Source organism: Paenibacillus anseongensis (assembly GCF_009757995.1).
GTDB lineage: Bacteria > Bacillota > Bacilli > Paenibacillales > NBRC-103111 > Paenibacillus_E > Paenibacillus_E chondroitinus.
Genome location: NZ_WSEM01000008.1, coordinates 173,014 through 230,684 on the forward strand (window position 1 = coordinate 173,014; position 57,671 = coordinate 230,684).

The 57,671-nt window shown below is 47.3% G+C and carries 46 protein-coding genes (2 of these 46 only partly in view); 7 read left to right on the forward strand and 39 right to left on the reverse strand.

The features are described from left to right. The 3 genes from GON05_RS08580 to pbfA form a co-directional block, all read right to left on the reverse strand. Positions 1-2,446 carry the 5' portion of an AAA family ATPase gene (locus GON05_RS08580; protein ID WP_157318754.1) on the reverse strand. The gene continues 1,997 nt to the left of window position 1, outside the view, so the window shows 2,446 of its 4,443 coding nt (coding positions 1-2,446); the start codon lies at positions 2,444-2,446; its stop codon lies beyond the left edge, outside the window. Between the two features lie 95 nt (positions 2,447-2,541). Further along, complete coding sequence (locus GON05_RS08585) at positions 2,542-3,156, reverse strand: flavin reductase family protein (RefSeq protein WP_157318755.1); 615 nt, start codon at positions 3,154-3,156, stop codon at positions 2,542-2,544. A gap of 178 nt (positions 3,157-3,334) precedes the next feature. Continuing rightward, positions 3,335-4,699, reverse strand: coding sequence for a (R)-1-hydroxy-2-aminoethylphosphonate ammonia-lyase (pbfA, locus tag GON05_RS08590; RefSeq protein WP_157318757.1), 1,365 nt, complete (start codon positions 4,697-4,699; stop codon positions 3,335-3,337). Between the two features lie 639 nt (positions 4,700-5,338). Here pbfA and GON05_RS08595 point away from each other — a divergent pair. Next, entirely contained in the window at positions 5,339-5,767 is a 429-nt protein-coding gene (locus GON05_RS08595; protein WP_157318758.1) for a hypothetical protein, read from the forward strand. An 84-nt stretch (positions 5,768-5,851) separates the two neighbouring features. Here GON05_RS08595 and GON05_RS08600 read toward each other — a convergent pair whose 3' ends face one another. The 3 genes from GON05_RS08600 to GON05_RS08610 form a co-directional block, all read right to left on the reverse strand. Next, positions 5,852-7,216, reverse strand: a complete 1,365-nt coding sequence (locus tag GON05_RS08600; protein ID WP_181646227.1) for a glycosyltransferase — start codon at positions 7,214-7,216, stop codon at positions 5,852-5,854. 129 nt (positions 7,217-7,345) lie between these two features. After that, positions 7,346-8,422: a polysaccharide pyruvyl transferase family protein gene (locus tag GON05_RS08605; RefSeq protein WP_157318761.1), complete on the reverse strand. Its 1,077-nt coding sequence runs from the start codon at positions 8,420-8,422 to the stop codon at positions 7,346-7,348. Positions 8,423-8,460: 38 nt separating this feature from the next. Continuing rightward, the gene (locus GON05_RS08610) at positions 8,461-9,168 is read right to left on the reverse strand and encodes a glycosyltransferase family 2 protein (RefSeq protein WP_246238933.1); all 708 of its coding nucleotides are present in this window, start codon (positions 9,166-9,168) and stop codon (positions 8,461-8,463) included. 218 nt (positions 9,169-9,386) lie between these two features. On the opposite strand from GON05_RS08610, the gene GON05_RS08615 reads away from it, so the two are divergent. The 3 genes from GON05_RS08615 to GON05_RS08625 all read left to right on the forward strand — a co-directional run bounded on the left by GON05_RS08615 (position 9,387) and on the right by GON05_RS08625 (position 12,008). Continuing rightward, positions 9,387-9,899: a hypothetical protein gene (locus tag GON05_RS08615; protein ID WP_157318765.1), complete on the forward strand. Its 513-nt coding sequence runs from the start codon at positions 9,387-9,389 to the stop codon at positions 9,897-9,899. 128 nt (positions 9,900-10,027) lie between these two features. Next, positions 10,028-11,122 (forward strand): polysaccharide pyruvyl transferase family protein, encoded by a 1,095-nt coding sequence (locus GON05_RS08620; protein ID WP_157318767.1) that lies wholly within the window; start codon positions 10,028-10,030, stop codon positions 11,120-11,122. Beyond that, on the forward strand, positions 11,109-12,008 hold the full coding sequence (locus tag GON05_RS08625; protein WP_157318768.1) for a glycosyltransferase family protein: 900 nt from the start codon (positions 11,109-11,111) through the stop codon (positions 12,006-12,008). The genes GON05_RS08620 and GON05_RS08625 overlap by 14 nt, the downstream gene beginning before the upstream one ends. 97 nt (positions 12,009-12,105) lie before the next feature. Here GON05_RS08625 and GON05_RS08630 read toward each other — a convergent pair whose 3' ends face one another. From GON05_RS08630 to GON05_RS08650, 5 genes are all read right to left on the reverse strand, one after another. After that, entirely contained in the window at positions 12,106-13,584 is a 1,479-nt protein-coding gene (locus GON05_RS08630) for a sulfatase family protein (RefSeq protein ID WP_157318770.1), read from the reverse strand. Positions 13,585-13,611: 27 nt separating this feature from the next. Further along, entirely contained in the window at positions 13,612-14,451 is an 840-nt protein-coding gene (locus tag GON05_RS08635) for a carbohydrate ABC transporter permease (RefSeq protein WP_246238934.1), read from the reverse strand. After that, positions 14,448-15,389, reverse strand: coding sequence for a carbohydrate ABC transporter permease (locus tag GON05_RS08640; protein WP_157318772.1), 942 nt, complete (start codon positions 15,387-15,389; stop codon positions 14,448-14,450). Before GON05_RS08640 ends, GON05_RS08635 begins: the two co-directional genes overlap by 4 nt. A gap of 95 nt (positions 15,390-15,484) precedes the next feature. Next, a complete protein-coding gene (locus GON05_RS08645) occupies positions 15,485-16,966 on the reverse strand; it encodes an ABC transporter substrate-binding protein (protein WP_157318774.1) in 1,482 nt (493 codons plus the stop codon). A gap of 163 nt (positions 16,967-17,129) precedes the next feature. Next, entirely contained in the window at positions 17,130-18,500 is a 1,371-nt protein-coding gene (locus tag GON05_RS08650; RefSeq protein WP_157318776.1) for a response regulator transcription factor, read from the reverse strand. Positions 18,501-18,590: 90 nt separating this feature from the next. Here GON05_RS08650 and GON05_RS08655 point away from each other — a divergent pair, with 90 nt between their 5' ends. Then, positions 18,591-20,243, forward strand: coding sequence for a cache domain-containing sensor histidine kinase (locus tag GON05_RS08655; RefSeq protein ID WP_157318778.1), 1,653 nt, complete (start codon positions 18,591-18,593; stop codon positions 20,241-20,243). A 197-nt stretch (positions 20,244-20,440) separates the two neighbouring features. Here the strand turns inward: GON05_RS08655 and GON05_RS08660 are convergent, their stop codons facing one another. The 22 genes from GON05_RS08660 to GON05_RS08765 form a co-directional block, all read right to left on the reverse strand. Then, the gene (locus tag GON05_RS08660) at positions 20,441-21,127 is read right to left on the reverse strand and encodes an LrgB family protein (protein WP_309491782.1); all 687 of its coding nucleotides are present in this window, start codon (positions 21,125-21,127) and stop codon (positions 20,441-20,443) included. After that, entirely contained in the window at positions 21,120-21,473 is a 354-nt protein-coding gene (locus GON05_RS08665) for a CidA/LrgA family protein (RefSeq protein WP_157318780.1), read from the reverse strand. The genes GON05_RS08660 and GON05_RS08665 overlap by 8 nt, the downstream gene beginning before the upstream one ends. Before the next feature lie 15 nt (positions 21,474-21,488). Then, positions 21,489-23,573 (reverse strand): hypothetical protein, encoded by a 2,085-nt coding sequence (locus tag GON05_RS08670; protein WP_157318781.1) that lies wholly within the window; start codon positions 23,571-23,573, stop codon positions 21,489-21,491. A 36-nt stretch (positions 23,574-23,609) separates the two neighbouring features. Beyond that, entirely contained in the window at positions 23,610-24,494 is an 885-nt protein-coding gene (locus GON05_RS08675) for an NAD(P)-dependent oxidoreductase (protein ID WP_157318783.1), read from the reverse strand. Between the two features lie 61 nt (positions 24,495-24,555). Then, positions 24,556-25,437 (reverse strand): carbohydrate ABC transporter permease, encoded by an 882-nt coding sequence (locus tag GON05_RS08680; protein ID WP_157318785.1) that lies wholly within the window; start codon positions 25,435-25,437, stop codon positions 24,556-24,558. A 34-nt stretch (positions 25,438-25,471) separates the two neighbouring features. Next, the gene (locus GON05_RS08685; RefSeq protein WP_397369560.1) at positions 25,472-26,389 is read right to left on the reverse strand and encodes an ABC transporter permease; all 918 of its coding nucleotides are present in this window, start codon (positions 26,387-26,389) and stop codon (positions 25,472-25,474) included. A gap of 341 nt (positions 26,390-26,730) precedes the next feature. After that, a complete protein-coding gene (locus GON05_RS08690; protein WP_181646228.1) occupies positions 26,731-29,058 on the reverse strand; it encodes a helix-turn-helix domain-containing protein in 2,328 nt (775 codons plus the stop codon). A gap of 153 nt (positions 29,059-29,211) precedes the next feature. Continuing rightward, complete coding sequence (locus tag GON05_RS08695) at positions 29,212-30,774, reverse strand: type 2 periplasmic-binding domain-containing protein (protein WP_157318791.1); 1,563 nt, start codon at positions 30,772-30,774, stop codon at positions 29,212-29,214. A 208-nt stretch (positions 30,775-30,982) separates the two neighbouring features. Beyond that, complete coding sequence (locus GON05_RS08700; RefSeq protein ID WP_157318793.1) at positions 30,983-32,434, reverse strand: CoA-acylating methylmalonate-semialdehyde dehydrogenase; 1,452 nt, start codon at positions 32,432-32,434, stop codon at positions 30,983-30,985. Next, positions 32,431-33,621: an iron-containing alcohol dehydrogenase gene (locus GON05_RS08705; protein WP_181646273.1), complete on the reverse strand. Its 1,191-nt coding sequence runs from the start codon at positions 33,619-33,621 to the stop codon at positions 32,431-32,433. Before GON05_RS08705 ends, GON05_RS08700 begins: the two co-directional genes overlap by 4 nt. Before the next feature lie 16 nt (positions 33,622-33,637). Then, complete coding sequence (locus tag GON05_RS08710; RefSeq protein WP_181646229.1) at positions 33,638-35,782, reverse strand: beta-galactosidase trimerization domain-containing protein; 2,145 nt, start codon at positions 35,780-35,782, stop codon at positions 33,638-33,640. A gap of 165 nt (positions 35,783-35,947) precedes the next feature. Beyond that, complete coding sequence (locus GON05_RS08715) at positions 35,948-38,206, reverse strand: hypothetical protein (RefSeq protein WP_157318798.1); 2,259 nt, start codon at positions 38,204-38,206, stop codon at positions 35,948-35,950. Between the two features lie 306 nt (positions 38,207-38,512). Continuing rightward, positions 38,513-39,937: an NAD-dependent malic enzyme gene (locus GON05_RS08720; protein WP_397369562.1), complete on the reverse strand. Its 1,425-nt coding sequence runs from the start codon at positions 39,935-39,937 to the stop codon at positions 38,513-38,515. An 80-nt stretch (positions 39,938-40,017) separates the two neighbouring features. Continuing rightward, positions 40,018-42,201, reverse strand: coding sequence for a malate synthase G (locus GON05_RS08725; protein ID WP_157318800.1), 2,184 nt, complete (start codon positions 42,199-42,201; stop codon positions 40,018-40,020). Positions 42,202-42,227: 26 nt separating this feature from the next. Next, the gene (locus GON05_RS08730; protein WP_157318801.1) at positions 42,228-42,995 is read right to left on the reverse strand and encodes a fumarylacetoacetate hydrolase family protein; all 768 of its coding nucleotides are present in this window, start codon (positions 42,993-42,995) and stop codon (positions 42,228-42,230) included. 156 nt (positions 42,996-43,151) lie between these two features. Further along, positions 43,152-43,898 carry an IclR family transcriptional regulator gene (locus tag GON05_RS08735; RefSeq protein WP_157318802.1) on the reverse strand — a complete coding sequence of 249 codons (747 nt, stop codon included), beginning with the start codon at positions 43,896-43,898 and terminating at the stop codon, positions 43,152-43,154. A gap of 164 nt (positions 43,899-44,062) precedes the next feature. Then, positions 44,063-44,938 (reverse strand): carbohydrate ABC transporter permease, encoded by an 876-nt coding sequence (locus GON05_RS08740; protein ID WP_127454788.1) that lies wholly within the window; start codon positions 44,936-44,938, stop codon positions 44,063-44,065. A 12-nt stretch (positions 44,939-44,950) separates the two neighbouring features. Continuing rightward, entirely contained in the window at positions 44,951-45,904 is a 954-nt protein-coding gene (locus tag GON05_RS08745) for an ABC transporter permease (RefSeq protein ID WP_157318803.1), read from the reverse strand. A 20-nt stretch (positions 45,905-45,924) separates the two neighbouring features. Next, on the reverse strand, positions 45,925-47,010 hold the full coding sequence (locus GON05_RS08750; protein ID WP_157318804.1) for a mandelate racemase/muconate lactonizing enzyme family protein: 1,086 nt from the start codon (positions 47,008-47,010) through the stop codon (positions 45,925-45,927). Positions 47,011-47,043: 33 nt separating this feature from the next. Then, positions 47,044-49,362, reverse strand: coding sequence for a helix-turn-helix domain-containing protein (locus tag GON05_RS08755; protein WP_157318805.1), 2,319 nt, complete (start codon positions 49,360-49,362; stop codon positions 47,044-47,046). A 128-nt stretch (positions 49,363-49,490) separates the two neighbouring features. Continuing rightward, a complete protein-coding gene (locus GON05_RS08760) occupies positions 49,491-51,026 on the reverse strand; it encodes an extracellular solute-binding protein (protein ID WP_157318806.1) in 1,536 nt (511 codons plus the stop codon). A gap of 77 nt (positions 51,027-51,103) precedes the next feature. Next, positions 51,104-51,280: a hypothetical protein gene (locus GON05_RS08765; RefSeq protein ID WP_185157199.1), complete on the reverse strand. Its 177-nt coding sequence runs from the start codon at positions 51,278-51,280 to the stop codon at positions 51,104-51,106. 116 nt (positions 51,281-51,396) lie between these two features. Here GON05_RS08765 and cyoE point away from each other — a divergent pair, with 116 nt between their 5' ends. Next, a complete protein-coding gene (gene cyoE, locus GON05_RS08770; protein WP_157318808.1) occupies positions 51,397-52,317 on the forward strand; it encodes a heme o synthase in 921 nt (306 codons plus the stop codon). Between the two features lie 104 nt (positions 52,318-52,421). On the opposite strand, the gene GON05_RS08775 is transcribed toward cyoE, so the two are convergent. After that, positions 52,422-52,874 carry a MarR family winged helix-turn-helix transcriptional regulator gene (locus GON05_RS08775; RefSeq protein WP_157318809.1) on the reverse strand — a complete coding sequence of 151 codons (453 nt, stop codon included), beginning with the start codon at positions 52,872-52,874 and terminating at the stop codon, positions 52,422-52,424. 234 nt (positions 52,875-53,108) lie between these two features. Between GON05_RS08775 and GON05_RS08780 the strand changes: the two genes are divergently transcribed. Then, on the forward strand, positions 53,109-53,585 hold the full coding sequence (locus GON05_RS08780; protein WP_157318810.1) for a glutathione peroxidase: 477 nt from the start codon (positions 53,109-53,111) through the stop codon (positions 53,583-53,585). Positions 53,586-53,818: 233 nt separating this feature from the next. On the opposite strand, the gene GON05_RS08785 is transcribed toward GON05_RS08780, so the two are convergent. The 5 genes in view from GON05_RS08785 to GON05_RS08805 are tightly spaced (at most 40 nt apart) and all read right to left on the reverse strand, a layout consistent with a single transcriptional unit that may run on beyond the window. After that, complete coding sequence (locus GON05_RS08785; protein ID WP_157318811.1) at positions 53,819-54,664, reverse strand: PhnE/PtxC family ABC transporter permease; 846 nt, start codon at positions 54,662-54,664, stop codon at positions 53,819-53,821. A gap of 1 nt (position 54,665) precedes the next feature. After that, positions 54,666-55,451: a PhnE/PtxC family ABC transporter permease gene (locus tag GON05_RS08790; protein ID WP_157318812.1), complete on the reverse strand. Its 786-nt coding sequence runs from the start codon at positions 55,449-55,451 to the stop codon at positions 54,666-54,668. Continuing rightward, positions 55,441-56,229: a phosphonate ABC transporter ATP-binding protein gene (gene phnC / locus GON05_RS08795; protein ID WP_157318813.1), complete on the reverse strand. Its 789-nt coding sequence runs from the start codon at positions 56,227-56,229 to the stop codon at positions 55,441-55,443. The genes GON05_RS08790 and phnC overlap by 11 nt, the downstream gene beginning before the upstream one ends. A gap of 39 nt (positions 56,230-56,268) precedes the next feature. Continuing rightward, positions 56,269-57,327, reverse strand: a complete 1,059-nt coding sequence (locus GON05_RS08800; RefSeq protein ID WP_157318814.1) for a phosphate/phosphite/phosphonate ABC transporter substrate-binding protein — start codon at positions 57,325-57,327, stop codon at positions 56,269-56,271. A gap of 40 nt (positions 57,328-57,367) precedes the next feature. Then, positions 57,368-57,671, reverse strand: partial view of a phosphonoacetaldehyde reductase gene (locus tag GON05_RS08805; RefSeq protein WP_157318815.1) — the end only. Its footprint extends 836 nt past the window's final position; only the last 304 of its 1,140 coding nucleotides appear in the window; the start codon falls outside the window, past its right edge; it ends in the stop codon at positions 57,368-57,370.

The window sequence follows — 57,671 nt, forward strand, 5'->3', positions numbered from 1 at the left end:
CTCGCGCCACGAGCGGCAGCAGCTGCAAGATGGCCAATTGAAGCGGTGACGTTTCCTCCCTGCGTTCAGCATCCAGCTTTTTCGCTATTCCTTCGCGCAGCAATTTGCGCGTTTGACTCAGTTCCTTTTGGCGCCTATCAGCCCCAACTTGTTTGGGAAGCTCAATGCCCAATCTGTCCAGCAGCTGCACACCAGTGTGGAAAGCCTCTCTGGCATTCCCGCGATTGATATCAAGCTCCAATTTCACCGCATAAGTCCGCAGTTCCTCCAAACGGGTATGCGAGTGGGCCACGAGCTGCTCGAATATCAGCTCCCCTGTTTCCAAGTGGCCGCATAACACTTCAGCTTGCATGCGTTCCATATACAAGTCATAAGTTAACGCATGATGCTCCTCCCAATCCGTGTTGGTCAGTAGTCCCGTACCGAAGGTAAGATACGTCACTGCTGACAAGTACGCTGCCGACTTTCTAGCTTTACGGCTTGCCTGTAGCGCCATTTCGGCGATAAGTCGTTTTTCCTCATGGTCCGTCAATTGATTTTGCCCAAGCATAAAATGATTTAACGCCGTATACATCGGGTCATCCGGCTTGTCATTCAATTGAAGTCCCCATTGATACCGGCCTATTTCCGCGTGAATTTTCTCTTTCTCTTCGGCCGTTACGGTATCATAGGCAGCCTGCCTAATCGTATCGTGAATAAATACGAACCATACATTCGGATCTGCCGAGTCCAGTAACGAGGCATCCGCAGTCCTATTCAGCCCATGCCACCTTTCACGTTCTCTGACAGGAAGAACTAAACCTTCCGTCAGCGCAGGCTCCAATTGTTCCATGACTTGCTCGGGAGATTGCAGGCAAACAGCAGCCAGCGTGTGCAAATCAAACGAATGACCAATACATGCGGCCATGCGCAGCACAGATCCCGCTTGATTGGGAAGCTTGTCCAGCATCAAGTCCCAAACATCGTCAAGCGAATCCTGCTTGTGAATTTCGTCTGCATCCCACAGCCAAGTTTCCGTACGCGTATCGAAACGCAGCCATTTTTGAGCATAGAGAGTCTGTACGAATTGCTTCATATACAGGGGATTGCCGGCAGTCTTCTGGAAAATCGCTTCAGCCAGTGACCGCCCCCTGAACGCTTCCAACTGTAACGTTTGGCGCAGAAATCGCTCTGTTTCCAGTAACGTTAAGGAAGAAAGCATAATCCGCCGATGGTCAAATTCCGCAGAATGATGATGACTCAACCAATGTCCAGGCTGCATGTCTTTGTCACGATAAGCGAGTATACATAAGAAATACCCTAGATCCCGGCTCTCTGATATGCTGCGAGTAAAATCCAACGTGGCTGCATCCGCCCAATGCGCATCATCAAGAAACAAAATAAAAGGTGATCTTTTCCCAGCAAACGTACGAATCATCACTTGAAAAGCAAAATGAAGCCGGTTTCTAGACTCCGTCCACGGCAATGTCTCGGCATCCGGCTGCTCGCCGATAATCAGATGCATGTTCGGAATAATCTCTGCCACAATGCCTGCATGGTCACCAAGTGCCGTAGTCAGCTTGTCTTTCCATCGTGATAACTGTTCCGCACTCCCTGAAAGGAGCCGATGAATGAGTTCTTGAAAGGCTTGAATCAGCGGTGCGTACGGGACTTCCCTGATGAGCGGATCCGCTTTTCCCGAAATAAAATAACCTCTCTCTTGCTGCTGCGATCTGTACCATTCACGAATAAGCGTCGTCTTCCCGACGCCAGCTCCCCCGTTAACGACAGCAAATCCCGTCTTACCATTTAAGCTGTCAGCATAAGCGTCAGTTAACGTCGCCATTTCCTGTTCTCGTCCGCTCAGAAAAATTGGCATTCGCAAAAGGCCTGCAAAGTCCTTGCTTCCCAGTGCAAATGCTCCAATAACGCCATTTTGTTCCCATTCACTTTTACATGTTTTAAGATCATATAAAAGACCATACGCACTCTGATACCGTTCTTCAGGTGCTTTGGCCATCAGCTTGATGATGATGTCGCCGATTTGCTGCGGTATGCGTTGATTTACCTCACTGGGATGCGGCGGACGTTTCGCCAAATGAGCATAAATCCATTCCGTCGGCTCATCCGCTTGATACGGAAGCTCCCCCACCAACAGCTCGTAGTAGATCACCCCTAGGGCATACAAGTCCGTTCGTGCATCCGTTTCCCGCTTCAGTCGCCCCGACTGTTCCGGCGCACGATAGGCCCACGATGTTTCCGATATTTCAATGCTCAGAGTGATGCTGAGTGAGTCTTCAATTAAAATCGTATCCGGGCTCAAGCGGCGATGAACATGGTCTGCGTTATGCAAAGCCATAACCGCTTCCGTAATGCCTTTTGCGATGGACAGAAAACCAGATATTTCTCCTTGCTGCTCTTGCCAATATTTATGAAGAGGGACGTTCAGCCTGTTATTCGTTACCATTACTGCCTCCCCTGTGCGTAGCCATAACAAGTTGTTTTTATAAGCAAATTATATGATTTCCCCCCCTGCCAAAGCAATTAGATTCCTCGAATCGCCTACTTGGGACCAAATACTGGTGCTAATCTGGATGAAGACAACTGCTCGCCTAAACCAAAATATTCGCAAAAGTTCATGATCATCGGCTTCCACCGTGCCGGGTCGATATAGTTGGGATGGCCTTCCACCTGCAGTTGTTCGTCGATGTGAACCCGGACAATGCGCACCTCCATGGCAACCAGAGAGCTTGGCTGCTCAAACGGATGTACAGCCTGCAGCACCGCCTCCAGCTGAACGGGACATTCCAGAACCCGTGGAGCCCCGACCTGATGCGAGGGCACCGGTGTCAATCCAGCAATGCCGAACTTATCTCCTTCATACCGATAACCGCGCTCAGCCTTACTTTCGGGAACCGGATTGCTGCCCGTTAGCAGCGTCAGTTGTTCGATGGCGGGAATAAGATCGATCGATGGCAAATTCAGCACACATTGTTGCGTGCGGATCAGGTTTTGGACGGTTTGCGACCTGCTGCTCATTCCTAACATGCAAGACTGATTTAACCACCAGGCCGATGACATTGGGGCCAGATTAGAAGTGCCGTCCTCATTTAAAGTGCTAATGAGAATGACCGATGTGCCAAAGTACATGATTTTCGGATCAATTACGGTATGCATCGCTTATCTATCTCCTTTGACATTTCTTAATGTGCGTAAACCGGCAAAGGCGCCAGGACCTCATTGTAGCAAAAGGATTGCGCAAAAATAAGACGGTTCGAAGATGACAGCAAGATTTCGAAACCGGGCAAAAAAGCATAGCGATGAGCCGCTATGCTTGATGTACATTTAGATGAAATTATGCAAGTTCGGCAATGCTTTTTTCCAAAATATCCAGGGCTTCATTGAGCTGATCTTCCGTAATGATCAAAGGAGGTGAAAGCGTCAGAACATTCCCCTTGGACACTTTGAAATTAAGCCCTTTGCCCAAACAGCTATACATAACGCGCTCGGCCTCTTGTACGGCAGGTTCCTTACTTACACGATCGGTTACTAGCTCGACAGCAACAAGCAAACCGATTTGACGGATGTCTCCAATCAGAGGATACGTCTCCATCATGCTTTTCAAACGCTTCGCCATGAGCTCGGCCATACGACACGCATGTTCCAGCAAATTCTCTTCCTCAATGACTCGGATCGTCGCCAGCCCGGCAGCAGCTCCTACCGGCGATTTCTCATGTGTGTAATGCCCAATCGACATTTGCTGCGCTTTGTTCAGCTCTTCCTTCACGAGTAAAGCCGCCATCGGGAATACTCCGCCACCTAATCCTTTTCCCAGCACCATCATATCGGGTTCAATCCCGTAATGCTGGTAAGCGAACATTTTTCCTGTTCGGCCAAAAGCCGTTGCCGTCTCATCAACGATCAACAAAGCGCCAAAGCGGTCGCAGAGCTCTCGAAGCTTTTTATAATAAGCGACAGGCGGAATTTGCACATCCGTATTTCGAATGGTTTCGATGACTACGGCACCAATCTCTCCATCTTGTTCAAGCACATACTCAATAGGCTTCAAGCATAGGGAGTGTGCTTCATCCTGACAGCCAAACACACAGCGATACGAGTTAAAAGGGATCACATGCTCAGCGCCGGGGAGCAGCGGACCTAAGCCACGGCGGAAAGCTCCTTCTCCGCCTACGGATATTGCATCCAGCGATGCCCCGTGAAACGCTCCCCACATCGATAATGTTTTATATTTGCCGGTTACTGCGCGCGCAAGCTTAAGCGCCATGCCGATGGCGGATGTCGCTCCTGGCGCGAACAGAACTCGTTGCAAAGCTCCGTCTGTTAAAGCAACTAATTTATTAGCAAGCTCGATGGCAGGCAAATTCGTATATCTTCTTGTACAGAAGGATAGCTGGTCCAACTGCTGCTTCACAGCTTCAATAACAGCCGGATGGCCGAAACCAAGCTGATGCACGTTATTGCCATGGAAGTCCATGATTCTGCGCCCTTGGCTATCTTCGACATAAATTCCTTCACAGGAGGAGAGTACATTCAGACAAGGTGTAGACAACGTTTGGTGCAAAAAGACATCCTCATCCTCTTGCAAATGAGCTCGTGCTGCCTCATCAATTTGAGCTGTCCACCATTCACTCCTTGCTTCCGTTAAATTAATATCTCCTTCCGTTTTCATGAATGCTTGCTGCTCTTGTTTGGTTGGCATATGTTCACCTCTAGTTGGATTTGGTTGTTTCTATATGGACATCTTACACTGGGTTTGTCATCATAATGTTAAATGTAGTTTAATTTTGTGTATTTAATTTGTTTTTATTTGTTTTTGTTGTTAATAGAAAATGATGCTAATTTTTCATTTCGGCTGCTCTCTGGCTAATAGATGGGGATAATACATTTAATTCCGCCATGTTCGTCAGAAATGAGGCAAAGCGACTGAATTAGCTGTACAAATTCCAGTCATTTCATCGATGCCATGCTCCCCGGCATGTTCAACGGTAGAAATTCCAGTTACACGGCCAGCGAGGATAAAAATAAACTTCGTCGCCCCATTAGGACGAGCTTATATTTTTAAAAAAACTGGTGATTTGCGCGGCACAGACGCTCTATGGATCTGTGTGGCATTAGATGAAATCCAATGCCACCGCCAAGCAACGACCATTGCCTTCTCTATGCTGCACTTTGTACAACATAGAGGCCTCAGATCGGCCGCTGCCGCCTTCTTCGTTGTACAAAGTGCAACGTAAAGGGCAGAAAAAGGCCGTTTTCACGCTATTTTGACTGAATTCACTGCACTTTGTGCAATGAAGATCGGGGTGATGGGGTTTAAAGCAGTTTTATATTGCACAAAGTGCAGCATAGAACTGGAAGCGAGTGGTTGTGTTGCGAGACGAGCGGGCAGAGCGGGATGATTACTTGGTGCGAGGCGGGCGTGCAGAGCGGGATGGTAACTTGGCGCGAGGCGATCATGCAGAGCGCTATGGTCACTTGGCGCGAGGTCGGAATGCAGAGCGGGATGGTAACTTGGTGCGAGGCGATCATGCAGAGCGCTATGATTACTTGGTGCGAGGCGATCATGCAGAGCGCTATGATTACTTGGTGCGAGGCGATCATGCAGAGCGCAATGGTCACTTGGGGCGAAGCTGGCAGGCGGCGTGGTTTGGTTACTTGGTGCGAGGCGGGCGGGCAGCGCGATTTGGTCACTTGGCGCGAGACGATCATGCAGAGCACTATGGTCACTTGGCGCGAGGCGATCACGCTGAGCAATTTGGCTACTTAATTCGAGAACTTTACGCGACACACTTAATCAGCGTTCTTATATAACAAAAAAAGCCACCCATATAGTGGCTTTCATAATCTCCGCTTATCTATTTCCTATCTCCGATCGAATAGCAGCTCTTTCTGTCGAAGGCAGTGTTTTTAAATGCTTCAAGTAAACATCGAAAAGCGCTGGAATCGTATCGTGCACATTAAATTTGTCCTCAACAAATTTACGGCCTACCCATCCGAGATCTTCCCGTTCACGTTCTTTCAGCTCCAATACCGACTTAATGTCGGACTCGAACTCTTCAACCGTCCAATGCTTGCTCTGTCCGTGATCGCAGAACCAGGTTTCCCATGCTTTGGCATACAGTTCCTTGCTCATAACCCCCATATAACCGGTAGCTCCTGCAACAATCGTAGGACATTCGCAGGCAAGTGCCTCTAACGCAGCACGCCCTGTGCCAATAAAGCAATCGCTTGCGGAGTAATAAGCGCACATATGCAGAGATTCTCCTGCCAGTTGTATAAAATCGACGCCGGCTTCTTCTTGAATTCGCGCCATTTCTGTTTGAACTAGCTCCTTATGATGCCCGCCGCCGACAATAATCAGCTTGAGCTCCGGATAATCGCCTGCAATAAGTCTGCGGCAAGCCTCCATGATCGCAAGAGAAATATCCGCTTTCTCAAATGACAACCTTGCCGCATAAGTAACTACTGGAGCGTTATGGTCGATCCCCCAGGATGCACGTACATAAGGTTTGGTCGACTTGTGTGAAGAAAACTCCGATACATCAATCCCATTTTGCAGCAGGATAGAGGAGACGTGATTAGCCTTCAATGTTTTAACAATCGATTGGCTTACAGCCAGTACGGTGTCGCATTGTTTTACTAATGGAATTAAGGCATCATCTACGAATCCATGTACTGTAAATACGACGGGAATGTTCATTTCCTTACCAGCCTGTACGGCGAAAAGGCCAGATGGCCACTGATGAGCATGCAGGAGGGAAATATTTTCGTTACGGATAATAAGCTTCAAATAATCGATAATTTCAGTTTTTCTCTCCAAGTTTTCTTTGAACTCATCCGTTACAAAATCGATGGTATACACCGGGCAGCCAAGGGCAGCAAAAGCGTCTAACATTCTTCCGGTCTTCGCCGCAACGACCACATGCGCGCCATTTCTCATTAACTCACGAGCTAAACCTAATGTATGCGTCTCGGTCCCGCCTACGTTAAACTGGTCAATGACCAAAAGCACTCGCAGATGTTTCTGCATTCTGCGAATTTCCGAAGCAGGAAGCTGCACCATCTGCGGCTTACCTTCAAAGCGGACAACATCTTTCAGATGAATGGTACCGCTTTTTTCATTCTTAATGACAATCACATTCTGATTCTGGGAAGATGATTTCTTCTTGGTTGGTTTGCGCAAGGATGAAATTACTTTTCTCTTCGGCAACGGCAAAATCCTCACTCCTTCCATGTGCGTTAGCACCGGGACTGTTTGTCTTGTACTCCTATAATGTATGAGTGGAGGACGATCTTGGCATGGTTGCTTATAACGATTACTAAAATTTCCATAAAACCCATCTTTTCAGCTCCATGCCTGAAGGAAAGGAGATCGCAAGCTTGTTTGATGTGCAGAAATGTTAGCTTGCAGGCGATGCCTATCGAGTTCCCAATGCTCTAGAAGGTGAGATGAGGTTTGTTCTAATTTCTCCGCAAGCCGCTCTTCGTCCGTCGAAATAACGGAAGACGGCAGCCCGATCGACTCTATGAAATCGAATGTCTTCATCCGATACCCCAGTGCGATGAAGGGAACTTCAGCCGCAGCTGACATGACATTGGCGTGCAGTTTGAAATTTACCGTGAATGTGCAACGCTTCATAATCCTCATTAAAGCTTGCGCCGAATAAACCTTCGGTGCGATCCGCACAGCTTCCGTGCTGCCAATCTTATCCGCCAACCTTGTCAATGCTTCTCTATCAGGATTCCATACGTAATATAAATATAGTTTGTAGCCCGCTTGTATCCACATCTTGCAAGCTTCCGCCAACTGATTCTCTACAAGCTCTTCCTGCCCCCCATAAATCCGGTTATAGGAAGTCCCCCAGTTGATCCCCACAACCTTCTCATCAGAAGGCCACATTTTGGTATTGATAGGCGGTTCCAAGTCATCCGAACGCAGCAGTATCCCCGGATCTCCGCTTACGATGAACCTATCGGCATCCACATCCAAATATTCCAGCAGCTTTTTGGTCAGCGGTCCCCGCACGCCGGTAAATATAGCATTTTGACTTATGTTCTTCAGCATTTTCCTATGTTCAGGCGTTGCTTGATACTGCATGTTCCTTGTATCTCCGTTTAATAGATTTAACATATCTTTTTTAGTTATCCAATCGACGCCACTGCCCCATACGGCCACTTGCTTCCCTTGCTTCAAAGCATGATGCAAAACATCCACATAACCTGGAATAAGCAGGGAACCCCCGCCAAGCACCACGACATCATAATCAGCGACATCCTGTAAACTTACGCCGGGCATGGAGGGTACGACCGTAACAGGTTGCTCGGGCATCATGAGATTAGCACTTTCACGAAAGACGTCCCACATTAAATCGTCCCCGATATTGCCGAAACCGATCCAACCCACATAGAAAACTTTTCGCATCCTAGTCTCCCTTCCTGACTCTTGATGTCAGATCATTTCTATTTTCGGAAAAACTCTCTTGAGCGTTGGTTTTCATGTCTCCTGTAGAAATACAGAGGTTCTTTCAGATTGTCCACCTTCATACCTGCTGCTATACACCTAGCAATAAAATCGTAATCCTCGACACCGACACCTCGCCTAATCGGTCCTCCGATCTGATCGAACACGCCGGCACGGAATAATATCGTTCCATGACAAACACAATGACCCCCGTTCTTATAAGCAGCATTTATTTTGGAAACCCCGTAGCTGAGCCATTGCTCCCGTTTACGGATTTCGAAATGGCCATCCTGGAAATATTCATAGGAGGTTCCAATCATATCAAGGGATGGATGCTCGCGCATGGACTCAACCTGTCTAATAATCCGTCTAGAATGCGATAAATCGTCTGAATCCTGCATGGCAATGAATTCGCCTTTCGCCAAATACATCCCCACATTGATTGCTCCCGCATAACCTGTATTGCGCGGCAGCTTTACGGCATAGAAACGATCTTCAAATGAGAATGTTTTGGTGGTCTGTTCTTTGATTTCCTTCCATCTATGAATCTTGTTCCAAGTTAAGTCCGTTGATCCGTCATCCACAACAATGATCTCTATGTCCTTATAAGTCTGTTTAAAAAGACTATTCAAACACGATTGCACATAAGCTTCCGAATTATAGCAAGGAACGATGATACTTACACGGTCTGGTATCACTTCTCTCATCATTCATCCTCCGGCTTCATCTCTATACTCTAATAGATGCACCCTATCATGAAATGGAAAGGGGCAGATGACGGACTAGATATACCTATTATTACAATTCTAGTTATATGAATCAGCACCAAAGATACATTTTAGTAGAGTTAGACGGATGGTGGAAAACTTTGTCATTTTTTGAACATATGATATAGCATGCCTTAAAATGACGGGGGTGAATAGATATGTCTCTCAACTTAATTCAAAACTTTTCCTTTGAAACTGGCATTGATCCATGGCAAAATGCCGGTATTGCAGGTACAACAGATCCTTTAACAGGCGCATTCGAAGGCAGCCGTGTTGGCTCGTTTGGTCCGCTTCTCGTGCTAACACCAGGGAATGCCGTCTTAAGCCAAGCTTTTCCAGTAGAAGCTGATGCCCTTAACTTACGTGTAAGCTACGCCTTTCGTAGACTCGTCGCTGTAGCTCCGGTTGTTAACGGCCAGTTCCAAGTACAAATCGTATGGCAAAGAGGCGCAGATGGCGGTTATGCTCCAATATCCACTGAGATATTGGAAAACATGCCAGGTACGGATGTCGACATTTCGGTAGATTGGGAAACCCATGTTGTTGTAACCGGTCCTAAACCTGCCCTAGCTGAACAAGCCAGAATTCGCTTCATCTTGTTTAGATCCTTACTGGAACTAGGCGTAGCAGGCACTTATATTGATGAAGTTGTCGTTACAGCTGAATCCTAATTTAAGAAATGAATGCCTACCAGGCTGTCGCCCCGTGCCGACAGCCTGATTTCTATGAATATATAACATATATGTAAAAATTGAATAAGATGTAGTTGTAGCAACTTTCTCTGAACGGAGGTCACACCTTGACCAAACTATTATATTTAGGCGAAATCGGGTATCGGAATGCAGGAGACGAAGTCATGTGGGACATCTTCAAGCAGGAAGCCAGACGATTCATCCCCAATGAATTGAGCTTGTTGGAAGCTTGCAGGCAAGAGTATGCACATATCTCCGGCTACGATATCATCGTCCTTGGCGGCGGTTCCCTGCTTGCTCCAAGCTATATTTCCTTGCTTAGCAAAGCGATGGAGCTCAACAAATCGATCTATATCTGGGGCTCAGGGATCGATAAAATTGCCGGAAGAGCCGGTCTGGACAGTTTATTACACAAGAAACAACTGCCAGTGAATTTTGTCGATCCAAACATCGTCAACCAATTAAATAAAATCATTTCATATTCTCGCTACACAGCAGTAAGAGGCCCGCTAAGCCACCGATTCCTACAATCCATTGGCGTGAATACAGCGAAAGTCCAGATCAGCGGAGATCCCGCTTTCTTACTGCAGCCGGGTGACAGAGCCAAAGGGTTGTTTACGCAATATTTTGATCCTCAGGAACCGGTTGTCGGCATCAATTGGGGAACGGCGAATAATCAAATTTTTGGAGGCAAAGAAGACATTGTCGAAGATCAGCTTGCAGCGGCCGCTAAGTTATTGATCCATAAAGGCTACTCTATTCTTTTATACAATGTATGGCCGGAAGATATCCCCGCTAGCAAACGGTTATTAACGAAAATAAACAGGCCCGGCAAAGTGAAGCTCGCGGATACGGTCTATCCTTATCAGCTTATGGCCTTAATCCAAAAGTGCCGCTTTACCATCAATTTAAAACTGCACGCCGCTATTTTCTCTGCCGTTATGCAGGTTCCGTTTATCTCACTTGGTTATCGCTTCAAAATGTTTGACTTCGCAGCCTCGATCTCTATGCTGCCTTTTGTCATACCGACTGATAACCCTGCCGTAAACCTTGAAATCCTGCGTTTATCCCAAGACATTGAAAAAAACCACGCTAATCTGGTTCGTACCCTGAAGAAAGAGATCAATAAATATACAGGAAGGCTTTCCGCCGCCTTTTTTGTAAACACATTAAGAGAGGAGCTGCGCAATGGACGCCCCTGAACTAGCAAAACCGCAACCTGCCCTATTAATGTGCTATGGAAAAACTCCGTACACGCCAGGAAGATACTTAGAAGACGCTCTTCGCCGAATTGGTATCCGAGTCGTTCGAATGGAAGAAACCGTTGATTTTGCCGCGATCAACATGAGCTCCTATCTGGGCGTACTCTTTGTTGAAAGTCCCTCTCGCCCGAAAGTGCTTGTCAAAAACATACATCTCGTTACCATTCCGAAGCTGTTCTGGATCCATCACGGCGAAAATCGCCTTAACGCGAACATTGAGATGTGCGGATGGTATAAACCGGATCTGCTGCTTATGGCTCACTCCCTTCATCTCGCGCATCAGTTCCCGTCTCCGGTTCGTTTCTTCCCGTTCGGCGTAGATCCGCATATTTTTCACTCGGCGACTCCTTTGGCAGAACGTCCGGTTGACATTTCTTTTGTCGGTGGACAAAGCGCCTTGTACCGTACGCGGGAGGCCAGAATGAAATATATGGAGACGGAACTCAAGGGCAAACGAACGGTTTCTTTCAATAAAAAAGTTTTTCTCCACGATCTGAGCTCACTTTACGGTAAATCCAAAATTGTATTTAATCATACAGCTGATTCAATTAAGGCTTTTAATATGCGGATTTTTGAAGGAATGGGCTGTGGAGCTTTGGTTTTTTCGGACTATGCGCCCGAACAGGAAATGTTGTTTCAGGATAGGACTCATTTCGTGTTGTATCAATCGAGGAATGATTTGATGAATAAAATCGATTACTACTTAAATAACCCGCAAGAAGCGCAGCTTATTGCAGGTACAGCGCAAAACTATGTACGTCAATTCCACACCTATGACCATCGAGCCGAGCAAATCATAAATTGGATGAAAAAGCTTAGAGCATAATCCATCCCTAAATCATCGCAGATGAGAGGCATTCGTTTAGAAATTCATTGAGGCAAGCGACGCCCCTCATCTTCGAACGATATTTTTACAAAACCTGCTAGAAACGGTGGTTGGTCTTGTGCGGGACCACATCAGCCGTTTCCTGATAAAAAGTCAGCAGCCGGTCCTTCAGTTCAGCGAGTACGCTGGCGAAAGAAGGATCATTGATCCGATTGACCGTTTCGCCGGGATCGCTTTGCAGATCGTATAGCTCATCCGACTCATATAAACGCCTTACATATTTATGTGTTTTGGTGCGGCACATAACAGCCTTCGTATGTTCCGCTTCTTCACTCTGCTGTAATCCTACCCGCGGCCAGTACAAGCCGGATGGCGTCGTCTGAGCGACACTGTCCTTCTCCATGCAGTGAATTTCGCCATGGATTCTGCCGCCTTCGCAAAAGACGGCATCGCGGTGCTCGTCCGTATCTCCCGCCAGGAGCGGCAGAAGTGAACGTCCGAAATGGGTGTGCTCCGGTTTCAAGTCAAGTAATGCCTCGACCGTAGCGGGAAAATCAATTAATTCAACCAAAGCGTCGCTGACTCGCGGTACAATGGGAATGTGCTTCGGCGGTTTAATAACAAAGGGTACCCGGGTTAACGTATCCTCAAACGTATTCTGTGTTTTTTCCACGATCCCGTAATCTCCCGTGAAATCACCGTGATCGGAGAAGAAGAACACTGCCGTATCGTCGTAAATACCCGCTTCCTTCAAAGCATCGAGAAGCAGCCCGAACTGATGATCTACTCGGGAGCACATGCCGTAATAGGTCGCGCGCAGCTCGTCCCAACGTTCCTCCGTCCATGTTTGAAGTTTTTGCCTTTCGTAAATCCCCTTAAGCAGACTGGGCTTGCCGTCCCAATTGTCGGGTGCCGGAATCCTCGGCGGCAGCTTCTCCCTGTCAATCTGGCTAAACCAAGGCTCCTCCACACCGTAAGGCGGATGAGGGTAAAGCAGTGGCAAGTAGAGGCAAATCGGCTGATCCTCGGGAGCATTCTTGATAAATTCAATGGCTCCTAATACATTCGCCCAATCGTTGTCATAATAAGCTTCCTCAGCTGGATCCTTCTCAAGTTTGCCGGCATAGAAAGAGTAATAGTTGTCCCCTTCCGGCTCACCCCTCCACTGATCATATCCGTGCAAATTCGTCTCCGGACGCGGCTGCTTCTCCGGTTTATATTTAATATCACAGTAAGCGTCATAGCCATTCTCCGCGGGAACCAAGTCGTTTTTCCCGCCCCACCATACGGAGTAGCCCTGCTCCTTTAACGTGCGTAGAAGCACCGGTTCATCCGGCTGCATCATATGGAACATGGTGCGATGACCGCGCACATGGGGATACCAGCCGCTCATAAACGAGCATCGGCTCGGCGTGCACACCGGATTTTGGCAAAAGGCGCTGCGGAACGAAACAGCCTCGGTTTCTACCAATCGGTCGAGCACCGGCGTTATCGCCGCAGCATTTCCGACATGCCCGAGGACGTCCCCCCTCCATTGATCAGGATTGAATATAACGATATGCGGTTTTTTCACCATTCCGTGCAGCCTCCCTGGCTTAATTTATTATCCTTTGACCGAACCGGAAATACCTTCAATGAAATATTTTTGAAATATAATAAATACGAGGATGACCGGCACCAGCGAAATGGATGCGCCCGCCGCCATACCGGACCAGTCTATCGTGTGCTCGCCCGCAAATGAAAACATACCGACCGCAAGCGTACGCAGTTCGGGTTTATTCAGTGTAAACACCAACGGAACGAAAAACGAATTCCAGGTCCAAATGAACTGCATAATGACCGTGGTCGCGATAATCGGCTTTGATAGTGGCAGCATGATCTGCCAAAAGATCCGGAAAAAACCACCCCCGTCCATCTCCCCGGACTCCTCCAATTCCTTGGGTAAGCCATGGAAATAAGCCATAAACAACAGGATGAACAACACATGGGCACCGGAGGATTCCGCCAAAATGACACCGGGCATCGTATTGAGGAGTCCCAACTGTTTCACGATCAAATACACCGGAATAATGGTATATCCCTTCGGTATAAACATTGTAGCACTGAAGATAAATATGAGCAGCTTTCTTCCCGGGAAGTTGACGCGACCGAGCGCATAGCCAGTCAACATGCACAGTAAGGTGACAATAACAACTGTCGATACCGTCACGATCACCGAGTTTATGAAATAATCGGAGAAGTGGCCAACCTTCCAAGCGCGTACATAGTTCATCCACTGCATCGATTCGGGAAGGAGCTTTAAGCCCGAGGTGATATATTCCTGATTCGTTTTCAAAGAAGAGAAGATCATCCAAATAAAAGGATAAATCCAAATGAATCCGAAGACCGTCAGCAGGATATGAAGCAATCCATTCGCCAGATGACCTTTTTTTCTTGTCATCATCCCCTGCCTCCTGCCTGCTGCAGCGACTTCACTAGAAGACCAAGAAGTGCAGTCAAAATAAATATGGCAACGCCAAATACGATACCGGCCGCCGACGCATACCCGATCTGCGGGAAGCCGCTTGTGCTGAAGGCGAAATTATAAATGTACAGATCCACCGTCTCTGTCGCGTAGAAGGGTCCTCCGCCCGTCAAGGTTTTGACTAAATCGAATACATGCATACTGTTGACTACCGTTAGCAAAAGAATTACAGCGCCTACCGGGGCAAGCAGCGGAAGCGTTATGTGCCGCAGCGTTTGTACGCCATTCGCTCCGTCTGTTTTCGCCGCTTCGTAAACATCCTTCGGCAAAGATTGAAGCCCGGCCAGCCAATAAACGAGCACCATGCCGAAAAATTTCCACGAGCCGATCAGAATCAGCACGACCATTGCCGTATCGGCCTGACCCAGCCACGGAATCGGTTTGGAAAGGACCCCCAGCCCCATCAGTGCCTCGTTGACTAACGCATTTTCGTTGCCGAAAATGAATTTCATGACGATTCCCACAGTTGAGGTGGTTGTCACAACCGGTAAAAAGTATACCGTCCGGTAAAATACCTTGCCTTTAAACAGCGCCCGGTTCAAAACGAGAGCAAGCATGAGTGTAGTGGGCAATAAGATTAAGGTCTTAGCTGTCATGTAGATAAGACTGTTGCGAAATGCGTTCCAGAACGCTTGTTCATGAACTAACTTGATGAAATTATCCCAACCGATAAAATTTTCAAGAGGACCGAATCCACTCCACTCGTAAAAAGAGTACACGTAGCTCATCACGATAGGGTACACGGTGAACGCGAGGAAAAATAAAACCTGCGGTCCGATCAAGGCATAGGCCCATAAGTAGCGGATTCGCATCCGGCGGGAAACCGGCCATCGAATCATGGATGCAGTGCGACTCACGGAAGTTCCTCCTTCTGGGCTGTAGCTCACAGCAGTAATCAGGCAGCCTTGGGCGTAAGCCCGCCCTCCACTGCCCTGCTGCCAGTCGCATGCGCTTATTTTTTCAACTCGTTATATTTGTCTGTCGAATAAGGTTGCAGCGGGGTCCAGTTGGGGAACTGGTAATCCGACGTCTGTACCGGGGTTCCGGACTTATTCACTTTGTCGATGGATTCCTGCAACGCTTTGTTATAACCTGACGTCAATTGAGAAAGCTGGGCTTTCACATCCTTGACTTGGCCGGCTAAATATCCTTCTAGAATTTTACCGACCGTTTCCTTCGGTTTCTTCCCATTCAGCTCGGTATTCACTTGTACAGCTGCACGGTTGCGTGTGAACGGGTGCGGTGAAAGGACAAACGTTTGGTCTTGAATTTTCTGGGCTTCAACGAATGGAGGATTATCAATCTTCACCGTCTTGTTCTGATCGACAATCGGTGACCCCTCGACGCCAAGCTCCAGCTGTTTCGTGTAGTATCGATCCATATAAAACTGCAGGAACAGTTTGACTTCCTCATAGTGCTTCGTATTTTTGCTGACATGCAGCGTCGCTTTCGTTTCCCCCTGGAACGCATAATATTGAGGTTTTCCGTCCTTCGTCGGCAATGGGGCGACGCCAAAATCGTTAAATTTGTTATTTTGCTGCAGCTCTGAGGACAAGAACGTGCCGTCGATGACGAAGGCCGCCTTGCCCCCGGCAAACAAACTGGATGCTTCCCTGTAATCGATAACCAGACTGTTTGGATGAAGCAGCTTATCGTCCTGAAGCTTTTTAATAAACTCGATGCTCTCTACATATCCCGGAGAATCAAATTCATATTGTCCTGTTTTCAAATTAAAACCGTCATTTGGGACGACCTCCGGCTTAATTGCCGTCGCCATTTGGCCTATATAACCACTGGCCAGCCAGTCAGTTTTAATTCCCAAAATTAAGGGATATACGTCACTGCCGCTTTGTTTGATTTTGTTTCCGACCGCCACCAAATCGTCCCAGCTCTTCGGCACGTCTTTCTCGGATAAGCCTGCGTTTTTCAGCACATTTTTATTGTAATAAAGTACGTGAGCGTAACGGCGCGGCGTGAAATGAGGCAAGGCATACACTTTTCCATTCAATGTGGTAAAACCCTCTGTCCAGGTTCCCTCGTAAAACTTATCCTTATAACCTTGTACGGCATCGTCAATATCGCGAATAAGACCAAGACGATTCAATTGATCGACAGGAACCGCATTGCTGTTGGCGAAAATATCCGGCAGGTCGTTGCTAGCGACTGCGGCCTGCAATTGGGTCCCGTATTGAGAGGAAGCGATTGCGGGCAGCTCTACCTTAATATTCGGATATTTATCCGAGAATTCTTTGATTGCCTGCTCCAGTGCTTGCTGTGACTCCGGCCAACGATGCCAAAACTTGATCGTAACCTGCTCTTTACTTTGACCTTCTACCTTCTGCTCGGTTCCACTTGTGCCATTATTCGAGCAGCCGCTGATGGCCATCCCTGCAGCCAGCAGGAATACAAAGCTAGTTAACCCTCTTTTTTTCATAGACCCTAACCCCTCCGACAAAATTATTCACATCGCCGGTCTTCCGGTAGACATCCACTTAAAACACATTGGTATACTTGGTTTTAATGTAATTTCATCATACGGCATTTGAAGACTGCTAACAGCGAGAAAAATTTAGCCTATAGGCGAATTTTTTAACCGTTTATTTTTCTCCAAAGCTTGATCCATGCTGTTTCCGGTAGTCCCCCGGCGTCATTCCCCACTCATTTTTAAATAATGATGTAAAATATCGATGATCCTGGTAGCCTAAGCTTTCGGCAATCTTGACAATTGACTGGTCTCCAGAAATCAGAATCCGCTTCGCCTTCTCCATTCTCTTCCGTGTCAGGTACCTGACAAAGCTTAACCGTGTTTGCTGCTTAAACATGCGACTTAGGGTTACCGGATGTACGCCGACCTCCGCCGCCAGCGATTCCAAGGTAATGTCCATGTCAGCGCGCAGCTCCAGAAGACTCAATGCCTTTTCGAACCAATCAGCGGAGCCTCTAGGAACAGTCACAGGATGCAGCTGGTCAAAGCGCTTCATTACCCACTCTTGCAACCAAGTCCTTAGCTCCTGCCAAGTTGGATACCGCTCCACTTCCCGCAGCCATACCTCCTTAGGCCCATACTCCAAAATGTTAAAGGTTTGCCCTTCGGTGAAGTCCGAATCGAGCAGAGAAATCAGCTTCGCGCATTCCTCACGAACCACATTGGCCTGCAGACTCTGAAGCTCCTGTATCCAAAGGGACAGATCTTCATTCAATTTCTCCCGATCCGCTGCCTTCACTGCTCGAACAACATCCAGCCTAAGTCCGCCTGCTGAATCCGCATTCGATCGGAATCGTCCACGATGGAAGACATCTATATCAAAAAAGCGTTTCGTTTCCCAGGTTTTCCACTCCACCGGCCACAGTCGGGTAAATTCGCCCGAATCCCGAAAGCTCCCTCCACTGTAAGAGGGCTCAGCCGTCACAATCAGGACTTTCTGCCCTTGGCATTCAAATCCGCAAATGGCTTTAGCATGCGTTTCAGCATGAACCACTTCATCTTCGAATAGAATCAACTTCCGAACACGATCGTCGAACCAGTAAGTAATGTTCCTATAGAATAAACCTTCGATCATTGTTGTCCCCAGCGCGCCGTTCAGTTCCATTCCCAGCTGTTCCGTCAATCGATCATAGGTCAATTGTACGACCTGCTTGATTTCATCGACATCAGCGGGTTTAAGCAAATAGTCGGATGCACCGAAATGTACTGCTTTCTTCGCATACTCAAAGTGGTTGTAGCCCGTCAGCATGATAACTTTTGTCTTAGGCAGCGCGTTCATCACATTCGCCAACATCTCGAGACCATCCAATTCAGGCATTCGAATGTCCAGAAAAACGAGTTCGGGACGTATGAGCTTGATTTGCTCCAGTGCTTCGTACCCATAACCTACATCAAAGACATTGGCATAGGGGTGGGATTCCGTTAATTTCATTACGATGCTGTGCCGAACTTCTTTCTCATCATCCGCTACACAAATTTTCATATGAAGCCACCTCAACAGCTATTTTTATTGTAAACTAACAGAGAATCCGCCACCAAAACTACAAATAACCCCCCGGAAGGAGAATGCTTTGTGCGCAGCTCACTCCGAGCCCTGCCACTTTCACTAAAATACAAAATTTTAGTGATTGTGCTTATTATTACGATTATACCTATCTTACTCGCCAGTTTAAGCTGGCATTATCAAATGGTTCGCTCCAGCCTGCTTCATTCTTCAGCCGTCTCATCGGAGTTCGCCCGCTATGCGGCCAGAGAGGTCTCGCAATCTGTTCAAGAAATTAACCAATCCCTGGACCCGCTTGTGATTGATTCGAGTTTTCAGAAGTATATGACTATCCCTAAAGATGATATTGTCAGTCAAGCCGGCAGTATCCTTACTTTTCGCCCGAAGATAGACCCCTTGCTCCAATCCCATCCGGAAATTGAGGGCATCATGTATATAGATAAGGAAGGCAAGATATTATATAATTCCAATCAGAAAAGTATGAATTATAATTATGACTTTGCTTCGGATCCGCTTTTTAAGAAGGCAGCTTCCATGTACAAGCCCGTACTGAGCCAACTCCATCAAACACTTTATACACTTGGAAGCCCCCAAGAAAGCATTTCACTTATTAGGCCGATTACATACCTGATCAGTGGAGAAATTAATGCGTGGCTTATCGTTGACATCAAAGCTGAACATTTTCGAAGCCTTATGAATGGGGCTTACGAATCTGGCGACGGTCAGATTTTATTATATCACCCTGCTAGTGGAAACGTCATATCCAAACAACCTCTTTCCGGAGAACTTCATAACGATCTCGAACTCGCCCTTCATAAAGGCGGAGTACCGAACGAAGAGCTCTTATTTGAATCAGAGGGTGAACACTTTGAAGTTATTGCCCAAGAAATTGTTCCCGCAGGCTGGCAAATGGTCTTATTAACCCCCTTCGACGCAATCACGCAGGGCGTTAAAGAATCCAGGCTGTGGAGCTTACTCATTGCCTTTCTTAGCATTATCGCCGCGTGTTTTATCGCGTTTCCGTTGATTTCCGGGCTGCGGCGAGTCGAACACCAACTGTATGCATCCAAGGTGAAAGAAAAAGAAAAAGAGCTGCTGCTGCTTCAGGCACAAATCAATCCGCACTTTCTATTTAATACCCTTGAAACGATTGAATCTTTGGCAATGAAACGGAATGGTGAAGCGGTCCGCAGCGTGGTACAGAGCGTATCGCGAATGATGAGATATAACGCAAAAAGTGATCACGGCTGGTCAACCCTGCGCGAAGAAATGACGTTTGTTACCCACTTTCTAAAAATTCACCGGTACCGAAACGGCGAAGAAGTCGCTTGCGATTGGGAAGTAAGCCCGGATCTATTGGACTTGCCGGTTATGAAGCTCATCATCCAACCGTTTATCGAGAATGCTCTTAAATATGGTTGGACGCCTGTCATGAAGGCAGATGATTTCAAGTTAACCGTTCATATTCATCGACAAGAGGCCTGGCTTTGCTTCCGCATTGCAAACACAGGCAACTCCATCCTGGATACGGATTTAGAGAAAATCAACAAGATGACTCGTGGAGAAATGGAGGACGACGATCCTTATTTTCATCAACATACCGGGATATCCAATGTGTATCAACGGCTTGTACTCTCCTACGGCGATTCGGTCCTGATGCATTTCTCCAAGCTGCCTGAACATGGCACCACCGTGGAATTTCAGATTCCTTTCAATACCTGAACCACTGGCTAAGTCTTACTGGAACTACAGGGCTAGGCGGAATAACGTCTTCTGTGTCCGTTACATATAATTGCTACTGGGGATACCGGTGGTTGAGATGGTCCCCTGCTTGCGCTCGGACAAACTGTTGCGGCATTGTTTTTTTACAAAAAAACTGCCCCTACGGTCATTACAGACCTTCGAGACAGCCTTGTTCCCTACAATATCCAATACAACGGAATAACAAGCAACGATATAAAAATCCCGGTTGCCGCCATGGCGAAACCACTGACACCGGCCTGCAGCTCCGATTCCTTGACCAGCCTGGCGGTTCCGATCCCATGCGAAGCCGTTCCGATGGCGGTTCCAATCGCGATATCGGCCCTGACGCCGCACAGCCTTAACAACTCGGGGCCAATCATGCTCCCTATCAGGCCTGTTAACGTTGTCACGATAACGCCTAGCTCAGGGATGCCGCCCAAATGGCGGACGATCTCTACTGAGATCGGTGTCGTCACCGACTTAGGGATCATCGTGACCCAAATGTTTTTCGCTGCTCCCAAGCTCCAGGTTATGCCTCCCGCACAGACTAACGCGCTGATGGATCCGGTTGTTAGCCCGGCCAGAATTGCCGGCAGGTTACGGCCAATCGACCTGGTCTGCTTATAAAGCGGTACTCCCAAACCTACCGTAGCCGGACCCAACAGTAACGCAACATAGTCCCCGCCAACCCGATAAGATTCATAGGGAATGCCGCAAATAAGCAATATCGCAATAATACCCGCCGATGTGATGAAAAGGGGATGCACCTTGTTCCACTTTTTGTGCAGTCCCTGTGCGATCGCATATACTATAAGTGTTAATGAAACGCCAAACATCGGCTGTTGAAAAAAGGCATTATCCACCCGACGAAGCCTCCCTTTTCTTCAGCATAGCCGACGTCACCCAGCCGCTGACGAGCAGGCCAACGAGCGTACTGACCACGAGACTGAGCGCAATCTGGAGCAGCATGCTTTGGAGCAGCGGCCATATGGCCAAGATCCCCACGATATAGGGAACAAAAAACGCAAGCATATGGCGCAGCAGAAACTGCGTGCTGGCTTCCACCCATTCCAACCGGACGATGCCGCTAAACAGAGCCAGCGTAAACAGGAGCAACCCGATGACATTACCGGGAAGCGGAATGTAGGCGAAATGCTGGAGCGCAATTCCCAGCATGTTGAATCCCAGCAAAATGGCAAAACCACGCATTGAAATAACTCCTTTTTATTTTTCGAATCGACGTGCCAATTCAATATCCGCTCTCACATCTTCCAAGTAATAAGGATACCCGAAGGTGCGTTTGACTCGAGCCATAAAGTAAGGCTTGTTATGCAAGCTCCAGTAGTAACCAAGTTTTTCCCAATGTATAGCTGCCTGCTCCAATTGCGTAACGGCCTCGGCCTTATGCTCTGTATGTTCACTCAGTCTAAAGCGATTAAGCGCAAGAGAGGCTTTGAATTTACAGGCATAATACCTAGACATCTCTACGTAGGCAAAAAGATCATGAAGTGTGCATGCTGCATGACTGCAGCATAACTCACCAAGCTCGTTGGACAGCTTGATGGCGACACGTTCGGTTTGATCGGCAGCCTCTTGCAGCAGATTCAAGATATCAGCAGGTGTTTCACGGTACTCTCCGAACAGTCTCTCTGCACTGTCTTCCCGTTCTGCTTTTGCATATTCGGATATGGACATAACACCGACCCCAGGCATGGGTACAGCGTTTACGAAATCCAGGATTGTCTTGAATCCACTGACTTCTGATAAGCAGCTTTCAGCATGCCACTGGAAGTCATAATCGATCCAAAACAAGCGGTTGACAGCCGGTATAACCGAAGATGCGCTTCGCAAGCCTTCCAAGAATAGAGGCGCATGAACCGGACCATAAAGGGGCTTCAATAGATGCACCCAGACATCGTCACTTGTCTCAGGGTCGTACGACAACCGGCCCCAGAGCTGGAACTGGAAGATATGCCGTTCAAAATCATACTTCCATGTCTTGTGCCCATGCTCAACATGTTGAAAATCGTTGCCCCACAAGTAGCCGTCTGCTCCCCAGTAGAAGCCTTTCACATGCGGTTTGATCATTCCCTTGACATAAGCGCGGACGTAATCCGGATCTCCCCATCGATGGGTGAATACGTCGTCGTTACGAACCGTGTACAGAATGTTGGTCTTCTCCAGGTCGATGCCCTCCCAAGCATCCCAGAGACGCTCAAATTGAGGTTCCGGATGGGAATAGCAATGAGCATTCGAATATTTCCAGCTGATATAAAATTGGTTGGAATCGAATTGGCTCTGCACCATTTCTTTGATTTCTTTGCCCGCATTTTGCATATTGGTGCGATGAATAAATGGGATGTCTCTTCCCGACTGTTTGATTGCCTCCACATACGTCTCGACAATCCACTTCTCTCGCTCATACCCATTGCCGTCCATCCATTCGCTGGCTGAAGTCCCTAACCCTTTCAACTCAGGATAAGTGAGCAGCAGTTGAAGCACCATTTCACGAATGTAGTCTCTAATCAATTCTGATGCACCGCGAAAGCGATTCAGCGGGTATCCCACCCGGTGGATCAGGTTATCGTACATATTGCCGAAATCTCCTACCGCTTCAGGGAGCCCCAGACCTCTCGCCACTTCCGGGGTTATACGAATGTTCCACGTAAAGAGATAAATGTCGATCCCTCTGCTGGCGGCATAACGAAACATCTCCCGGAAGAACCGGATGTTCTGATTGATTTCTGAATCGCTATACGGATTTGCGTCTCTGAACTTCGGAGAGACAACCATTCGATCGTAGGGATGCTCTGACCACAAGCTTAAACAGTTGTATCGGTTTAGCGCGAGCATATCGATATAGGCTTTCCAAAAGCCAATATCCATGCACGTTCCCTCATTCAAGACAAATGGATCTCCCGAATCAAAAGGTGCGTACGGCAAATTAAATTTAATACCGCGCAAGCGCATTGCCGGCTTACGGTACATCTCTTCCCCATCCGCCAATTCCGCTCCACGTGCCAACCGTTCTGCGTATTCTAGGCAACCGTACATAAGTCCACGCGAATCAATACCTTCAATGCGGATCAATTCCCCTTGGCGGGACAGGCGAAAGGCCTGCTCTTCACCAGGGGATTCCCCTTTCTGTATACGCAGTTTTTGAACAATAATTCCCCGTTCAGGCATCAGTACCGAGCCCTTACCGTTATACTGCTCAACAAAAAACTGACCCTTCACTTCCAGACTCTTCTTGATTTGATTCATCCCGAACAGGACCATCTCATCCTGGTGGTCATAAACGAGTTTCATAGACGTCCCTCCGCTTCATTAGAAATTCTGGTGATTTTAACGGTATATTTTGACCAGTGCCTGCGTACCGCTGCTCTCTTCCCCTGCCGCAGCCAACTTCTCATACAGCGTCTTGGCCAGCGATAACCCGTATGCCTCAAGCCCCATATCCTCAGCTGACTGCAAAGCAATGCCCAAGTCCTTGATCATATGCTTGACATAAAACCCAGGCTCATAATTGCCTTGAATAATCCTTGGTGCAAGGTTGCTTAACGACCAACTGCCGGCAGCTCCGGTTTCTATACTTTTCAGCACTCTGGCAGGATTCAAGCCCGAGCGTTCAGCATAAACAAGAGCTTCGGAAACTCCCATCATGTTGGCTGCAATCGCGATTTGATTGCACATCTTCGTGTGTTGACCAGCGCCTGCTGCTCCTTGATAAACGATATTGCTCCCCATCGCCTGAAAAACAGGCAGGACGGCTTCGAAAGCCTCTTCGTCACCGCCAACCATGATGGATAGTTTTCCGTCTCTTGCCCCAATATCTCCGCCCGAGACTGGTGCGTCCAACGATTGTAGTCCTCTTTGCCTAGACTCCTCGTAAATTCGCGCCGCTAATGCTGGACTTGAAGTCGTCATATCAATCAAGTAGGAACCTTGTTTCGCAGCTGCTACAATTCCAGAAGGCCCTAGGAAAATCTCCTCCACATCACTCGGATACTCGACCATGGTAATCGTCACATCCGCATGGCGAGCTACGTCCGCAGCGCCTTCTTTCCATATAGCGCCCTCATGCAGCAGGTCTTCCGCCTTGCTTTTTGTTCGGCTGTATACGTACAGGTCATATCCGGCCTTCATTAGATTTCGAGCCATGCTTTTACCCATTACACCCAGACCGATAAAACCGACTTTGACTTTTCCTGTTGATGCTAATTCATTCATGTTCATACCCATCCTTTGACATTCAAATTGTTGGTTAAATTAGCCTGTGATCACCCTGCGATCATCCTTTGACAGAACCCAGCATGACACCTTTGGCAAAATGCTTTTGCAAAAAAGGATAAACAAGCAAAATAGGAGCCATAGCCAGCATAATAGCCGCCATGCGGATCGTTTCCTGAGGCACAATCCTGTCGTCTCCGCCTGCGCCCGCTTGTCCGACACCGGTGGAGTCCGAATCGATGACAAGGGATTTAATCAACACTTGCAGCGTCCACTTTTTGGAATCCGAGATATAGATGAGTGCATTGAAGTACGTGTTCCAATGGGAGACAGCAAAGAACAGCATAAAAGCGGCGATTGCCGGCATCGACAGCGGGATGATGATACGCAGAAATACCCCAACCTCCGTGCACCCGTCAATGCGTGCGGATTCCTCGAGCTCCGGCGGGTGCGACTCCAGGAAGCTCTTAATGACAAGCAAACTCCACGCGCTGGTAAGCGTTGGCCAAATTAACGACCAATACGAGTTCAGCAGTCCCAGCTGCTTGATGAGCAAATAACTCGGCAAGATACCCGCATTAAACACCAGCGTGAAAATAACGGCTGCCAGTAAGATCTTTCTTCCCGGTAATGTTTTCTTGGTCAGCACATAAGCGAAGCTGAAAGAAACAATGAGATTCAAGATCGTGCCGATGACCGTGACGAACACCGTGCTTTTCAGCGCATGGATGAAGCTGTTGGTCGATAAAATATATTTATAAGCGGACAAGGACCACTTGTCTGGAAACAAATAAAATTTCAGCGGGATGTACACCTTCGGATCGGTGAAGGATACGCTAAACACATAAATAAACGGAAACAAACACACAATCGAGATCAAGGCCAACAGAGAATAGTTCACATAATCAAACATGGTTAGTTTCTTTTTGGCAACAAAGCTCATCGTTCCATCCTCCCTTTTTCAACCCCTGATCACCTCAATATATCCCTTCGTGCCCCAGCTTCTTCACAATATAGTTGGAGACCAAGACCAGGACCAAACCGACCACGCCTTTAAACATCCCAACCGTCACACCAATGCTGACTTTCCCTTGCAATACGCCAATACTGTAGGCATACGTATCGAATACTTCCCCTACGGAAGAAACAAGTGGGTTCATCATGAGAAGCACTTGCTCGAAGCCGACATCCGCCATATGCCCGAGACGCAAAATCAATAAAATGATAATTGTGGGCCGGATGGCAGGCAGCGTAATGTGCCAGATTTGTCTCCAGCGGCTTGCTCCGTCTACGACAGCTGCTTCGTACCGTTGGGGATCTACCCCGGCCATGGCAGCCAAGAAGATAATTGTTCCCCAACCGGCTTCCTTCCACATATTTTGTGCTGTGATAAGCGCCCAGAAATAATTAGGATTGGATAAGAAAGCGACCGACTCATGCCCCCAGCCCGTAATGACTTTGTTTACGATCCCCACATCCGAAGATAGGATGAAGAATGTTAGACTGACAACGACTACCCAAGACAAAAAGTGTGGCAAATAGACGATAGATTGGTTAAAACGTTTAAACGCCTCGTGTCGCACTTCATTCAGCATTAATGAAAGTACAATGGGAACGGGAAACATGAAGATCAAACCAAAGATGTTGATCGCAAACGTATTGCGCAGCATGATATAAAAGTTGGGATCCGAAAACAGCTCGACAAAATGCTTCATCCCCACCCATTCACTTCCGCTGATTCCTGCATAGGGATTGTACTCGGTAAAGGCCAGCACCAGCCCCCACATCGGAGCGAATTTAAAGACGATGAAATAAAGCACGCCTGGTAAAGCAAGTAAATAGACATATTTGTGCCGGGCCAAATTTGTCCAGCTGCGGGAGTGGGTCTTCGCCATAGGTTTGGTCGTTAACTCTGCTGTCGACGGCATCATCTTGCACCTCTCTTTTTATATTCCTGGATGTTCTGATGTTCTACGTTCGAATTCATGTAAACCCTTTCAATTCAATCCTTACTATATAACCGGACTGTTAGGCATCCTATAGACAATTCTTGAAAAGCCCGGTCAGGCGGTTCGAACGTCAAAAATTGTCCTTGCAGCAAAATCTGTCCGGTATCCACGATACATCCTAGGGGAACTACAGGCTGCTATTCCAGTAAATTCAGCCGTTTCCGAGTACACCCAAAAGAGGCTGCCCCCGCCATTGCCATGGCTTTCGGAACAACCTCCAACTGCTGTTAACGCTGACGTGTCCGAAAACTACTCGGAGACATTTTGATAAACCGTTGAAAGATCCGGTTCAGGTTACGCTCGGAATACCCCACGGCCAGCGCGATCTCACTTACGTTTTGATCTGTTTCCGTGAGCAGCCTCTTCGCCTCATCGACCTTGCACTCCACAACGAAATCAAGGAAGTTCACACCCATCTCCTTTTTAAAAAGACGGCTTAAATACGAAGGGCTGAGCCCTACTTGCTCGGCGCATTGCACCAATGACAAATCGCTGCCGCAGTTCGCCCGAATATGCTTGCAAACCTGTTGGACAACGGATTGACCCGATTCATTCCGGTAATTCGTTGTCAGCCAGATGTACATCGGAAATAAGCTGCCTGCAAACCAATCCGCGATTTCCTGCGACGTCTGCCTGGTGTGAAGCTGCCCAAACCAGTCGTGATCCAAGATATCGAGAAGTGTGGCCCCTTGCTTTTCCAAAGATGAGATGAGCGTGGATAGCAGTAAATGATAGCTTTGATAAATAAAACGATAGGACTGAGAAGCGCGAATCGCTTCGGAAAAAGCGGCCAAACCTTCCGCTGCCAGATCCAGTTCCCCTTTATCCAAAGCGTCAATAATGGCGGTTTCGAATTCCCGAGGGTAGCGGAAAGCCGTCATCTTCTTCTCATTTTCCAAATGTTCAATAAACAGAACGTTTTTCGTATGGTTAAAAATGCGATACTGCAGCGCGCTTTCCGCCTCTTTACAAGAAACGGGCACATCCTCGATATGAAAGTAGAATCGGCCGACACCAGCCGTCGCCTTCATCGACAGATGCTCTTTCAAGGAGTCGCAGACGGATTCCGCATATTCTTCGGTAAGACGAAGCATCTCATCTTGCTCCGTATCGGCCCTGAACTGCAGCAGCGCTACCCCCCGGCCTCTGTCAGGAATCACATACCCGCGCACGCTGGGATAAGTCTGAATGATTTCTTGCATGACATTGGAGATGACAAAGGCAATGATCCCTTTTTCATCCGGCCGAAAACGCTTCTCCCTCGCAATATTATCGGCATCCACGATGATGACGACATTCGTAGCATGTACGGTAATGCCATTGGCTTCACAATCACGAAGCAGCGGCTCTTTTCTTAAGTATTCTCCGTTAATCAACTGCTGAAGAAATTTCTCCCTCAGTGTAGGTTGAATGCTAGCCATAAAACCACCTAGCTTTTCCGTTTCCATGTTTAGAAAATCCAGACATTCCTTGATATAATCGAGTTCGTTTTGTTTATTTTGGATTTGCCCGATCCTCAGCGCCTTGCTATGCTTCATCAACTGCCCGATGGGGTTATAAGCCCACTTGGAATTGAAATAGGTCAATACGACTCCGAAAGTAATGAAAATAAACAAAAATAAAAGGGTCACGTTGCGTATCCAGTTCAGCTGGCCGGCAATGGTTTTCTCAGGTACGATGGTAACGTAAATTCGCCCGTATATATTTTTGGTATATAGAAAATGCGCTTGTTCCCCATCGATGCCTTTGCTCAGGAAACTGCCCGTATTGCTGCTTCTATCCTTGATACCGTCTATGCTGCCCAAACCTTTCATTAAGGAAAGAACCTGATCGTACCCCAGCTCCCCACTGCCAGGAATAACCTTATGATGAATGACGAACAAATTCTGTCCCATCGGCAGTAAATACGTATCGGAATCCAAAAATTCACTAATCGCAGACTTTTCAATTTCAAAAGCAAGAATACCTTGCGCTTGACCGTCCCCCATATTAGGAAGCCGGCGCGCAAATGTCACATAACCATCCTTCTGCGCAGAAGGCAAGTAGGCCCACTGAGAGAGCTCTTCACTGGCAATGATTGTATCAATATCATTTTTATAGGGGTAACTCTGTTTTTCAATAACTCCATAACGGTTCGATAACACCACATTTTCCATGGTATTATAGAAATAAATTTCATTAATAAAGCTGTCACTATTTTTGACCAAATTGATTTTATCCAGAAAATCCCTGTGCCACAGCCAGCTGTTGTCTTGATTCGGTTCTAGAAAGAACCCCGATAGGATAGGGTCGACAGCGAGTTGAAGCGATTCCTGCTCAATGGTCTGAAAAATTCTCTCCGCACGATCCTTCATGCTCGATAACGATGAATTGCTTTCGTTCATGATTTGCTCCTGCGCCCGGTTCATAGCGAATTGATAGTACACTGCACTAGCCAGTATTAAAGGAATGCAAACAGAAATGCATCCAAGCCAAATCAGCTTATACAAATACCTGCCATGACTGGTGACATGTTTGGAACCTGACTGACGAATGTGTTTTATCCAGTTAATCATAATGCCCCCCACATCCATTTGCTTGTTTATACGGTCTGAGTATACTTCGCTTTGTCCTAAGACGAACCCTTTGGCAGCAGGTATTCATTTAAGCCCTTTCATATAGCAAAGAGGAGTCTAAGGCCTTAGCCTGCGATCTCCTCCAGCTTATTCTTATTTGCCGAAATACTGCTTGTAGCTTTCCGCAAATTCCTTGTACGCTTTCTTTAAATCCTGATTTTCATTCAGTTTATCTACATAACCCTTGTACTCTTCCATTGTAATCTGGCCAACAATCGCTTTCGTCGCCATAGCCTGCCATTCCTTCTCATACTTTGGCCACACGTTTGTCCACGTAGTAGAATTGATGATCGAAAACGGATTTAGCTTGCCAACTTGCCCATAGACTTCGACTTCTTTCATTTTGGCATCGTTGTAAGCTTTCGGCGCTGATGGATTGAGCACTTTCATCTTGTTGTTGAACGCCAGTGAAAATACCTGATTCGCATTGGTGGTAACCTGTTTGACTCCAAGATCCGTCAGCTGTGGTTGGCCATCTACGACCTTATGGTGAACACCTTCAATACCATAATAGTTGAAATCCGTGTATTCAGCCGTCGTGGTTTTCTCAAAATAATCTAGAATTTGCTTCACTTTGGCTTCCGGCACCTTTTTGGAAATATAGAATGCGCCGAATGTCGGGCTTGCCAAACTGACTGTCACACCGCCTGGTCCTTTAAGTGGCGGGAGGGTAATGACTTTCGCATCAGGCTGTGTCTTCTGGTTCATCTGCTCCCACGTATAATCGCGCCAGATATTTCGTACATAGGAGGCGGCGCGCCCAGTTGCGTACATTTCTTCCGCTTGTGTTTTCTTCATCGAAGAGAATTCTTTCGCCAGAATGCCGTCTGCATACAGTTTGCGAAGCCATTCGACCATTGCGGTATAATTAGGCGTCAATTGATTTTTGATCAAGCCGCCGTCTTTATCATAAACCGGGTCAAGCGCGCCGAAAGCTCCCGAATACGTATCATCACCGTCAGCCAGTAGGAAGCCGTGACCGATGATGCCAATCGTATCCTTTTTACCGTTGCCGTCTACGTCGCTGTCCACAATCTTCTTCAGATCTGCCGCATACTCATCAAGCGTTGTAGGAATAGGCAGGTTCAGCTTATCCAGCCAATCTTTGCGCATTTTAATGCCCAAATCGATTTGTGGACGGTTGCGAGGAATGCCGTATACCTTTCCATCTAATTTCATATAGTTCCACACGTTCGGGCCACTATTATTTTTCATGTTCGGGTATTTGCTGAAATCGCCGAGGAATGGCGTCAAATCCCAGAAAGCTCCTTGATTGATGGCCTGAAGCAATGTAGGTCGGGTCATATTGGTGGATACAATGATTTCAGGTAAATTCCCTGATGCCAGCACCAGGTCGAATTTCGTATCATAGTCGCCAGATGGAACCCATTCCACATTTAATTGGGTATTGGTTTTCTTCTGCCATTCCGTCCAATACTCATCATTCATGTTCGGCACATCCGCATAAGAAGGAACGAGGAATTGAAGTTTCAATGGCTCCGCTGATGCTGGTGTAGCCTTGTTCGAATCCCCCTGTTTCGCCGCATTGTCTGCACCTCCCGCCGGTGCACTGTTCTCCCCACATCCTGCCAAAATGCCAACGGAAAGCATGCTAGCCATTATCATACTGAAACACTTTCGATAAAACTTCGACATCGGAACCCCTCCTCAAGTTATTTCGAATCGCGTGACCATTCGCAAGCACGCTGTATTTCGGTAACGCTTACATTCTTTATTCTAGCTTCTCATCCGGAAGCACGTTAGTGACACTTCTTGTTCTTGCGGCCATTTGGAGCCAACCGCAAATTTTGTCCGGGCAGCAATAAACTGTCTGCTCCCCATTGTAGCACGGGTTGCAAGCCTCTTAATAGCGCGAAGTTACCATCTTCTTACGGGTGTAGAATTCAACCCCGTCTCTGCCATTGGCATGCAAATCCCCATAGAAGGATTTCTTGAAACCCGAGAATGGAAAGAAGGCCATCGGCGCAGGCACTCCGACATTAATGCCCAGCATGCCCGCATCGATCTGCTCGCGAAATTGCCTGATCGCTTTTGCACTGTCTGTATACAGACACGCGCCATTGGCAAATTCCGAACGGTTGGCGATCTCAATCGCTTCCTTCAAGCTGCTTGCGCGAACAATGCTTAAGACCGGTGCAAAAATTTCATCCTGCCAAATTTTCATATCGGTTTGCACCCCGTCAAAAATCGTCGGGCCGACAAAAAATCCGCTCCCCTGTGCCGCCGCCACATCTCGTCCGTCCACGACCATTGAAGCTCCTTCGCGAATACCCGCTTCAATATAGTCGATCGTCCTGTCTTTATGGGACGACCGGATAACGGGACCGAGGAAGACATCGGGTTCAAGCCCATTGCCGATCTTCATCCGACTTGCTGTTTCCTGCAATTTATTAACCAGTGTGTCAGCGATGTCTCCTACGGCTACGACGACCGAACAAGCCATACACCGTTCGCCGGCCGAGCCGAACGCTGCACCCAAGATATTGCTGACCGTAAGTTCCAGATCGGCATCAGGCAGGACAATGCTATGATTTTTGGCTCCTGCCAGCGCTTGAACTCTCTTGCCATGAGCCGCGGAGGATTTGTACACATACTCCGCAACAGGTTGGGAACCTACAAACGAGATAGCTTGGATGTCTGGATCTTCAATCATCCCGTTCACGATCTCCTTCGAGCCGTGGACAATGTTGAGCACGCCATCCGGAAGCCCCGCTTCCGTGAACAACTCTGCCAAACGGTTCGCTAACAGCGGAGTTCGTTCCGATGGCTTCAGAATAAACGTGTTCCCGCAAGCAATCGCCAACGGAAACATCCAGCATGGCACCATCATCGGAAAGTTAAAGGGCGAGATGCCCGCAACGACACCAAGCGGATACCGGTACATGCCCGATTCGATACCCGTTGCAATGTCGGGCAACTGGGAACCCATCATCAGCGTTGGTGAACCCGCCGCAAACTCGACGCATTCGATCCCGCGCTGCACTTCGCCATAGGCTTCCGTGTAGCTTTTGCCGTTCTCCTGCGTAATAAGCCGGGCAAGCTCCTCCCAGTGGTCTACCAAGAGCTGCTGGTATTTAAAAAGAATGCGCGCACGCTTCGGCACCGGGGTCTCTTTCCAGGCAGTGAAGCTGCTGCGTGCTGCTTCTACTGCCGCATGTAAGTCACTGCGCGTAGACAGAGGGACTCGCGCAATAGGTTCTCCTGTCGCCGGGTTCGGCACGATCTCATACGACGGACTATCGGACGGAACCCACCTGCCCCCGACATAATTTTGTAAAACCGGAATCGTTGTCATCGCGCCGCTCCTTCTTCTTTCTTTAATTCGTAATCGTAGCAAATTCGATATAGAGCTTCAATTTCACCTGCGGTTACAGCTCTCGGATGATGGCCGGGACTTCCGCTGGCTATCGCGTCAGCCGCCATCTGTGGAATCGCCTTGTCAAACGCCTCGCGCTCGATTCCCCACTCACGTAAGTTCGGAATTTTCATGAGGCTGCATAATGTCCGAACCTCCTCCATGACGGCGGTTGACAGCCTGTCTCTTCCGCTATTAACGAGGTCGGGTCGCATCACGCGCCCGATCTCAGCTAGACGCTCATGCGCATAGCCCGATGTAAATTCAAGGACGGCAGGCAGCAGCATCGCGTTGGATATTCCGTGAGGAACGTGGAATAGCGCTCCCAGCGGTCGGGACATCCCGTGAATCAAGGTCACCGAAGCGTTGGAGAATGCGGCACCCGCTAACATAGAGCCAAGTGCGATTTGAGCGAAGTCTTCCGCATCCCCCTTTTTCGCGTAACAGACAGGCAAATGTTTGATCAATAAGGCAATGGCTTGCAGAGCCCAACCGTCACTTAGCGGATTGGCCTTCCGGGACCAGTACGCCTCGATGGCGTGGCACAATGCGTCGATCCCCGACGATGCGATGACGGACGGAGGGCACGACATGCACAGCAGCGCATCTATGATCGCAACCTGCGGCACCAGCTCCGGCTGGGCGATCATCATTTTGACATCCCTTCGGGTATCAATGATGACCGTCACTTTCGTGACCTCAGAGCCTGTCCCCGCCGTCGTTGGTATGGCAATTAACGGCAATGGCCGATTCGCGAACTTTTTCATACCGCCGACATAGTCTCCGATATATCCTGTGTTCGTCATCATGGCAGCAGTCGCCTTGGCGGCATCGATGCAGCTGCCTCCTCCCAAAGCGACAATCACATCGCACTGTTCCTCCCGGCAGATGGCAAGCGCTTCATCCACATGCCGGTCGGTTGGCTCCGTCTCAACACCACTATAGATCGCACAGGAGAAGCCTGCTTGTTCCAAATAGTTCCTGCATGTCTGGACGTGGCCGATTTGAGCCATAACGGGATCGCTAACGATTAGAGCTTTGCTTCCCAGACTCGATGCATAAGAAGCCACTTCCGAGAAAGCACCTAGTCCTATGCTGATTCTCACCGGCATCAAAATCTCATGAATCATGCTTGGCACCCCCTCATTCGAAAACAACGACATCATAATCCAAGATACTGGACACGACGACAGAAACAGCATTTCCTTCTCTGGTCATCGTTAACTGGCTATGGTCGGACAACCGGAAAGCTCGATGTGGCTCGAAACCATCACCTAACGGCAAACGAATCGTCACGTCACGTGCCGGAATGAGTTGTCTAAACATTCTCCGTCCGCCATTTACGTTCACAAGATGAACCAGACGCCGTTTTTCTTGAACTCTTAGTGTAGCCAGCAGCGTGTCCGGACCCTCCACCTGCAACGGCAACCGTTCCCTTGTCGTCCATAACACTGCATTCACGAGCAAAAGCGCCCAATCCGGATAACCGTATCGCGCAAACGCGGTATCCTGTTGTCCCGGAAAATAGACGGTTCGGCCGCCGCCAACATGCTCGCTGGCAATCAGCATTGGCATTCCGGTATCCGGCTCCAGCGTGTACGACTGCCCCTCGGGGAAAACGCGGAATGGCGCGGACAACGTCAACGGCACGTCGGAATCTTGGTCTGCGGCGACCCGGCAATAAGCGTTTGAAGCCGGTATGACCGATGTATCCCCAAGCTGATCCAGCAAAGGATGCGAGGAATTTTGTACATTCAAGTAGCTTTGCTTATATACACCATTCTCCTCTCCCATCACGGAATTCGTGCTTATATAGGAGGCACCTAATAAATTTGCCAGTAAAAAGTCTGAGCGCTTGCTGCCATCCGTATCAAACAAGGAAGTTTCAAACGTTGCGATGACACTGCCGCCGTTCTTCGCATATTGCTTGAGTGCAGCAGCTGTCTCTTCCGACATGCAGGCAGTGGAAGGCAGAATGATCGTCCGGTATTTGCCGAGATTCCCCTTCTTCACGACGGCATCCGAGATGATATCAAACGGAATGTGATGATCCGACAACGCCAATTCAATTCCTCTGATCGCGTCGACATAGTTAAGCTTTGGCTTCTCTTTTCCATAGTAAAAAAGAGTATCCTGAGAATATACGATGGCTACGTTTGCACCGGATCGGTCATCGTTATAATATGCTTGATTGTCAGCTACAAAGTGATATAGCGATTTCACAGCCGGAAAACCTCTCTGATCCTGATGCCCCTGAATCGGCCCTCCGGATAAATTCAAGATGGCATTGCCCCCGTTGGCGTAAATCTGGGCCATATACACCTTTTGCTCAGCTGGTGGCACAGCATTTCTACGCCACGGCCACGCTTGGAAATAGGAGGCCAGCACCCAAGGCTGATGATCGCTGACATTGTCCAGGAAGTTCGCTTCCTCCGCAGGCCACAGCAGAAAGTCCCAATGGCTTGACTCCCCTTCCACACGAATCCGGGTTTGCGCTTCCACTTGAACCGCGTCGATATAGGCCGCCATTCCTTCAATATCTAACGCGCCTTTGGTCGTCCATCCCGTTTCCCCAAAGCACACGCTGTTGCACATCACCGGCATATTCGGATCAAGCGATTTCACTAGGTCATACAAAAATTTGGAGCGCTCCACGACACGCTGCTGCCGCCACCGTTGGAAAGTTCCCCAGACAGGATCGTTCCAATCCTCTTTCACCGGAATTTGGCTGCCGGCATAAGCTCCGAATGCTTCTCTGCAGCGGGCACAGTGACAAATGCCGTTCCCATAAGAGGAAAAGCCGTAGCTTCCTCCGCCGAATTTGATGCCGTCGACGTCGTAGCGCATCACGATTTCGCGTAAAATTTCCGCTAAATATTCATTTTGGTATCCGCTTAGCGGACATGCGATATAAAAATCGCCCAAATCCTGATTTGCTTTAAACGGCTTGCCTTCATGGTCACAGGAGCACCAATCCGGATGTTCCAACGCAGCATTGCCCGGAATCAGACTCAGGTCCATTGCCGCCACTGCGCGGATATCATAAGATTGAACCGCTTTCACAATATCCCCTGTCAGATCCCGATCACCCAAAAAAGGGCTTTTTCTGATCGACAAGTTGGTAGGATGCACCGTCACATACCCTGCGCAAAAAAACGACAGCACATTTACACCGAGTTCGTTCAAATCTTTCGCAAAACGCTCCGTGTCAAAATCAAGACAATCGATATCCCTGATTGTCAGATGTACGCCTCTGCTTCGCTTGCTCAACCAATCCGATTTTGCCATATTCATCCCCCAATATGCGTAGTGTGAACTCTGCCCAATCTGATTATAGATACGGTTAATGCCGCATCCTATAGACACATTTTGTTACGATGCCTCTTCTCTTGCTCAGCGCAATATTTGTCCAAGAAGGCATAATCTGTCCTTCCGTTGTTAAGCAAGTAGAAGTCATCTACTGGCTGACATCTGATTACCGGCGTGTACAAAGGCAATATCTTCAAGTACCTGCGGACGATACAGCTCCCATGAGAAAGGTGTTTTTCCAAGGTGCATCAAGGGATGTTCTACGTAGTGCGCCTTGGTTACTGCGATCAGCCGCTCCCAATGTCCGGCTGCGTGCGGCGCCTCCAGAAGCTGAATCGCATGAAGACGTTCGGCTTCATCTCCCGTTCTTCTATACAACTCATACGAAACGGCTGCCCTCAGTTTATCTGCAAAATAATAATTCAGATGAGCCCATGCTTCAATGTCGGCCTTTTCACAACAGAGTACAGGGGTATCGGCTTTAATAGCTGCCAACCATTCGAGCCCGTGATTGGCATCCGACTCCAGCGTCTCTGCCAGCTTAAGGGGTGAAATCCTGTCCGTTGTTTGTCCTTCTAAGCGTTGGTCCACATATTCGGATACCGATAGATATTCCGGATTGAATGTTTTCCGCTCCAGAAGATCCTGCAACGAAATAAACGATGCGCCTCCATCGTATTCCGCTTCGTCCGTGGACATGAAGCCTTCGGCATACAAGGTGAAATCCCATGTGAACGAGTACATGGACGCGAGGGCCATTGGCATTTTACAAACAGCTGCATACGCTTTCAATAATGGCACGCCAATCGGTGCACGATGACGTTGTTCAATCGCTTTCTCAAATACACGGTCGGGTGTATCCGGTTCATACAGCAGCCTTCCCCATAGCATGTAATAAAGCCAGTTTTTTTCAAACAGATAGGTCCAGTCCATATGATCGCTATCCTTTAAATGGGAGTAATCAATGCCGGGAATCATGCATTCCGACCCGATGTAGTAGCCCCCAACGTAGTCCTGCCCGTTCTCTGCAATATGCTCCCGGATGAAATCCGGCTGCGCCCAGCGAAGCGTGAAGAAGTCCTCATTGCGGACCATCCAGGTGATTTTATAATTCGTTGGCGACGGTTTCCAATACCCCTCCATCCCATTCGAGCCTCCATGCGTCAGCAGCAGCTTCGAGGAGGAGTAGGCATGCGACCAATTAAATTTAACTTCGACCCATACTGGTTCAGGCATGAAGCCATTACTTTCTATCGCATTTCGCGTAATGGAAGGATCTACGGAAAACGGTGCGCGATGAATGAATTTTATAGGCCTGCTGGCTTGCTTCATCCCCTCAAAATAAACGTCATTGACCCAATCCTGTCGACTTTGCGGCGTCATATCGTTCATTCTTTCCCCTAGTGAAATGCCGAGTCCAGTAAGATCCGGATACTCTTCAATCAGCTGAGTGACACATTCCCGGGTATATTGTTTGATCATGTCCGTGGAGTAAGAATCTCCATAATGATAAAAGGTTTCGTCGCTTATCGCTTGTGGATCGTAATGCTCCCGATAGGCTTCCGATACGAAAATGTTCCAATTGACCATATACGTCTCGATTCCGCGTTCTTTGGCCATCCGGAATAAAGCGGTCCAGTACTGCTTCCACTCCGCTAGTTCTTCCTCATTGAAAGGGCATGCTTTCGGAAAATGCACAGGACGAATCATGTAGGGAAACGGATGCAGATTCCACAACGTCAGAACGTTATAGCGGTTCTCAGCCATCATATCGAGAAACTTTTGCCAGAAGGCAAGATCACGTACCGTGTCCTTTTGAAGCTCAAAACATGCATTCTTTCGGTAGCTTGACCAAGGAAGATTGAATTTGACGGCACGGAATGGAAAGCGAGCATTTATGATGCACTCCGGGATGGCCATCAGTGATCCATAATTCCGGAGTCGCTCTTCCAGTTCCAGCGTTCCGTACATAGCCCCCGCTTCATCACCGGCCAAAATGTACCAGGTTAAGGAGCCATGCCCTTCCCGCTTACGGAGTTCGAAACCCTCTGGAGCGACAGAGTGATCTATGGTTACGCCATGTTGACTGGCGGCTTCCTCCCTATCGGAGATGATATTTACGCTCGTAGATATAACGTTAGCTGCTAAATCCAAAGGTTTAACCGGCCCCTCAATTCTTGCAATGGTGTCTAGCAGCTTAGAAGCTGCAAAACGGATCATGGATGAATCCTTGTGATACACAACGGTCGTAGTCACTTTCAGCTCACTCCTTCCCCTCATTAAGGCATTATCGTTATCGTTGCTTCCAGCTTGATTGTAACAAGTGATTTCGAGGCATAGAACCGTCAGTTCTTGATGTCCCCTTCCTGCGTAATCAGGGACAATAATTGTCTTCCTGATCATTTTTTGTCCGTAACCATTACTGAGACACACTTGGAGCAGGTTAATCTCAAACTAGAGGAACTACCGGCCGCTATTCTAGCAAATTCAGCCCGTTCCTCGTTCAAGCGTAACTGCAGGGCCTTATTTGACCGCCTATACCCGTTTTCATTAAGAAAACGGACAAATAGCGGCCCACAGTTCCTCTCCGCGCGAAAAAGAGCCTATTTCGCAGAAATAGCGACCTGTAGTTCCCCTCCCTTGCCAGGAGAAACCGCTCAAGCGATAGCAGCAAAAAGGCCAACCGGATAAATTCCGGTCGACCTTATCTTAACTAATCGGCGTTAACTTGCGTTCTGCAAATTTCGAGCCTCTAAACTCTGGCGGTATTCGACGTGCAACTCCTGTTTGAATGGCAGCCTGCACCACTTGATCCCGAATTTCTTGTACGACCTTCTCATTAAAAATAGAAGGAATAATATACTGTTCATTTAACTCATCATCTGTGACCGTGTAAGCAATGGCCTTCGATGCAGCCAGTTTCATTTCTTCATTAATCTGGCTCGCTCTGCAATCAAGCGCCCCTCGGAATATACCTGGAAAACATAGTACGTTATTGATTTGGTTCGGAAAGTCGCTACGGCCCGTGGCGATCACTCTGACAAAAGGAGCAGCCGCTTCCGGATCGATCTCAGGGGTTGGATTCGCCATGGCGAAAATGACTGGATCGCTAGACATGCGATGAACCTCTTCCAGCTTCAACACATTCGGTCCCGAAACACCAATGAAAACATCGGCGCCATTCATTGCATCAGATAAACTGCCTTTTGTATTCTCCTGATTGGTGTTACGCGCCACCCAGTCCCACAATGGATTCTCGTAGGTGTGGTCACGTGTCAAAATACCCTGACGATCCACAGCAAGGATGGTTTTCGCCCCAGCTCCCAACAGCATTTTAACGATAGAAACCCCCGCAGCACCAATCCCCACAACAACAATTCGGATATCCTCGATTTTCTTTTTGGTTAACCTTAGGCTATTGATTAGTCCGGCTAAAACAACCACCGCTGTCCCGTGTTGGTCATCGTGAAACACTGGAATGTCCAACTCTTCCTTCAGGCGGGTTTCAATCTCAAAGCAGCGCGGAGAACTGATATCTTCCAAATTAATTCCACCAAAGGCCGGCGCCATATTCTTAATGGTTCGAATAATATCTTCCGTATCTTTGGTATTTAAGCAGATGGGGACAGCGTCCACACCTGCCAATTGCTTAAACAACATCGCCTTTCCTTCCATCACCGGCATCGCTGCTTCAGGACCGATATCCCCTAAACCTAGCACAGCTGTACCATCGGAGATCACAGCAACAGTATTGCGTTTAATCGTCAACGTAAAGGCTTTTTCCGGATTTTCATGAATCGCCATGCAGACTTTGGCTACACCAGGTGTATAAACCTTTGATAAATCATCCCGATTTTTCACCGGTATTTTGGGCTGGATTTCAATTTTGCCCCCTAGGTGCACTAGGAACGTAGGATCCGAGATATGATGCAGAATAACACCCGGTAGCATTCTGATTTTATCCGCTATCAATTTCTCGGCTTGTTCACCCAGATTGACGGTAATATCCCTCGTGGTCGATTGCTTATCGGAACGAATCACGTCAATGGCGACGATATCTCCACCGGCACGACTTACCGCATTCGCCACTTCACCGAAAGTGGTCACCTTCTGATCCAATTCAATACGCAAGATGAGGCTGTTAGATGAAGATTTCACTATACTTCTCCCCCTCTGTAATAAGGAAATTCTTCTTTTCCTGGCCAATAACGTCTTTATCTATTTGAAGCCGGCACCATTGCCTTGAATTCCCTGCGTCTGCGATGCAAAATCGGTTCTGTGTAACCGCTTGGTTGTTCATACCCTTTGAATACCAGCTCACACGCAGCTTGAAATGCTACCGAGTTATCTAAATTATCGGCCATTGGACGGTAAGCAGGATCTCCGGCATTTTGCTCATCGACCACCTTGGCTAAACGCTGCATGGTCTTAAGAATTTGCTCCTCTGTACAAATGCCGTGATGAAGCCAGTTAGCCAAGTGTTGGCTGGAAATACGCAAGGTGGCGCGGTCTTCCATCAGTCCTACGTTATTGATATCCGGAACTTTGGAGCAGCCAATGCCTTGCTCTACCCAACGGACAACATAACCTAGAATACCTTGAGCATTATTGTCCAGTTCCTGTTGAATTTCTTCAGGAGTCCATTGCGGTTTTGCTTCCACAGGAATAAATAATATCTCATTCAGATAATCTTTCCCGCTTGCTTTTAATTGGTTCTGGACTTCCTTTACATCCATTTGATGATAATGAAGCGCATGTAACGTCGCTGCTGTAGGTGACGGCACCCATGCCGTATTGCAACCCGCCTGTAGATGAGCAATCTTTTGATGCATCATATCCTTCATCAGGTCAGGCATAGCCCACATTCCTTTACCAATCTGAGCACGACCTTGCAAGCCGCACGCTAACCCTATGGTAACGTTTGATTTCTCATAGCCTTGCAGCCAACGGGAAGACTTCATATTATTTTTGCGAACCATAGGTCCTGCTTCCATTGAGGTATGCATCTCGTCGCCTGTACGATCTAGGAACCCTGTGTTAATAAAAACAATGCGATCCTTCACTTGGCGAATGCAAGCCTTCAAGTTTACGGAAGTACGGCGTTCCTCGTCCATCACACCGATTTTGATCGTATTGCGCTCCAACTCGAGCATATCTTCCGTCCGGTTAAACAAAAGATTAGCAAAAGCTACTTCCTCGGAGCCGTGCATTTTTGGTTTTACAATATATACGGAGCCTTTAAGCGAATTTTGATACGCACTATTTCTTAAAAGATCGTGTTTGGCAATAAGGCTGGTTATAACCGCATCCAAAATACCTTCGGGAACTTCCTGCCCGTTCTGATCTAATACGGCATCAATTGTCATCAGATGCCCTACATTCCGGACAAATAAAAGCGAACGACCAGGCAAACTAAATTCCTCACCTGCAAGAGATGTATAGAGGCGGTCAGGATTCAAAGTTCTTGTAATGAATTTATTTCCCTTCGGTACGGAAGCCGAGAGATTTCCTTTCATTAGTCCCAACCAGTTCCTGTACACCAATACTTTATCCTCAGCATCGACTGCAGCTACAGAGTCTTCGCAATCCATGATCGTCGTTAGCGCTGCTTCCATCAGGATGTCTTTCACGCCTGCCAGATCATTCTGGCCAATAAGATGTTGGCGGTCGATTTGGATTTCAACATGTATCCCATTATTTTTCAGCAAAATAGCAGAAGGATCGTCTGCCAGTCCTTGATAGCCGACAAGCTGAGATGCGTCCTTCAAACCCGTCGTTTCCCCATTAGCCAGGGAGACGGACAATTCTCCATTCACGATCGCGTACCGAACAGCATCATGATGCGAGAAGTTGGACAAAGGTGATGCTTGATCCAGAAAACCTTTGGCATACGCAATAACTTTATCTCCACGAACGGCGTTGTACGCAGCAGTACGCTCGGCACCATCATCTTCATCGATAACATCCGTTCCGTATAAAGCATCGTAGAGACTTCCCCAACGGGCGTTCGCTGCATTTAAGGCATATCTGGCATTGTTGACGGGAACAACTAACTGAGGGCCCGCTTGATAGGCAATTTCCTCGTCTACCCCTTGTGTCGTAATTTGAAAATCCTCATCTTGCGGTTCCAAATAACCAATTTCTTGTAAAAAGGCTTGATAATTTTCCGCGTTAAAATTTTCTTTATTTGCAATGTGCCATTCATGAATAAGCGTCTGCAGCTCATCCCGTTTGACTAATAAGGCTTTATTCTGAGGGGCAAGGTCGTGAATCAACGTATTAAAATCTGCCCAGAACTTTTCACTTTTCAACCCGCTGCCAGGGAGTACCTCTGAATTGATAAACTGATAAAGTACTTCAGCAACTTGTAGACTTCCTACGTTTACATATTCGCTCATTTGGATGTCCCCTTTGTAAGTGTTAGTTATGATTTTTGAGCAACAACAGGATTTTGCAAGTGACCAATTCCTTCAATGTAACAATCCACGATATCGCCATCCCGGACTTGATCCGCACCGGCAGGTGTTCCAGTCAGAATGATATCTCCTGGCCTGAGGGTCATGAACCGGCTGATGTACGCGATCATACTATCAATTGGAGTAATAATGCGTTCCATGAGAGCATCCTGCTTAACGATTCCGTTCACGGTGGATTGAATGCGGGCCGAGTGGTAATCGAAGTCCGTGACAATCACAGGACCCAGCGGGCAAAATGTATCAAAGGATTTGCCAATCGTCCAATGACCTTCCGGATGGAAATAATTGAAGGCCCCCAAATCGTTGGCCACCGTGTAACCGAAAATCACTTCGTGGATGTTGCTCGGGTCTATGTTTCTCGCTTCTTTCCCGATAATGACGGCAAGCTCCGATTCGAATTTGATATCGTCCGTTCCAAGTGGCAGAACCACGGCGTCTCCGGGTCCGACTACAGTAGTCAATGGCTTGAAGAACAGAATCGGCATTTCCGGCACCTCTGGTTTTGGCGCCCCCTCGCCAACAAAATTTCTACCGATACCGATGATGTGTCTTGGTGTAAGAGGAGCTTTCAGTTGAACATTGTCCAATGAGAATGTCTTCCCGGTAAGAATACGGGAGGTGAACATATCACCTGTAAATTCATGAATGTTAGATTCTTCTATGATTCCACTGCGTATCTCTGATTCTCCAGAAACGATAAAACGAGCTAGTTTCATACGAAAAGCCGCCTCTCTTGTTCATTATTATGAACAACGTTCTATATTTTGTTTGTAAACTGATCTTCCCACAGTTTTCCGTTTGTGTCAATGGGATTTTGCCGATATAAAACACAAAAAATCCCGATTCACCTAAGTGACCCGGGACCCCTATCCTCATATATTCGTTGACAATCGTTTTGCCAAAGAGCAAATTTCATGGATGCTTTCGTCCTTCTTCCCTTCCCAATGATGGATGGGCATGGAACAACTGACCGCTGCAACTACAGTACCCAGACGGCGAATCGGTGCAGCCACACAACAGAACCCCATGACGCCTTCCTGTATATCCAAGGAATAACCTCTCTGGCGCACGATTTCTAATTCTTGCAAAAATGCTTCTCGGGAACCAATGGTATGAACGGTTATCTTGTGGAGCGATTCCTGAGGGAATACCCGGCTGACTTGCTCGGCATCCATATCGATCATGAGCGATTTGCCAAGGCCGGTCGCATGAGCCGGGATACGAACGCCCGGCCCGGAAACCATCTGAACCGGTGTCGGTGCTTCCACTTTTGTCAGGTAGAGCACTTCGCTGCCATCCAACCGAGCCAGCTGCACGGATTCTTGCATCTTTCGCATAACCGGCTCAGCCATTCGCCTGAATTCTTCAATCAGGTCGTACTGGCGGAAATAAGCACTGCCCAGATCGCCAACCGCGCTTCCAAGAGCGTACGTCTCATTTCGATCTCGGTTAATCCACTGCAGCCGCTCCATGGTCTGAAGTAGAGAATACAGCGTACTCTTGCTGATCCCCAAGTGCTTGGACAAATCAGACAGCTTCCATTTGTATGGCTCCTCCGTCAGTAAGGTAAGCACCGCATGTGCCCGATCCAGCGCAGGAACGGAATACTTTTGCTCCATTTTGTCACGTCCTTTATATGATAAACATCGTTCGATATATTGATCGTATTATCCCTAGATGCTACCATGCGTGCAATGGCTAGTCAATGTAGAATAACAGAAAGTGCCCATTCCTCCCCCCGCTGCTTGTGAGCCGAAGAATGAATGGGCACATCTTAAATTAGTTAACCTTTGACGGAGCCTAGCATAACTCCCTTGGCAAAATGCTTTTGCAAAAAGGGATAGATGATTAAAATCGGCACCATGGCCAACACAATCGAGGCCATACGAATCGTTTCCTGCGGCAATACTCTGTCGTCACTGCCGACAGACCCTGCGCCACTGGCATCGGAATCGATAACCAACGACTTGACCAGCACCTGCAAGGTCCACTTCTTGGCATCACTCAAATAAACCAGGGCATTGAAGTACGTGTTCCAATACGAAACCGCAAAGAACAGGACGAAAGCAGCAATCGCCGGCATGGATAAAGGAATGACTATGCGCCAGAAGACGCCGATATCCGAGCAACCATCAATCCGGGCAGCATCTTCCAACTCCGGAGGCAAGGAATCCAGAAATCCTTTTATCACAATCAAGCTCCACGCATTCGTAAGACCCGACAAAATTAATGACCAGTGCGAGTTTAACAGGTTCATATCCTTCATTAATAAATAGTTAGGCAAAATCCCTGCGTTGAACACCAATGTAAAAATAACGCCGCCGAGCATCCATTTCCTGCCGGGTACATGTTTCTTGGTTAAGACATACGCAAATGTAAACGAGAGGAGGATGCTTAGCACAGTCCCTATTCCTGTAACGAATACGGTGCTTTTCAGGGCATTGACGAAGCTATTCGTTGATAAAATATATTTGTACGCAGACAACGACCATTTTTCCGGGAATAAATAAAATTGCAATGGCACGTAGACCTCCGGATCGGTGAAGGAAACGCTGAATACATAAATAAATGGAAATACGCACGCTATAGAAATGATTGCAAGCAGCGAATAGTTAACATAATCGAAAATCGTCATTTTCTTCGTTTTTACGAAACTCATGGGTTCTCCTCCTTAATAAATCCCCTCTTGCCCTAGCTTCTTCACGACGTAGTTGGACAGCATAACAAGGATTAAGCCCACAACACCTTTGAACATCCCCACCGTCACACCGACGCTGATTTTCCCTCCGAGGATACCGATCGTATACGCATACGTGTCGAACACCTGGGAAACCGAGGTGACCAGCGGATTGTTCATCAATAAGATTTGTTCAAAACCGACATCTGCCATATGCCCTAATCTTAAAATCAGCAAGATAATGATTGTCGGGCGAATGGCCGGCAGCGTCACATGCCAGATCTGCTTCATTCTTGACGCCCCGTCTATGACGGCTGCTTCATATTGTTGGGGGTCAACGCCTGCCATTGCAGCCAAGAAAATAATCGTCCCCCAGCCCACTTCCTTCCACATGCTTTGAGCGGTGAGCAGCCCCCAGAAAAAATTCGGATTGGACAGAAAAGATACCGTGTCGAAGCCCATATTCGAAATCAGTTTATTGATTAGCCCTACATCTGTGGAGAGCATAAAAAACGTCATACTAGCAACAACAACCCATGACAAAAAATGCGGTAAATAAACAATTGACTGATTGATGCGTTTGAACGTTTCATGCCGAATTTCATTGAGCATCAAAGCAAGCACAATCGGCAGCGGGAACATGAATATGATGCCGAAAATATTAATCGCAAACGTATTTCTCAGCATGAGATAGAACACTTCACTATGAAATAACTCAGTGAAATTGGTAAAACCGATCCATTCACTCCCCCAGAGGCCTTTAAAAGGGTTGTATTCCTTGAAGGCAATCAAGAGTCCCCATAAGGGCGCGAATTTAAATATTAAAAAGTACAGGATGCCCGGCGCAGCCAGGGCGTACATCCATTTACTCTGCACCATGGCCGCCCATAACCGTGAACGTTCCTGAACGCGCGTACTTTTTACAGTTGTTTGTACCTGTGTTTGCATGTTTGAAGCACCTCGCCCGTTTATTCGCTCACTTGATACTCGGCTTTTTCCAGCCATTCCGGCCTTACCGTGATGCCCCAGCCTGGTCCTTGCGGAACCTGCACCGCACCGTCCGAAACTTTCAACGACTCTGCAAAAAGTCCATTCGTCCAAGCATCCTCTTCAATCGTATATTCCATGTATTTCCCTGCGTTCGGAATAGCTGAGACCATATGCAGCGTAAAAACGGTCAACATCGATAAATTCGCAGCATGCGGTGTACAGGTCATTCCCGCTGCTTCGGCCATTCGAGCGACTTCCAGTGCGCGGCTCAAGCCTCCTACATAGCAAATATCCGGTTGGACGATATCGACGGCACGCATCTGAATCATCCGTTTGAACTGTGCCAAATCCGTATCCTGTTCCCCGCCGGTTACCGGAATATCCAGCGCGTCGGCTACTTGCTTCGTCCACTCCAGCTCCATGTAAGGGCAAGGTTCTTCAAAGTGACATACCCCGTATTCGTCAAGCATCTTGCCTGTTTCAATCGCCTTAGCCGGTGTAAATCCACTGTTCGCATCGACATACAGCTGCGTTTGGTCACCGATGGCAGCTCTTACAGCCCCGACAACCTCTTCCGAACGGCCCGGATAGACATCCACATCACTCGCAAAGTTGTTGGCAATCCTGATTTTGAAAGCCTCGATCCCCTGCGTTTCCTTGAGGCGCAAGATCCGGTTAGCTTCTTCCTGCGGCGAAATGTTGCGCTTCATGCTGGAGCCGTAAATTTTAACTTTGCCGGGTTTTCCTCCAAGCAATTCACTAACACTTTTGCCCATGCGTTTCCCTTTCAAATCCCATAAAGCCGTATCCAATCCTCCGACTGCTCGGCAAATATAGGAACCGGGAAACTTATGCTCTTCCCTAACAACCTTTTCAGCCAAGCCTTCGATTTCATTCGCATCTGCACCAAGTGCGTGCGGAGCTACTTGCTGATGCAGCACCAGCGCAGAAATATTAGCATGGTAAGGCGCGATTTGCCCATAACCTTGCAGCCCATCTTCCGAAGTGACACGGACAACGGAAAGCTGGCGGGTTGTAAAAGTCTCGATACGCTTAATTTTCATCCTATCGTTCTCCCCTTTTCATCGAATCTCTTCCTACCTGAACTGGGAGCGGAATTGCCCCGGTGTCATCCGTACATGTCGTTGGAAAATACGGATAAAGTTGCGCTCGGAGTATCCGATTGCGGTGGCTACTTCGCTGATGCTTTGATCTGTATCTTTTAACAGGCGCTCAGCTTGACCAATCTTCGTTTCCACCACATACTCCAAAAAGTTCTTTCCTACCTTCTTCTTAAACAATCGGCTCAGATAGGAAGGGCTTACACCTACTCGCTCGGCGCAATGCACCAAGGACAAATCATTCCCGTAATTGTTATGAATATACTGACACACCCACTGGATCGCGGATTCACCGGATGCTTCCCGATCATTTTTCGTCAACCACAGATACACCGGAAATAACGACTCCTCGAACCAATCGGTCATTTCCTTCGACGTCTGCTTGTTTCTTAACTGCCCGAAAAAATTATGCTCCATAATGTCGACGACATTCGCACCCTGCTTCTCCACAGACACGATAAAAGCCGATAGGAAGATATGATAGCTTTGATAAATAAATACATAGGATTGTGAATGGCGCAGGATTTCCGTGAATTTCTCAAAATGCTGAATCGCTGTAGGTAAATCCTCTTGCTCAAGGGCATGAAGAATCGCTTCTTGCAGCTCTACCGGGTACCGAAGCAGTGACTGCGTTTTGCCATGCTCGAAATCATCAATAAATAATAACGGTTCTGCGTCCCGAAATATCCGGTATTGCAGAGCATGAATCGCTTCCTTATAGGAAACCGGAACGTCTGCAATGTAAGGATAGAACCGTCCGATACACACATTAACTTCAAAAGACAAATACTTATGAAACGCCTCGATCATCGCATAGGCATAGTTCGAGGTCAGCTCCTTCATGGTTTGCTGCTCCATCTCGGGCTTGAATTGCAGGATGGCCACGCCTCTGCCTTGATAAGGAATCACATAGCCTTCAAGACTATGCTGATTCAGCAGCTCCTGCATGACATTGGCCAAGGAAAAGGCGACAATTCCTTTCTCTTCCGGCAAAAAACGTTTCTCTTTATAAATATGGTCGGCATCGACAACCAGCACGACACTTGTAAATCCAACACCAATGCCATACGCTAAGCAATCCTGAAGCAGCGTTTGATTTGCCGTATAGTCACCGCTCAGCAGCTTGAAGAGAAACTTCTCGCGCAAGGACGGCTCCATATTTTGCACATAACTTTCCAATTTCTCCGTCTCATTACTTAGATAATCCAAAGACTCTTTAATGATATCCAGCTCGTCTTCCTTCGGCTCGACACCATGACCACGCAGAGAACGGCTGTGATTAATCAGTTGCCCGATTGGCGTATAAGCCCTCTTGGAGGTAATATACGTCAGAAGAATGCCGACACCTACAAATACTAGAACAATAAGCACCGTCATTTCACGAATCCAGCTTAATTGGTCAGTAATGACCTGTTCAGGCGTAACAGATACGTAAGTTCTGGAAAATACATTTTTCACGTAGTGATATTGTGCCGGTTTCCCATCAATACCCTCTGCGACAAATATGCCCGAGTTCTGATCCGATGCCTTGATCATCGCAATCCCTTGTAATCTGGCCGTTTCTTCGGCTTGGTTTACTTGGGGGTTTCGCTCGATCCCGAAAGGGTCGTTCAGCTTCACGATCATTAAACCTTGATCGCCGGTCAACATGACCGCATCTGTTTCCATGAATGTGCTCAGCTTGGCAGCTTCAATCTCAAAACCGAGGACACCTTTGGGTCCTTCCGTACCAATGAGTGGCAGCTGTCTGTAAAAGGTGATATATCCTTCCTTGCCTTTCAGCTGTGTCCATTGCGTAGGACGTTTAATTGCGAGCAATTCGTCAATATTTTGTTTATATTTGTAATATTCTTTCTCAATGGAGCCGTATTCATTGGAAATGACCTCATTGTTTGTGCTGTTATACAAATAAATTTCGCTAATGAAGCTATTGAAATTTTTAACCAAAGCAATTTTTTTCAGTATATCAAGCTTCAAAAGACCGCTTTCATCCTGAGGGTTCGTAAACTCTTGCTGAATAAAAGGATCATTGGCTAACTGGAGCGAGTCCTGCTCAATTTCCTGTAAAACCGTTTCGGCGCGGTCCTTCATGATCGTCAAGGACGAGTCGCTTTCCGCCTGTATGTATTTCTGCATCCGATGTGTAGAGAATTGATAATACGCTACGCTAGCCAATATCACCGGAATACATACGGAAATACAGCCAAGCCAAATGAGCTTGAAGAAATACGTTCTCGTGTTCGTTCGCCTCTTTTTGCCTAGTTTATTCAGAAACATGCTGCTCCAGTTAGCCATAAGTCCTCCCCGTCTTCTTAAGAAGCCCCATTGTCATACCACTCACTCATTCACACAGATGGTTTGTGTGTTAAGCATAGGGAGCGGAGCCGCAAAAAGCAAGCGGAAAGAAACTCACCTGTGGCTGGTTATTTGGGGAACTTCTCCTTATAATCTGCTGCGAATTCCTTATAGGCCGTTTGGAAATCCGGATTCGCATTCAGCTTTTCAATATAAGCCTTGTACTCATCCATTGAAATCTGCCCTACGATCGCTTTGACGACCATCGACTGCCATTCCGATTGGAACTTCGGCCAAATTGACGTCCACGTATTCGAATTAATGATAGAAAACGGATCAATTTTCCCTACTTCTGCATAAACAGCCACTGATTTTTCCTTGGCATCGTTATACGCTTTGGGAGCGGCAGGATTAATAACTTTCATTTTATTATTATAAGCTAGTGGGAAAATAGCTCCTGTGCCGTTAGCGGTTACTTGTTTTACACCAAGTTCGGTGAGCTGCTGCTGGCCATTTACCATCGTATAATCGACGCCTTCGATTCCGTAGTAGTTATAGTCCGTTTGTTCCGGCGTCGTTGTTCTCTCGAAAAAGTCCAGGATTTGTCTTGCTTTCTCCTCCGGCACTTGTTTCGAAATATAAAACGCTCCCGAGAATGGAACCGACAGCTGAACACTGGAGCCTCCTGGACCTTTCATCGGTGGCAAAGAAATGACATTCGCGTCAGGTTGCACTTTCTTGATCGTTTGTTCAAAGTTGAAATCGCGCCATGTATTTCTGCCATAAGAAACGGCCCGTCCTGTGGTAAACATCTCTTCCGCCTGGGTTTGTTTAATGACAGAGAAGTCCTTGGCCAGAACGCCGTCGGTATACAACTTGTGGAAATAGGAAACCATATCCGTGTAATTCGGTGTCAAATACTTGTTAATCATACCTCCGTCTTTCCCATAAATCGGATCGAGGCCTCCAAATGCAGCCAAGAAGCTTCCATCGCTGTCGGCAAAGAAATTGCCTGTGTTGCCTTGGCCGATCAAACCAACCGTGTCTTTCTTACCGTTCCCATCGGGGTCGCCATCTACAATGGTCTTAAGGGCAACTGCGTACTCATCCAATGTAGTCGGCACAGGTAAGTTGAATTTATCCAGCCAGTCCTTTCTCATTTTGAGACTGAGGTCAATATGGGGACGATTTCGTGGAACACCGAATATTTTGCCATCCGTACGGACATAGTTCCACACGTCCTTGTATCCATTTTTCTTCAAATTCGGATACTTGCTGAAGTCACCCAAGAGAGGCGTCAAATCCCAAAACGCTCCTTGCTTCACTGCATTTTGCAGTGTTGGACGCGTAATACTGTTCGCAACAATAACTTCTGGAATGTTGCCGGATGCCAAGACCAGGTCAAATTTTGTATCGTAGTCACCTGAAGGAATCCAATCTATGTTCAGCTGAACTTTATTATCTTTTTGAAACTTCGTCCAATATTCATTGTTCATATCTGGAATGTCCGCGAATGACGGTACCATAAACTGAACCTTCAGATCAGGCTTTGCAGCCGAAGTAGCCTTGGGCGTCTCTTTACTCTCTCCACAGCCTGCCAACATCCCTAATAAAAGCGGAGCGAGCATAGTCAAGCTGACCCTTTTTGTTGTCAATATTTTCATAATAGCCTCCCTGTTGATGTTTGTGTTTCTCCGCTGTTCAAGTGTCCGGAACTAACAAGACAACGTATTAGGCTTTATTATAGGAGCATCGCCAACTGCAAGTAAGTGACAATTCTTGTTCTTGTTGTCCTTCTAGCCAACACATCAAATTTTGTCACTTTGCAGTCCAGCCCTGCATTCCCAGGGCCTGAAGTAAGACAAAAAACCGGAACCCCCGGGTCCCGGTCCTCATCCTCCACTTCTGCATCATTCACGAAAGAGACAAAGATTTTTGACAGAATCATGAGTGTTTGCAGAAGCAAGACACAAGAGTGACTTCTATATGGTAACCTATACATAGGTTAATTTACTTGGAAGGGTGTGTTAGCGAATGCGAGTCCAAAGCAATACGGTTAGCATCCAAACAGTTCCAATCTCATTCACGAAGGTACTCTTCGAAACTATAAAGATTGGCATTATTAAATCCAACCTCATCGCCATGATCGCAGGGCTTAGTGTGGCCTTGTTCGTACATCAAATACCGCTAATGGATAAAATCGGCAACATGACGTTAGCGCTAATCGGATCTTCCCTCGTGATTGGAGCGGCTGGTATTTTTAATAATTTATACGACCGTGACATCGATCGCATCATGGAACGAACGAAAAACAGGCCAACGGTTTCTGGCATCATTGATATCCGAAGCGGACTGTTCCTTGGGATTTGGATCGCGATCGGTGGTCTAGTCTCCTTGTATCTGGCATCGCCGCTATCTGCTTTCGTCGGCTTTCTCGGGCTGTTCTTATATGTCGTGCCGTATACGATGTGGACAAAACGCAGAACCATCTACAATACAGAGGTTGGCAGCTTGTCTGGAGCCATTCCTCCGTTGATCGGTTGGGCCGCGATATCACCGGATATTTTACATCCCCATGCCATTGCGCTGTTCCTGTTGATGGTTATCTGGCAGATGCCTCACTTCTACGCAATCGGAATCCGGCGCATGGAGGAATACCGAGCGGCTAACATTCCCATGCTGCCGGTGGTCAAGGGCATTCGCAGAACTTACGTGCAGATGAACGTATATCTGGTTGCGTTATTCCTGGTCAGCTTTTTGTTCTGGTCCTTTAATCCGTATATCGCTATAGCGAATGCGATCTTAAGCCTGGTCTGGTTAGTGATGAGCATCAACGGATATAAGCGGAAACCGGAGGACAAGTGGGCCCGTTCGATGTTCATCTTCTCCCTTAACCATATCACCGTGCTGCTGTTGATGATTGTCTGCTACTCGTTAGGTGCACTGTTGTTATAACGGTAAAATTATTATTTTCACTCATTTAAGTTTCTATGTGTGCATTGCCTATCAGAATGGTCGGAGGAAACTCCGGCCATTCTTTTTATTTCGCTTGCCCACAATTATTCTGATCGGCGTGCAACTTCATTTACTTTTGCCAGCAGCTCTTTGAACTGGCCTAGCGATTCTACATATTTTTCAAAAGACCCGCAAATTTCTGCAAAAATGTCTACCGATACACTCTGCATTTGGTTTTGCAGCCCTGCACCTATTTCCGTTAATGCGACCTCAACCTTCCGCTCATCCTCCACAGAACGTTTGCGAACAACTAAATCCGCTTCTTGAAGCCGTTTCAGCAGCGGTGTTAACGTCCCGGAATCCAGCAGCAGTCTGTCGCCAAGCTCCGTCACCGTGCTGGTCCCTCTTTCCCATAACACGACCATGACTAAATACTGTGGATACGTAAGGCCAAACTTCTCCAGAATAGGCCGATATATGCGCGTTAATTCACGGGAAGTTGCATAGGCCGTGAAACAGAGCATATCCTCTAGCTTCATTACAGCTGCCTCTTTCATCCTCATTCCCCCTGTTATTTCGATATTGTACATTGTAACTCAACCTGCCTATTTCTCAAAATTTAATTTCAAACAATATATAGGCCCCTCTTTTACATAGAGCAAACCTAAGTTTACTAAAATTATATTTAGCACAATCTAATTGACAGAAATGTAGTTCAGGGTTTATACTCTGGTACATAAGGTTTTGAAAAATTAAATTTCACAAAATTCAAATCGAAGGGAATGTGTCCTATGTCCATTTATAATTTCAATGTTAAAACTGCTAAAGGAAATCAGAAATCAATCGGTGATTACCGCGGTAAAGTCATGCTGATTGTGAATACAGCTAGCAAGTGCGCATTTACGCCACAATTTAAAGAGCTTCAAGAAATTTATAAGCAATATAAAGAAGAGGGCCTTGAAATTCTCGGCTTCCCGAGCAATCAATTCGGCAGCGGCGAAAAAGGGAACAACGAAGAAATTCATAGCTTTTGCGAGATTAACTTTGGCGTAACCTTTGAGCTTTTCGACAAAATCGATGTGAATGGCTCCAATGCTGATCCCCTGTATAGCTTTTTGAAAAAAGAAGCCAAAGGTGTGCTTGGTTCTGAATCAATTAAATGGAACTTCACGAAGTTTCTTGTTGACCGAGAGGGTAATGTAATAAAACGCTACGGTTCCACAGACAAACCTATGGCGATCGTTGAAGATTTGAAGAAACTGCTGTAAGTTAAGCGGTGATCACCCCCTAACTACAGGCTCTTATTTGTCCGCGACAGCGCATTATGCAGCTGAAACCTGCAAAATAGCGGACTGTAGTTCCCCTTCCACGTGGAAAGTGTATCTATTCGGCAAAATAGAGGCTCATAGTTCCCTCAAGATAAATAAACCAAAAACACACCCATAGGGTGGTTTTTGGTTTATTTACGTAAAATGACATTGCAGGACTCGCCTGAAGCTGCTCACCCTTGGTGCCTTAACTTCTTCTTAATTCTTCCAGCAATAAGCTCAAGCAGGATAGCAAATGCTAGAATGAGGTAGGTAATAGCTCCAATTTCCCTTACATCATAATAATAGGTGCTGGCCATAAACATATCATACCCGATTCCCCCGGCACCGGCCGCGGCACCCATGGCTAACGCTACGGCGAAATTGATCTCAAATCGCATAAATGTCCACGAGATTAAATAAGTGATAGACGAAGGCAGAACGGCTTGACATACGATTTGAACCCAATTGGCGCCACTTGATTTCAAAGCCTCAATAACGCCTTCGTCTAACTCTTCGAATGACTCCGAGTACGTTTTCACGAGATAACTAACTGAATGGAAGGTCATGCCGATGACAGCCGCTACACTGCCAAGTCCCGCTGCAACCGCAAATATCAACACCCATAGAACGGTAGGAACCGCTCTTATAAAAGCTACTCCACCCTTTATTGCAAGGGATAGTTTAGGATTAGATAAATTGTTAGCGGCTAATAGGCCTAGAACCAGCGCGATGATGGCGCCGAATAATGTCGTTAGAAAAGCAAGACCAAGCGTAATGACCAGATGTTCAACGGCTCCCAACAAGGAGATGTGTTTAAAAAGCGGCTGAAAAAACATCGTTTTAACCGTATGGGATGTCGAAATGACAGCATCTACCAGCTGTATGTCTTTATAGTCAAATGTTGCAAACGCATACAGTGTCAATAGGACTAACGCAGCCAACGTGAGCCGGATCGCCATCGCTTGTTTGTTGAATGGCTTTTTCATTCTGCCGGTGTCTTGGTCAGAGACGTCTATCAAGCTCGATTGAAATCTCATTTTACAAAATCACCTTTCGTAGATAGTTAGAAATCGCTTCAATGGAGAAAATAGCTAGGACAAGGACAATTACGATCAGTGAGGCGGCGCTGTAATTAAGACTTTTGTAATATAAGCTGAAAAGAAAGCCGATACCGGTGCCGGTCAAAATACCGATTAAAGTAGCCTGCCGGATATTTGTTTCCATCATGAACAAGATCCAACTGATTAGCTGTGGGATACAGGACGGAATTACGGATTGACATATAATCGAAAAATAGCCTGCCCCCGTTGATTTTAATGCCTCGACAGAGCTGCTGCTTACTTCATCGATCGACTCCGTGAAGGCGCGGGTCAAAAAGCCGAAGGAGCCGAAGAACAACGCGAAATATCCGGTCAGCACATTTTGGCCAAAAGAAATCAGCAAGATCATCGACCACGCAGCGACATCAATATTGCGAAATACCGTCGCGATCGATCGGCTTACAAAGCCAAGCACGCCTCCTGTTCCCGTCGTATGGGAGCCTGCGATCGCGAACATCAAGGCAAACAAGGCGGCTACAGTGGTTGCCGCTATAGATACAAGGACAGTCTCGGTTAAGCTGCTGATAATAACGGGCAATCGTTTCAATGCCTTTTCGTCCGGATAAAAATTATTGAACGCCCATTCGGCCGCTTTAGGGATCGAGGTAAAACCTTTGATGACATTGTAATTCGTAATCAAAACAGCGATAACCGTCAATGCTAGTAATAAACCGCAAAATAACAGCGAATTCATTCGCTTTCTGGCAAAGAAATCAGGTTGCATAACGACCCTCCAGCTCCTCCTGATGCTCATGAAGCTCCGTGCCGTAAATACTCGCTAACTGTTCGCGTTGAATCCCGGTCGGAGGACCGTTATAAACGATAGCTCCTTTGTTCACGCCAAGTATCCGGTCTGAATATTTCAGTGCCACATCGACTTGATGCAGGTTAACGATAACCGTAATCCCCATGGTGGTGGAAATATTACGCAGATGATCCATGATGACCTTGGAAGCATTCGGGTCCAAGGAAGCGATCGGCTCATCGCAGAGCAGCATTTTGGGATTCTGCACAAGTGCCCTGGCAATCCCAACCCGCTGTTTTTGACCGCCGCTCAATTGATCGCATCGCTTATACACTTGTTCTTCCAATCCAAGTGTTTTCAGAATCGCATAGGCTTGATGCTTCTCTTCTTTGGTATAAACCCCAAACACACCTTCCAGTGTGGACTTGTAACCAAGACGTCCGTGCAGAACGTTTTCGATGACCGACAACCTGTTCACTAAGTTATAATGCTGGAAGACCATCCCCATCTGCGTTCGCAGCCGTTTCAGCCCGCTTCTCTGAAGCTCAAGGATATTACTTCCATTAAAAATAATTTCCCCATGACTTGCATCAATCATACGGTTAATACAGCGAAGCAGTGTCGACTTACCGGCCCCTGACGGGCCGATAATCGAAACAAACTCCCCTTCTTTTACAGTAAAATTAACATCTGTTAACGCTCTTGTATCCGTACCATACTGCTTTGATACCTGCTTGAATTCCAATAACGTTGTCATAGTTGCTCCCTTAATCGGTTTGGCATTGTTTCCTACCTTTTAGTTGGACAGCATTCGAACCGGACTGAAGAACCCATCATCCACCGTCAGAAATCTCTCTTTGCCGCTCTTCTGTTTGAACATGCCTGTCTCCTTCGAATCTTTAGGCAAGAAAATCAGAGGGTTATTCGTTACCGCATCGGATGTGAATGTATCTACTAATTTCTTCTTGTCTTCTGCGCTTACCGTACCTGTGTTAATCGCAAATGGTTGATTCAATACCGGCGTCACGGAGATCAGCGTAAATTCTTTGCCAATCATCGTATTAAACGGTTCACTTGCCCCCTGCTTCACTTTATATACCGCTCCTGGCGTGTTGGCCTTTCCTGAGCTCAGCTCGACGTAGTTTGCAACGCAAGTATCACAGAAAGCAGATACATCAGCCTTCCCCATCAACAGATTCATCGCCGAACCTTGGTGGGTTCCACCGAAAAGCACTTCGCTAAAGAAATTATTTTTGCCTCCCAGAATCAAATCATCAACGGTCAAATTTTTAGTTTTCTCTTTTTTGCTAAAATAATTAACGATGCCCGCAGAAGGAATTTTAAATCCGGATGTGGAGGAATTGGATACGAATGAGAACTTTTTGCCTGCGATATTATCAATGGAATAGCCGTCACCGCTTTTATACGCTTGCTCCTCGCCTTTACGCACGTTTAACCAGCTGTAGTAAACCGCATCCTCCAGCGTCCCTGACTCTCCGCTCGGAATGACCAACGGTAGAACCTTCGGGTTCTTTTTATTAGCTTCCACATAACCTTGCGCTCCCGTGTAGACGATGTCCGCACTGCCGCTGGCAATGGCTTCAATGGCAATCGTATAGTCCGTCGTCGTTTTGTGTTCCACCTTTTTACCAGTTGCAGCGGCAACCACTTTACCAATTTCGTCCCGGGTACTTTTCATTTCTGCACCGGATTCATTTGGATACCATGCAATGGTGAGCGTATCTTTCGTCTTCACAGCTGCCGATCCGTTCTGCGCTTCACCGGCTTTCGTACCGCAACCTGCTGTTACCGCGATCAGTGATAATGAAAGCATAAGCGTTACTATTTTTTTCATTTTAAAAAGCCTCCCTAGTATTTGATCCAACCTACAGCTCTTATAATAGTGAAACGAGGATACGCTCGAGTTCTTCAGGCAATATTTCAACAGGATTATTATCCATTCTTCCCTTCGTGTACGAGAGAGAAACCAAATGACGGATTCCTTCAACTGTAGCGCCATATTGGCCCAGACGGCTTGACACCCCATAGAGGTTATAAATGCTTTGAATGAATTGATCCACTTCATCCACGTTCGCTGCTCCAAATGCTTGCATTAACTTGTCCGGTTCAATTAAAGCAGCAAGGTTATGCCTCATAACCGAAGCTAGTGTTAGGCTGGCCGCAATACCATGATCAATC

Excerpts from the sequence above, each read along its gene's own strand:
- GON05_RS08695 (WP_157318791.1), bottom strand. The coding sequence starts at position 30,774 with ATGTCGAAGTTTTATCGAAAGTGTTTCAGTATGATAATGGCTAGCATG.
- GON05_RS08615 (WP_157318765.1), top strand. The coding sequence starts at position 9,387 with ATGTCTCTCAACTTAATTCAAAACTTTTCCTTTGAAACTGGCATTGAT.
- GON05_RS08645 (WP_157318774.1), bottom strand. The coding sequence starts at position 16,966 with ATGAAAAAAAGAGGGTTAACTAGCTTTGTATTCCTGCTGGCTGCAGGG.
- pbfA (WP_157318757.1), bottom strand. The coding sequence starts at position 4,699 with ATGCCAACCAAACAAGAGCAGCAAGCATTCATGAAAACGGAAGGAGAT.
- GON05_RS08625 (WP_157318768.1), top strand. The coding sequence starts at position 11,109 with ATGGACGCCCCTGAACTAGCAAAACCGCAACCTGCCCTATTAATGTGC.
- GON05_RS08710 (WP_181646229.1), bottom strand. The coding sequence starts at position 35,782 with ATGGCAAAATCGGATTGGTTGAGCAAGCGAAGCAGAGGCGTACATCTG.
- phnC (WP_157318813.1), bottom strand. The coding sequence starts at position 56,229 with ATGACAACGTTATTGGAATTCAAGCAGGTATCAAAGCAGTATGGTACG.
- GON05_RS08610 (WP_246238933.1), bottom strand. The coding sequence starts at position 9,168 with ATGAGAGAAGTGATACCAGACCGTGTAAGTATCATCGTTCCTTGCTAT.
- GON05_RS08740 (WP_127454788.1), bottom strand. The coding sequence starts at position 44,938 with ATGAGTTTCGTAAAAACGAAGAAAATGACGATTTTCGATTATGTTAAC.
- GON05_RS08650 (WP_157318776.1), bottom strand. The coding sequence starts at position 18,500 with ATGAAAATTTGTGTAGCGGATGATGAGAAAGAAGTTCGGCACAGCATC.
- GON05_RS08730 (WP_157318801.1), bottom strand. The coding sequence starts at position 42,995 with ATGAAACTAGCTCGTTTTATCGTTTCTGGAGAATCAGAGATACGCAGT.
- GON05_RS08680 (WP_157318785.1), bottom strand. The coding sequence starts at position 25,437 with ATGAGCTTTGTTGCCAAAAAGAAACTAACCATGTTTGATTATGTGAAC.
- cyoE (WP_157318808.1), top strand. The coding sequence starts at position 51,397 with ATGCGAGTCCAAAGCAATACGGTTAGCATCCAAACAGTTCCAATCTCA.
- GON05_RS08725 (WP_157318800.1), bottom strand. The coding sequence starts at position 42,201 with ATGAGCGAATATGTAAACGTAGGAAGTCTACAAGTTGCTGAAGTACTT.
- GON05_RS08700 (WP_157318793.1), bottom strand. The coding sequence starts at position 32,434 with ATGACAACGATTCCGGTTTTACAAAATTATGTCGGGGGCAGGTGGGTT.
- GON05_RS08775 (WP_157318809.1), bottom strand. The coding sequence starts at position 52,874 with ATGAAAGAGGCAGCTGTAATGAAGCTAGAGGATATGCTCTGTTTCACG.
- GON05_RS08800 (WP_157318814.1), bottom strand. The coding sequence starts at position 57,327 with ATGAAAAAAATAGTAACGCTTATGCTTTCATTATCACTGATCGCGGTA.
- GON05_RS08605 (WP_157318761.1), bottom strand. The coding sequence starts at position 8,422 with ATGCGAAAAGTTTTCTATGTGGGTTGGATCGGTTTCGGCAATATCGGG.
- GON05_RS08630 (WP_157318770.1), bottom strand. The coding sequence starts at position 13,584 with ATGGTGAAAAAACCGCATATCGTTATATTCAATCCTGATCAATGGAGG.
- GON05_RS08715 (WP_157318798.1), bottom strand. The coding sequence starts at position 38,206 with ATGATCAGGAAGACAATTATTGTCCCTGATTACGCAGGAAGGGGACAT.
- GON05_RS08735 (WP_157318802.1), bottom strand. The coding sequence starts at position 43,898 with ATGGAGCAAAAGTATTCCGTTCCTGCGCTGGATCGGGCACATGCGGTG.
- GON05_RS08635 (WP_246238934.1), bottom strand. The coding sequence starts at position 14,451 with ATGATGACAAGAAAAAAAGGTCATCTGGCGAATGGATTGCTTCATATC.
- GON05_RS08690 (WP_181646228.1), bottom strand. The coding sequence starts at position 29,058 with ATGATTAACTGGATAAAACACATTCGTCAGTCAGGTTCCAAACATGTC.
- GON05_RS08745 (WP_157318803.1), bottom strand. The coding sequence starts at position 45,904 with ATGCAAACACAGGTACAAACAACTGTAAAAAGTACGCGCGTTCAGGAA.
- GON05_RS08670 (WP_157318781.1), bottom strand. The coding sequence starts at position 23,573 with ATGAAACTCGTTTATGACCACCAGGATGAGATGGTCCTGTTCGGGATG.
- GON05_RS08585 (WP_157318755.1), bottom strand. The coding sequence starts at position 3,156 with ATGCATACCGTAATTGATCCGAAAATCATGTACTTTGGCACATCGGTC.
- GON05_RS08790 (WP_157318812.1), bottom strand. The coding sequence starts at position 55,451 with ATGCAACCTGATTTCTTTGCCAGAAAGCGAATGAATTCGCTGTTATTT.
- GON05_RS08785 (WP_157318811.1), bottom strand. The coding sequence starts at position 54,664 with ATGAGATTTCAATCGAGCTTGATAGACGTCTCTGACCAAGACACCGGC.
- GON05_RS08665 (WP_157318780.1), bottom strand. The coding sequence starts at position 21,473 with ATGCGTGGTTTTGCCATTTTGCTGGGATTCAACATGCTGGGAATTGCG.
- GON05_RS08750 (WP_157318804.1), bottom strand. The coding sequence starts at position 47,010 with ATGAAAATTAAGCGTATCGAGACTTTTACAACCCGCCAGCTTTCCGTT.
- GON05_RS08675 (WP_157318783.1), bottom strand. The coding sequence starts at position 24,494 with ATGAATGAATTAGCATCAACAGGAAAAGTCAAAGTCGGTTTTATCGGT.
- GON05_RS08685 (WP_397369560.1), bottom strand. The coding sequence starts at position 26,389 with ATGGCGAAGACCCACTCCCGCAGCTGGACAAATTTGGCCCGGCACAAA.
- GON05_RS08760 (WP_157318806.1), bottom strand. The coding sequence starts at position 51,026 with ATGAAAATATTGACAACAAAAAGGGTCAGCTTGACTATGCTCGCTCCG.
- GON05_RS08755 (WP_157318805.1), bottom strand. The coding sequence starts at position 49,362 with ATGGCTAACTGGAGCAGCATGTTTCTGAATAAACTAGGCAAAAAGAGG.
- GON05_RS08780 (WP_157318810.1), top strand. The coding sequence starts at position 53,109 with ATGTCCATTTATAATTTCAATGTTAAAACTGCTAAAGGAAATCAGAAA.